The organism is Pantoea sp. Morm, assembly GCF_016643525.1.
Lineage (GTDB): Bacteria > Pseudomonadota > Gammaproteobacteria > Enterobacterales > Enterobacteriaceae > Pantoea > Pantoea dispersa.
Map to the genome: position 1 here is coordinate 1 of NZ_VOQX01000002.1, position 57671 is coordinate 57671.

44 protein-coding genes (1 of these 44 running past the window's edge) are annotated in these 57671 nt (G+C 57.4%); 16 read left to right on the forward strand and 28 right to left on the reverse strand.

What is annotated here, in order from left to right:
- The 3 genes from asnS to FT726_RS00855 all read left to right on the forward strand — a co-directional run.
- Nucleotides 1–916: asparagine--tRNA ligase (gene asnS / locus FT726_RS00845; RefSeq protein ID WP_346302310.1), on the forward strand; the 916-nt coding region annotated here is incomplete at its 5' end.
- 300 nt (nucleotides 917–1216) lie between these two features.
- Complete coding sequence (gene ompC, locus FT726_RS00850; protein WP_346302311.1) at nucleotides 1217–2338, forward strand: porin OmpC; 1122 nt, start codon at nucleotides 1217–1219, stop codon at nucleotides 2336–2338.
- A gap of 200 nt (nucleotides 2339–2538) precedes the next feature.
- On the forward strand, nucleotides 2539–3729 hold the full coding sequence (locus FT726_RS00855) for an amino acid aminotransferase (protein ID WP_021508330.1): 1191 nt from the start codon (nucleotides 2539–2541) through the stop codon (nucleotides 3727–3729).
- Nucleotides 3730–3761: 32 nt separating this feature from the next.
- On the opposite strand, the gene FT726_RS00860 is transcribed toward FT726_RS00855, so the two are convergent.
- From FT726_RS00860 to cmoM, 7 genes are all read right to left on the reverse strand, one after another.
- Nucleotides 3762–4391, reverse strand: a complete 630-nt coding sequence (locus FT726_RS00860; RefSeq protein WP_288422714.1) for an MBL fold metallo-hydrolase — start codon at nucleotides 4389–4391, stop codon at nucleotides 3762–3764.
- Between the two features lie 36 nt (nucleotides 4392–4427).
- Nucleotides 4428–4979, reverse strand: a complete 552-nt coding sequence (locus tag FT726_RS00865; protein ID WP_031279855.1) for a YcbK family protein — start codon at nucleotides 4977–4979, stop codon at nucleotides 4428–4430.
- Between the two features lie 188 nt (nucleotides 4980–5167).
- On the reverse strand, nucleotides 5168–6970 hold the full coding sequence (gene ldtD / locus FT726_RS00870; RefSeq protein ID WP_346302312.1) for a L,D-transpeptidase: 1803 nt from the start codon (nucleotides 6968–6970) through the stop codon (nucleotides 5168–5170).
- A 156-nt stretch (nucleotides 6971–7126) separates the two neighbouring features.
- Complete coding sequence (gene mukB, locus FT726_RS00875) at nucleotides 7127–11593, reverse strand: chromosome partition protein MukB (protein WP_058780807.1); 4467 nt, start codon at nucleotides 11591–11593, stop codon at nucleotides 7127–7129.
- Entirely contained in the window at nucleotides 11590–12318 is a 729-nt protein-coding gene (mukE, locus tag FT726_RS00880; protein ID WP_031279857.1) for a chromosome partition protein MukE, read from the reverse strand. Before mukE ends, mukB begins: the two co-directional genes overlap by 4 nt.
- Nucleotides 12299–13621, reverse strand: a complete 1323-nt coding sequence (gene mukF, locus FT726_RS00885; protein WP_021508336.1) for a chromosome partition protein MukF — start codon at nucleotides 13619–13621, stop codon at nucleotides 12299–12301. Before mukF ends, mukE begins: the two co-directional genes overlap by 20 nt.
- Before the next feature lie 11 nt (nucleotides 13622–13632).
- Nucleotides 13633–14403, reverse strand: a complete 771-nt coding sequence (gene cmoM / locus FT726_RS00890; RefSeq protein ID WP_058769552.1) for a tRNA uridine 5-oxyacetic acid(34) methyltransferase CmoM — start codon at nucleotides 14401–14403, stop codon at nucleotides 13633–13635.
- A gap of 124 nt (nucleotides 14404–14527) precedes the next feature.
- Here cmoM and elyC point away from each other — a divergent pair, with 124 nt between their 5' ends.
- A complete protein-coding gene (elyC, locus tag FT726_RS00895; protein WP_021508338.1) occupies nucleotides 14528–15313 on the forward strand; it encodes an envelope biogenesis factor ElyC in 786 nt (261 codons plus the stop codon).
- Here the strand turns inward: elyC and FT726_RS00900 are convergent.
- The 12 genes from FT726_RS00900 to serC form a co-directional block, all read right to left on the reverse strand.
- A complete protein-coding gene (locus FT726_RS00900; protein WP_104092771.1) occupies nucleotides 15293–16186 on the reverse strand; it encodes a YcbJ family phosphotransferase in 894 nt (297 codons plus the stop codon). The genes elyC and FT726_RS00900 overlap by 21 nt on opposite strands.
- Before the next feature lie 109 nt (nucleotides 16187–16295).
- Nucleotides 16296–17045: a 3-deoxy-manno-octulosonate cytidylyltransferase gene (gene kdsB, locus FT726_RS00905; protein ID WP_058757760.1), complete on the reverse strand. Its 750-nt coding sequence runs from the start codon at nucleotides 17043–17045 to the stop codon at nucleotides 16296–16298.
- Complete coding sequence (locus FT726_RS00910) at nucleotides 17042–17224, reverse strand: Trm112 family protein (protein WP_010618270.1); 183 nt, start codon at nucleotides 17222–17224, stop codon at nucleotides 17042–17044. The genes kdsB and FT726_RS00910 overlap by 4 nt, the downstream gene beginning before the upstream one ends.
- 78 nt (nucleotides 17225–17302) lie before the next feature.
- A complete protein-coding gene (locus tag FT726_RS00915; protein ID WP_288422717.1) occupies nucleotides 17303–18520 on the reverse strand; it encodes a winged helix-turn-helix domain-containing protein in 1218 nt (405 codons plus the stop codon).
- Between the two features lie 20 nt (nucleotides 18521–18540).
- Complete coding sequence (gene lpxK, locus FT726_RS00920; RefSeq protein ID WP_104092769.1) at nucleotides 18541–19542, reverse strand: tetraacyldisaccharide 4'-kinase; 1002 nt, start codon at nucleotides 19540–19542, stop codon at nucleotides 18541–18543.
- Nucleotides 19539–21287 carry a lipid A ABC transporter ATP-binding protein/permease MsbA gene (gene msbA, locus FT726_RS00925; RefSeq protein WP_021508343.1) on the reverse strand — a complete coding sequence of 583 codons (1749 nt, stop codon included), beginning with the start codon at nucleotides 21285–21287 and terminating at the stop codon, nucleotides 19539–19541. Before msbA ends, lpxK begins: the two co-directional genes overlap by 4 nt.
- Before the next feature lie 34 nt (nucleotides 21288–21321).
- Nucleotides 21322–23550, reverse strand: coding sequence for a DNA internalization-related competence protein ComEC/Rec2 (locus FT726_RS00930; protein WP_346302313.1), 2229 nt, complete (start codon nucleotides 23548–23550; stop codon nucleotides 21322–21324).
- A gap of 232 nt (nucleotides 23551–23782) precedes the next feature.
- On the reverse strand, nucleotides 23783–24067 hold the full coding sequence (gene ihfB / locus FT726_RS00935) for an integration host factor subunit beta (RefSeq protein WP_010618275.1): 285 nt from the start codon (nucleotides 24065–24067) through the stop codon (nucleotides 23783–23785).
- 86 nt (nucleotides 24068–24153) lie between these two features.
- Nucleotides 24154–25827 carry a 30S ribosomal protein S1 gene (gene rpsA, locus FT726_RS00940; protein ID WP_021508345.1) on the reverse strand — a complete coding sequence of 558 codons (1674 nt, stop codon included), beginning with the start codon at nucleotides 25825–25827 and terminating at the stop codon, nucleotides 24154–24156.
- Nucleotides 25828–25949: 122 nt separating this feature from the next.
- A complete protein-coding gene (gene cmk / locus FT726_RS00945; RefSeq protein WP_021508346.1) occupies nucleotides 25950–26630 on the reverse strand; it encodes a (d)CMP kinase in 681 nt (226 codons plus the stop codon).
- 198 nt (nucleotides 26631–26828) lie between these two features.
- Nucleotides 26829–28115, reverse strand: coding sequence for a 3-phosphoshikimate 1-carboxyvinyltransferase (gene aroA / locus FT726_RS00950; protein WP_088516420.1), 1287 nt, complete (start codon nucleotides 28113–28115; stop codon nucleotides 26829–26831).
- An 85-nt stretch (nucleotides 28116–28200) separates the two neighbouring features.
- Nucleotides 28201–29286: a 3-phosphoserine/phosphohydroxythreonine transaminase gene (gene serC, locus FT726_RS00955; RefSeq protein ID WP_021508348.1), complete on the reverse strand. Its 1086-nt coding sequence runs from the start codon at nucleotides 29284–29286 to the stop codon at nucleotides 28201–28203.
- 311 nt (nucleotides 29287–29597) lie between these two features.
- Between serC and ycaO the strand changes: the two genes are divergently transcribed.
- The 4 genes from ycaO to pflA all read left to right on the forward strand — a co-directional run bounded on the left by ycaO (nucleotide 29598) and on the right by pflA (nucleotide 35831).
- On the forward strand, nucleotides 29598–31361 hold the full coding sequence (gene ycaO / locus FT726_RS00960; protein WP_346302314.1) for a 30S ribosomal protein S12 methylthiotransferase accessory factor YcaO: 1764 nt from the start codon (nucleotides 29598–29600) through the stop codon (nucleotides 31359–31361).
- Between the two features lie 353 nt (nucleotides 31362–31714).
- Nucleotides 31715–32575 carry a formate transporter FocA gene (gene focA / locus FT726_RS00965; RefSeq protein ID WP_346302315.1) on the forward strand — a complete coding sequence of 287 codons (861 nt, stop codon included), beginning with the start codon at nucleotides 31715–31717 and terminating at the stop codon, nucleotides 32573–32575.
- A 69-nt stretch (nucleotides 32576–32644) separates the two neighbouring features.
- Entirely contained in the window at nucleotides 32645–34927 is a 2283-nt protein-coding gene (pflB, locus tag FT726_RS00970) for a formate C-acetyltransferase (protein ID WP_288422721.1), read from the forward strand.
- 163 nt (nucleotides 34928–35090) lie between these two features.
- Nucleotides 35091–35831 (forward strand): pyruvate formate lyase 1-activating protein, encoded by a 741-nt coding sequence (gene pflA, locus FT726_RS00975; protein ID WP_058780812.1) that lies wholly within the window; start codon nucleotides 35091–35093, stop codon nucleotides 35829–35831.
- Nucleotides 35832–35930: 99 nt separating this feature from the next.
- On the opposite strand, the gene FT726_RS00980 is transcribed toward pflA, so the two are convergent.
- The 6 genes from FT726_RS00980 to lrp all read right to left on the reverse strand — a co-directional run bounded on the left by FT726_RS00980 (nucleotide 35931) and on the right by lrp (nucleotide 44958).
- Nucleotides 35931–37082, reverse strand: coding sequence for an MFS transporter (locus FT726_RS00980; protein WP_058769542.1), 1152 nt, complete (start codon nucleotides 37080–37082; stop codon nucleotides 35931–35933).
- 313 nt (nucleotides 37083–37395) lie between these two features.
- Nucleotides 37396–38688 carry a serine--tRNA ligase gene (serS, locus tag FT726_RS00985; protein WP_346302316.1) on the reverse strand — a complete coding sequence of 431 codons (1293 nt, stop codon included), beginning with the start codon at nucleotides 38686–38688 and terminating at the stop codon, nucleotides 37396–37398.
- A gap of 97 nt (nucleotides 38689–38785) precedes the next feature.
- Entirely contained in the window at nucleotides 38786–40132 is a 1347-nt protein-coding gene (locus FT726_RS00990; RefSeq protein WP_021508355.1) for a replication-associated recombination protein A, read from the reverse strand.
- A gap of 7 nt (nucleotides 40133–40139) precedes the next feature.
- A complete protein-coding gene (lolA, locus tag FT726_RS00995; protein WP_010618286.1) occupies nucleotides 40140–40751 on the reverse strand; it encodes an outer membrane lipoprotein chaperone LolA in 612 nt (203 codons plus the stop codon).
- A 173-nt stretch (nucleotides 40752–40924) separates the two neighbouring features.
- Entirely contained in the window at nucleotides 40925–44344 is a 3420-nt protein-coding gene (locus FT726_RS01000; RefSeq protein WP_346302317.1) for a DNA translocase FtsK 4TM domain-containing protein, read from the reverse strand.
- Between the two features lie 119 nt (nucleotides 44345–44463).
- Entirely contained in the window at nucleotides 44464–44958 is a 495-nt protein-coding gene (gene lrp, locus FT726_RS01005; RefSeq protein WP_006118610.1) for a leucine-responsive transcriptional regulator Lrp, read from the reverse strand.
- Between the two features lie 521 nt (nucleotides 44959–45479).
- Between lrp and trxB the strand changes: the two genes are divergently transcribed.
- The 5 genes from trxB (at nucleotide 45480) to infA (ending at nucleotide 51383) form a co-directional block, all read left to right on the forward strand.
- Complete coding sequence (gene trxB, locus FT726_RS01010; RefSeq protein WP_141496496.1) at nucleotides 45480–46445, forward strand: thioredoxin-disulfide reductase; 966 nt, start codon at nucleotides 45480–45482, stop codon at nucleotides 46443–46445.
- Between the two features lie 145 nt (nucleotides 46446–46590).
- Nucleotides 46591–48363 carry a heme ABC transporter permease/ATP-binding protein CydD gene (gene cydD, locus FT726_RS01015; RefSeq protein WP_346302318.1) on the forward strand — a complete coding sequence of 591 codons (1773 nt, stop codon included), beginning with the start codon at nucleotides 46591–46593 and terminating at the stop codon, nucleotides 48361–48363.
- On the forward strand, nucleotides 48363–50093 hold the full coding sequence (cydC, locus tag FT726_RS01020) for a heme ABC transporter ATP-binding protein/permease CydC (RefSeq protein WP_346302319.1): 1731 nt from the start codon (nucleotides 48363–48365) through the stop codon (nucleotides 50091–50093). The genes cydD and cydC overlap by 1 nt, the downstream gene beginning before the upstream one ends.
- Nucleotides 50094–50125: 32 nt before the next feature.
- Nucleotides 50126–50818 carry a leucyl/phenylalanyl-tRNA--protein transferase gene (gene aat / locus FT726_RS01025; RefSeq protein WP_058769537.1) on the forward strand — a complete coding sequence of 231 codons (693 nt, stop codon included), beginning with the start codon at nucleotides 50126–50128 and terminating at the stop codon, nucleotides 50816–50818.
- Nucleotides 50819–51164: 346 nt separating this feature from the next.
- Nucleotides 51165–51383, forward strand: a complete 219-nt coding sequence (infA, locus tag FT726_RS01030) for a translation initiation factor IF-1 (RefSeq protein ID WP_002211347.1) — start codon at nucleotides 51165–51167, stop codon at nucleotides 51381–51383.
- A gap of 93 nt (nucleotides 51384–51476) precedes the next feature.
- On the opposite strand, the gene clpA is transcribed toward infA, so the two are convergent.
- Nucleotides 51477–53756: an ATP-dependent Clp protease ATP-binding subunit ClpA gene (gene clpA, locus FT726_RS01035; protein WP_021508362.1), complete on the reverse strand. Its 2280-nt coding sequence runs from the start codon at nucleotides 53754–53756 to the stop codon at nucleotides 51477–51479.
- Nucleotides 53757–53811: 55 nt separating this feature from the next.
- A complete protein-coding gene (gene clpS, locus FT726_RS01040) occupies nucleotides 53812–54132 on the reverse strand; it encodes an ATP-dependent Clp protease adapter ClpS (protein ID WP_021508363.1) in 321 nt (106 codons plus the stop codon).
- Nucleotides 54133–54455: 323 nt separating this feature from the next.
- Here clpS and cspD point away from each other — a divergent pair, with 323 nt between their 5' ends.
- The gene (gene cspD / locus FT726_RS01045; RefSeq protein ID WP_058757774.1) at nucleotides 54456–54677 is read left to right on the forward strand and encodes a cold shock-like protein CspD; all 222 of its coding nucleotides are present in this window, start codon (nucleotides 54456–54458) and stop codon (nucleotides 54675–54677) included.
- A gap of 90 nt (nucleotides 54678–54767) precedes the next feature.
- On the opposite strand, the gene FT726_RS01050 is transcribed toward cspD, so the two are convergent.
- The gene (locus FT726_RS01050; RefSeq protein ID WP_346302320.1) at nucleotides 54768–56408 is read right to left on the reverse strand and encodes an ATP-dependent endonuclease; all 1641 of its coding nucleotides are present in this window, start codon (nucleotides 56406–56408) and stop codon (nucleotides 54768–54770) included.
- Nucleotides 56409–56542: 134 nt separating this feature from the next.
- Here FT726_RS01050 and FT726_RS01055 point away from each other — a divergent pair, with 134 nt between their 5' ends.
- Nucleotides 56543–57442, forward strand: coding sequence for a lysine exporter LysO family protein (locus FT726_RS01055; protein WP_021508365.1), 900 nt, complete (start codon nucleotides 56543–56545; stop codon nucleotides 57440–57442).
- A gap of 109 nt (nucleotides 57443–57551) precedes the next feature.
- Nucleotides 57552–57671: the start of a ubiquinone-dependent pyruvate dehydrogenase gene (poxB, locus tag FT726_RS01060; protein ID WP_021508366.1), read on the forward strand. The gene runs 1602 nt beyond the window's last position; 120 of the gene's 1722 nt are visible here — the first part of the coding sequence; its start codon is at nucleotides 57552–57554; its stop codon lies off the right edge, out of view.

A 57671-nucleotide genomic window follows, 5' to 3' on the forward strand; every position in this document is an offset into this window, starting at 1 on the left:
GCCACTGATCACCGCCTCTGACACTGAAGGTGCTGGCGAGATGTTCCGCGTCTCAACGCTGGATCTGGAAAACCTGCCGCGCGACCCGCAGGGCAAAGTCGATTTCGATAAAGACTTCTTTGGTAAAGAGGCTTTCCTGACCGTTTCCGGCCAGCTGAACGCCGAGACCTACGCCTGTGCGCTGTCCAAAGTGTATACCTTTGGCCCGACGTTCCGTGCCGAGAACTCGAATACCAGCCGTCACTTAGCGGAATTCTGGATGCTGGAGCCGGAAGTGGCGTTCGCCACGCTGGATGATGCGGCTGCCCTGGCGGAAGCGATGCTGAAGTATGTGTTTAAAGCGGTGCTGGAAGAGCGCGCTGACGATATGGCGTTCTTCGCCGAGCGCGTGGATAAAGAGGCCATCGCCCGTCTGGAGCGCTTCATCACCACGGATTTCGCCCAGGTAGACTATACCGACGCCGTCGACATTCTGCTGAAAAGCGGTCAGAGCTTCGAGAACCCGGTGTCATGGGGCGTCGATCTCTCTTCCGAACACGAGCGTTATCTGGCGGAGAAACACTTCAAAGCGCCGGTGGTGGTGAAGAACTACCCGAAAGATATCAAAGCGTTTTACATGCGTATGAACGACGACGGCAAAACCGTGGCGGCGATGGACGTGCTGGCACCGGGCATCGGTGAAATCATCGGCGGTTCCCAGCGTGAAGAGCGTCTTGATGTGCTGGATGCGCGTCTCGCTGAAATGGGCCTGAATAAAGAAGATTACTGGTGGTATCGTGACCTGCGTCGCTATGGCACCGTACCGCATGCCGGCTTCGGTTTAGGTTTCGAACGTTTGATCGCCTATGTCACCGGTGTACAAAATGTAAGAGACGTTATCCCGTTCCCACGCACGCCACGTAACGCGAATTTCTAAGATTTAAGATTAAATATAAGAAATTCATATATATATTGAGGTCGGCCCTGCCGGCCTTTTTTTATTTTTGTAAATTTTGAGTTCTCTCACAAAGTTCCCGATATTTTACAAATTGTAATACAATTTTGCTTTTTGATACGTAATTACGAGAATTGAATCATTTTCGGGCTAGAATTAGCAACCCCGTGATGGAAAGATGCGTGCAGACACAGGAGACATCAAACTTCTTTCAAGGTTCCCGTAAAGGTTTCTTGACGGCAGTGGCAGATGTCCAAATAACTCCAATGAGGGTAATAAATAATGATGAAGCGCAACATTCTTGCAGTGGTTATCCCTGCTCTGTTAGCTGCCGGCGCAGCAAACGCAGCAGAAATCTATAACAAAGATGGCAACAAACTGGACCTCTACGGTAAAGTTGATGCGCGTCACCAGTTCTCTGACAACACTGATGATGACGGCGACAAATCTTATGTTCGTTTTGGCTTCAAGGGTGAAACTCAGATTACCGACCAGCTGACCGGTTACGGCCAGTGGGAATACAACGTACAGGCTAACGTAGCTGAATCTCAGGGTACCAGCGGTTCTAAAACCCGTCTGGGCTTCGCCGGTCTGAAATTCGGTGATGCAGGCTCCTTCGATTACGGCCGTAACTACGGCGTACTGTACGACGCAATGTCTTACACTGACCAGCTGCCAGTGTTTGGTGATGATACCCTGTATCAGGACAATGACAACTTCATGACCGGTCGCTCAAACGGCCTGGCAACTTACCGCAACAGCAACTTCTTCGGTCTGGTTGACGGTCTGGGCTTTGCTGTTCAGTATCAGGGCAAAAACGAAGGCCGCGGTCCACGTTACGACAACGGTGATGGCTGGGGTACCTCTCTGTCCTATGACACTGGCATGGGCATCAGCGCAGTGGGTGCATACTTCTCTTCAGATCGTACCAATCAGCAGCAGCTGGATGGCAACGGTGAGAAAGCAGATGCATACGGTTTCGGTCTGAAATACGACGCCAACAACGTTTACCTGGCAGCATTCTACGGCGAATCTCGTACCCTGACTCAGTACGGCAACAACGGTTCCAATATTGTTGATGGTGTAAGCACTCCATATAACTTTGCTGCTAACAAAGCTCAGGCTTTCGAAGTGGTTGCTCAGTACCAGTTCGACTTCGGTCTGCGTCCATCCATCGCTTACCTGCAGTCTAAAGGCAAGGACCTGAACTCTGTAGGTACCTTCGGCGGCGGCGATGCTGACCTGGTTAAATACATCGAAGTGGGTACCTACTACTACTTCAACAAAAACATGTCCACCTACGTTGACTACAAAATCAACCTGCTGGACGACAACGACTTCACCCGTTCTACCGGTACTTCTACCGACGACGTGGTTGGCGTTGGCCTGGTTTACCAGTTCTAATCTGCCGATTCGAACTGCGTAACACCTCAGAAACGGAGCCTTCGGGCTCCGTTTTGCATTTCAGTGATCGGGCTCCCGATTAGCGCCATTACTTTATACGCCACAGTTATTTCTTTTTTATGTCAGCGGTTGGCAAGCGTTGCGTCTGACGTTAACCTGATAGCTCATTTTGCTAAAGTTCACCCTAACGGAACTGACTCATGTTTGAATCAATCTCTGCCGCACCAGCCGATCCTATTCTGGGACTGGCTGACCTGTTTCGCGCCGACGACCGCCCGAATAAAATCAATCTTGGCATTGGTGTTTATAAAGATGAAACCGGCAAAACGCCGGTGCTGACCAGTGTGAAAAAAGCTGAGCAGTATCTGCTGGAGAACGAGACCACCAAAAACTACCTCAGCATTGATGGTCTGGCTGATTTCGCGCGCTGCACGCAGGAGCTGCTGTTTGGCAAAGAGAACGCGCTGATTAGCGCTGGCCGCGCCTGCACTGCGCAGACGCCGGGCGGTACCGGTGCGCTGCGCGTCGCCGCGGATTTCCTCGCTACGCAAACCAACGTGAAACGCGTCTGGGTGAGCAATCCCAGCTGGCCGAACCACAAAAACGTGTTCAACGCCGCTGGTCTGGAAGTGTGTGATTACCAGTATTACGATGCGGCGACCCACAGCCTCGACTTCGACGGCATGCTGGCCTCGCTGCAGGAAGCGCAGGCGGGCGACGTGGTGCTGTTCCACGGCTGCTGCCATAACCCGACCGGTATCGATCCTACCGCTGACCAGTGGCAACAGCTGGCGCAGCTGTCGCTGGAGAAAGGCTGGCTGCCGCTGTTCGATTTCGCCTACCAGGGCTTCGCACGCGGTCTGGATGAAGATGCTGAAGGCCTGCGCATTTTCGCCGCATCCCATCAGGAACTGATCGTCGCCAGCTCCTACTCGAAGAACTTTGGTCTGTACAACGAGCGTGTCGGTGCTCTGACGCTGGTAGCGGCAACGGCCGACGTGGCGAAGACCGCATTCAGCCAGGTGAAATACAGCATCCGCGCCAACTACTCTAACCCGCCGTCGCACGGTGCTGCCGTGGTCGCCACCATTCTCGGTAACGACGCGCTGCGTACCATCTGGGTGCAGGAGCTGACCGACATGCGCCAGCGCATTCAGCGCATGCGCCAGCTGTTTGTGAATACCCTGGCGGAGAAAGGCGCACAGCGCGATTTCAGCTTCATCATCAAACAGAACGGCATGTTCTCGTTCAGCGGTCTGACCAAAGATCAGGTGGTGCGTCTGCGTGAAGAGTTTGGCGTGTATGCGGTGAATTCTGGTCGCGTTAACGTGGCAGGCATGACGCCGGATAATATGTCGGCGCTGTGTGAAGCGATAGTCGCCGTGCTGTGACCAACGAAAAATGGGCCTGATGGCCCATTTTTTTATTGCAGGAAAGGATTACTGACGCGCTCGTGGCCGAGAGTGGAAATCGGACCATGGCCGGGGACAAACGTCACATCATCACCCAGCGGCAGAAGTTTATCCCGGATGGCGGCGATCAGATCGCTGTGGCTGCCCTGCGGGAAATCGGTGCGCCCGACGCCACCGTTAAAAATCACATCACCGGAGATCAGCAGACGGCCAGCACGGTCAAAGAACACGATATGGCCAGGCGTATGCCCTGGACAATGCAGCACTTCCAGCGTCACGTTGCCCAGCTGTACCGTTTCGCCCTCTTCCAGCCAGCGATCTGGCGTCAGCGGCGCGCACTCCGGCAAACCAAACATCCGGCTCTGAGTGGGCAGGTTATCCAGCCAGAAAGCATCGGCTGGCTGCGGCCCGACGATCGGCACCTGATAGTGCTGCGCCAGTTCGGCAGCAGCACCGACGTGATCGAGATGGCCGTGGGTCAGCAGGATTTGCGACGGCCTTAAGCCTCGCTCCGCCAGCACGGCAATAATGGTTTCGGCATCGCCGCCGGGATCAACCAGCGCAGCCTGTTGCGTCTCGTCATCCCAGATAACGGAACAGTTCTGTGAAAAGGCGGTGACCGGAATAATCAGGTAATTCATAGCGCTCCATGACCGACACACGCAGCGCTGCCGGTATCAGGACCAGTGCCTTGCAGGCCCGGTATCAATGTGTACGAAGTTGCTGCGCGGGTAATATCCTACACCACCGGCGCGCATAGATAACGCCGCTTTGCGAACATTGCTCAGAGAAATGCCCTCAATGTGGAAATCCATCGCCTGCCCTTTGGTGTGATAGCTGTGTTTAGCCACGCCAGGGCCCGATTCACGCAGCATATTATTGGTCGCCAGCGTACGGTAGCCGGAGATCAGCTGCACCGGTTTGCGCGTGTTGAGCAGCGTCTGCAAACGATAGAGCTGGTCAAACAGATGCGGATCGATGTGTTTAACCTGATTGGCGCGGTAATCACGGAAGAAGTGGTTTAAGCGAGCTAACTCATCCTTGTCATAACTCTTACCGTTAAAAAACTCAGTTTTGAGGGTTTCACCGGTATGCATGTTACTGAGCGTTAATACCCGGGGGCGGGAGGTGGAAACTGACGCCAGCGCTGCACCCGGCAGCAGTGACAATCCAGCCGCTGCGCCACCCAGCAGCAATAAACGACGACGTTGAGAATCAAAATTAGCCATGAAGCGGGGTTACCTAATCTAAAACGATAAAAATATGTGCAAAAAGTACACAAGGCCGAACAGTAACCGCAGCCTGGAGAGCAGTCAACCCGCAATCTGTCACAGAATGCGCAAAACCGATCTGAAATCAATTTTCCAGACCGGTCTTGCCATTTTCTTTGAGGAAAGGATAACAGGGAAATCAACGCTTAGAGCAGCAGCTGCCCCGCTTTGGTCAGCACCTGGCTGCCGGAGCGCGCCGGGTTATCATAATTGTAAATATCTGTACGATACTGCGGCTGGCCATCATCCGCCACCCAGGCCGTAAGGTAGTAGAGATTGACCGGAATGCGATGGCGAATCGGCACGTAACGCGTATCGCCCTGCTTCAGCGTGTCAGAGATACGGCTGTCGTTCCAGCCCGCGTCCTGCAACAGCAGATCGGCCAGTTCAGAAGCTTTGTTAACGCGCACGCAGCCGGAGCTGAGCGCGCGGATATCACGCTGGAACAGGCCATGATTTGGCGTGTCATGCAGATAAATCGCGTCTGAACTCGGCATGTTGAATTTATAACGGCCCAGCGAGTTGCTGGCACCCGGCGCCTGACGAATGCGATACGGGAAACTGGCGGCGGACACCATGTGCCAGTCAATCATCGACGGATCGATCACTTCCGCATCGGCGCTCCAGCCCGACAGCAGCGTGTAGCCGTGCTTATACAGATAGCTCGGATCCTGCTTCACCTTCGGCACGATATCCTGGCGCACCAGCGTGGTGGGCACGTTCCACGGTGGATTGAGCACCACATTATTGAGCGCGCTGCGCATCAGCGGCGTTTTGCGGTCCGGACGACCGACAATCACCCGCGAGGACAGAATGGTATTGCCGTTGTTGTAGTAGGTCAGGGAATAGTTGGGAATATTCACCATGATGCCGTTGTGCATGTCATCCGGCAGCAGACGCAGACGCTGAATATTCAGCGCCAGCAGCGCCGCACGCATCTGCGGGGAAACATTCAGCCACTCGCGGGTGCGCGGGCCGATGGCACCGTCGTCTGCCAGTCCCTGCCAGTGCTGGAAGCGTTTTACCCCCTCCACCAGCGTGTTGTCGTAGACATTATTGCTGGCAGCCGGGGTGACCGTGCTGATGTTGCCGCTGGCCTGCGGAACCTGCGCCGGCAGATCGCTGACGCTGGTGGCCGACGGGCTGACGGCCACGGGCTGATCGCTCTGGCTCACCGGCTGCGGCGCCGTCGGGACGGCATCGTCGGTCGGCGTGGGCGTCGCGCTGTGCGTGCCGGTCAGCATCCCGGTGCGCTGCAGAATCTCACGCAGCGCCGGCACATCATCGCTGATCTGACCCGGGCGCAGCGTGCCCTTATCGCGCAGCTGCGGCCACGGCCGGTTATCGGTCAGCAATGCTTTTAACGCGCTGTGCATCGGTGCGTACTGCGGATGCTGCGGTTGCAGCGACACCACAAAGGCGCGACTGCCGCCGCCGTTCACCGCATTCTGCCACTGATTGATGGCGGAAAGTGACGGCATGGTCAGCTTGTACGGCACATTGCTGTACAGCCAGGTTTCGCCCTGGGTCGGTACGTTAGCGACAAACTGCAGATAGCCAAGCATAGCGTCGCTCAGCACCACGTCCCGCGCGAAGCCTTTAATATCCGGATTGGTGAGCAACTCTACCCAGCGGGTAAACTGCGGCTGTACGCCGGAGAGCGCCACTTCTGCCAGCTGCTGCTGGAAAGCCTGCACGGCGTCGCGATCCTGCCACAGCGGTGCCATATTGCGTGCCGCATAGATGCCGGCGAGGCCGGGCAGATAAAAGGGTCGTTCGCTGGGGCTAAATGCCTGCTGAATTTGCTGCTGGCTGGCAGCCACTGACAGCGTGCTGTGCGGCAGCGCGCCGACGTCTGCCGCCTGGCTGATAGCCATCGGTGCCGCCATCAGTGACAAACTGAGTGCTATTGCAGCACGATTAACTCTGCTCTTCTTGTTCAGCAACATCCCTGCCCCCTTCTTACCAAAGACACAGCATCCTGAAAACGCCGTGTACCGCCTGTACTCTTATGAATGAGTATAAAATAAAAAACGGCATCCGCCTCGCAGGGCCGATGCCGTTTACAGATTAACCGCAGCCTGAATTTTTAACCAGATTTGCTACTAGCTATTTTCAGTGGCCACGCCTGCGCCGGGATTTTCCTGTTTCACCGGCGTCGGATCGGCGGAGAAACCGCGCAGTCCGACCACGTGCACATGCTCCGTATTGTTAAAGACTTTACGTACCAGCTTATAAGTGGTGCCTTTTTCCGGACTGATATTCTCCGGCGCGGCAATCACCAGCTGCATTTCCAGACGCTCGCACAGTTCGAACAGCGTGGCGATGGAGCGCGCATCAAGACGCGCGGCTTCATCGAGGAACAGCAGGCGGCACGGTGAAATATCTTTACCGCGCAGACGCCGTGACTCCTCTTCCCAGCTCTGCACCACCATCACCAGAATCGACATACCGGTGCCGATCGCTTCACCGGTCGACAGCGCCCCGCTTTCGGCGCGCAGCCAGCCGTCGGAGCCGCGGTTCACTTCCACTTCCATCTCAAGGTAGTTGCGGTAGTCGAGCAGCTCTTCACCGATGGTCTGCGCCGTGCGCTGGCCCATATCAATCTGCGGATTGAGACGCTGATACAGCTTCGCCAGCGCTTCCGAGAACGTGAGGCGATTGCTGGTAAACAGATCCTGATGCTGTTCATGCTCTTCCGACAGCGTATCCAGCAGCATGGCGTGCGTTTCGCGTACGTTGACGTTCAGCCGCACGCTGCGCACCTGGCCAAAGCTCACCGCCTGCAAGCCCTGGTTCAGCTGACGGATGCGGTTCTGCTCGCGCTGAATGGTTTTGCGGATGATATTGGCCGCACTGCGCGAGCTGATCGCCAGCGTCTGCTCACGCGCCGTCAGCTCTTCGGTCAGACGGTTCAGCTCAATCTCCATCTGCTCGATAGCTTCAACCGGATCGTCGGTACGAATGATGTCCTGACGGATACGTTCACGAAGATGCTGATAGACGGCGATAAAGAACTGAATCTTGCGCTCCGGCCGTTTTGGATCTTCCGACATGCGCAGCACATCGCGCAGGTGTTCATTATCCGCGACCGCCAGGCGCAGCGCACCGAGGGCCTTATCCGACATTGAGCGTAGCTCGTCGCCACTCAGGTAAGCCAGTTCGCGGCGATGCAGACGGCGCTCGACGCCGTTCTCTTTCACCAGGCGCAGCACGGTGCACCAGCCCGCTTTGGCGCTGACCACCTGCTCACGCATCAGGTGATAATCGCGCTCCAGCTTGCGCAGTTTCTTCTGCAGGCTATCCATCTCGGCTTCGCAGAAGGTGAGCTGTTTCTCCAGCTGATTGCGACGCGCACGGTTGTGGCTGAGCGCCGTGTAGAGTTCGTCACGCCGGCTGCGCGCACGCTCCTCGGCGCTGGCATCAGCGTGCACGCCAATATCCTGCATCTCCTGCTGCAACTCTTTCAACATGTCGCGCTTGGCGTCGTACGAACTCTTCAGCGATGCCAGCACCTGGGAATACTGCGTCAGCTGCGCCTGATGTTCGCGCAGGCGTTCGCGCGCGCGGCTGCGTTCGCCTTCCGCCTGCTCCAGACGCTGGCGCAGTTTTTCGTTGAGATCGCTGTTACCGGTCAGCATGCCAGCCGAATCTTCATAGCTGAAGTGCGCGCGGCGCTGCACCACTTCGGTCAGGGCAAATGCCTGCTGACGCGCTTCGCGCTGCTGCTGCTGCGCCTGCTGATAATCACGCGTCAGCTGTTCGTGCTGCTGCGGATCGCTCTGCAGCACCGCCACCAACGGCTCCAGCTTGCTGAGTTTCGCGCCGTGCTGATGCAGGAAGCGCGCGGCTTCCTGGGCCTCTTCCACCCGCTCACGAATCTCTTCGCAGCGGTCGGCCAGCGAGTCGTCAAGCAACAGGTTAACGCGCGGCAGCAGGCGGTTGAGCTGCGCCACGCCCTCTTTTGCCTGCTCGAACTGGGCACGCTGCTGCTGGTTGTCATTCTCGTGCTGCGCCAGCGCGCGCTCCAGCTCGCCCCGACGGCTGTTGAGCTGACGCATCTGCGCTTCCGGATCTTCGTCGAAGGCCACCGCCAGGTGGCTGCCGATAAAGCGGCTAAACGACTGATGCAGACGCTGGGTTTTCTGCACGTCAAACGACAGTGTGGCAAAACGTTCGGCCAGCTGGTCGCGCTCATTGTTCAACAGCTCCAGCTGATTTTCCCGCGCCGCGCGACCAAACAGCGGCACTTTCGGGAAGCGCGAATAACGCCACTGGCGCTCCGCCACTTTGACAACGACCGCATTTTCCAGCTCGTCGACGCTAAAGACGCTGTCATCAAACGACTGCGGATCGCCTTCGATCAGATAGAGATCTTCCGGACACTCTTCCAGGCCGTCGAGCATCTCGCGCACCAGCGACAGGTCCGGTACCACAATGGCGTGACGCGATGGGCCATACAGCGCGGAGAAGTACGGCGCATCATCCAGCGTCACATCATCGTAAATTTCTGACAGCAGCACGCCGCCAAACCGCTCCGCCAGCTGGGTCAGGCGCGCATCTTCCGCGCCGCCCGGCTGGCTGAGTCGCGCAATCTGCTGCTCGACTTCACGCTTGCGCGCCGCCACTTCATCACGCTCAACGGTGGTTTCACGCTCGCGCTCCAGCAGCTGCTGCATATATTCGGTGATCTGCTGGCTGCTGCTCAGCGTCTGGCCGGTCTGCTCGCTCAGCTGGGTAAGAATCTCCTGCGCCGCCAGCCAGTGCGGTGCCCGTGCGGTCAGCGCAGTGATACGCTCGCGCAGCTGCTCCAGCTCCTGGCGCATCAGCATGCGGCGTTCACCGGCGTCGGCCACGCTTTCGTTCAGCTGCTCTATCTGCGCTTCCAGTTCACGCTGCAGGCCTTCCAGCGCGTCAGCGTCATACTGCTGCCCCTGACGTTTACAGAAGTCGGCCAGCAGACGTTCGGCGTCATGCTGCTCACGCAGGCGGGTTTCCAGTTCGTTGAGACGCAGACGCAGCGAAGAGAGCTGTTCGGCATGATGGCGCTGGTTAGCGGCATCGCGCAGCAATTCGCGCCCGACCTGCCACGCATCCTGCCGGCTTACCTCGCCGGCAATGCTGGTAACCAGCGCCAGCGCCTGTTCAAACTGGCTGTGCGCCGCTTCCGCCACGCTCAGCTTCTGCTCCAGGCGCAGCAGCCGTTCGGTGGCCTCTTCTTCGCGCGCCTGGAAGGTTTCCTGCCACTCTGCGGCGTTGTCGATGGTGAGGTCCGGCAGCTGGCACTGCGCCCGCGCTTTTTCCAGCGCCTGCAACGCCTGCTGATACTGGATGGCGCGGGTTTGCTGCACATCAAGCGCCTGCTGAAAATCGGCCAGCTGGCTTTTCAGCTCGTCGACTTCAATTTCCGCCGCTTCAGCGCGCGCTTCGTTCTCTTCCTGCACCTCACGCGCTTCGGCCACCACTTCATTCTGCTCTTCGAGGCGATAAGTCAGCTCTTCCAGATCGGCGTCGTAACGCGCGATCTTCTCCTGCTGACGCATCGCTGTCTGGACCAGATTAAGGTGATCGCTCGCCGCCTGATAATCGGTTTCCAGATCGCTCTCTGCGCCGTTGTGCTCAGAGAGTTCGCGCGCCATTTCGATGTGACGATACTGTTCTGATGCCAGCTGATTGCGGCTGGTGAACAGCTCGTTACGCAGCTGCAGCGCACCGTCAAGATGGATGCGACGCTCGTTGGCGTGGCGCATGTAGTCGGCAGAAACGTAGCTGGTGGCTTCAGAGATCAGATGCTTAAACAGATCACGATCCGACTGCGTAACGCGAATCGCTTCCAGCGTCATGCGGTTTTCGCGCAGCGCCGCTTCCATATCCTGGAACGCTTTACGCACGCCGCCGTTTTCCGGCAGCAGGTAATCGCGCAGCGAGCGGGTAATGGCGCTGGAGATACCACCATACAGCGAGGCTTCGATCAGACGGTAGAATTTGCTGCGATCGCCGGCGGTGCGCAGACGACGCGGCACCACGCCGAGCTCAAACATCATGGCATGGTAGTCCGTGACCGAGCTGAACTGGCGGAACTGCACGCCCTCCTGCGCTTCCACCCGCTCCTTCACTTCTGCCAGCGGCAGCACGCGCGCCTGACGGCTGCCGAGAATTTCGGTCAGCATATCGGTTGGCAGCGTATCGGTCGGCAGGCCGTGAATACTGAACGGCTTGATGTCGACTTTCTTATCGCGTCCGGCCACCTGCTGCAGGCGCACGCCAGCCACCACGCGCTGATGGCGCGAGTTGACCACGTCCAGCACCGCATAGCAGACGCCCGCGCGCAGTTTGCCATGCAGGCCCTTGTCGCGCGAGCCGGACGTGGCACCGGCTTCAGTGGTGTTACGGAAATGCAGCAGGGTTAAGTCCGGAATCAGTGCCGTAACAAACGCCGCCATGGTGGTCGATTTACCGGCACCGTTACCGCCGGACAGCGTGGTGACTAGCTCATCCAGATCAAAGGTGCGGGCAAAGAAACCGTTCCAGTTGATCAGCGTGAGCGATCGAAATTTACCGCGTTCAATCATGCCTGTTCATCCTCCGCGCGCTCGCTCGCGTCGTGTTCGCTGTCATTTTCTGCCTCGTCGCTCTCACTGGCGACCGGTGCGTTCTCCAGCGTCATCGCTTCACCGTCACGAATCAGGCGCAGCTGCGCTTCACGTGCATCGTCACCGCTGCGCACATCCGCACCAAAGCGGAAAACGGACTCCATGATGCGGAACTTGCTGCTGTCGTTGCCCATAAACCACACCATGCCGAGACGGCGCAGACGGCTGAGCGACGCACGCATCTTCTCCTGCAGTTTGGCGCGATCCAGGTCCGACCCGGTGGAGCGCTGGTTAACCAGCTTCAGCAACCTGCTTTCATCCGCCAGCGACAGCAGCTCGTCGTACAGCTCCTGCTGGGTGAAAATGCCCTCGTTGGCCAGCCGCTCCGGGCTCAGGTAGAGATAGCAGAGAATTTTACCCACCATCATGTCGAGCTCGGACAGCACCGAGCGCGGGATCAGCGTGGTTGAGCGCGGACGCAGATAGAAAAAACCTTCCGGCGCGCGGATCAACTCAACGTTGTAGCGCGCATAAAACTCTTCCAGAAACGGCTGGTAATCCATCAGAAAAGCGTGATTATCCAGCTCTTCAATACCAATGTGGCGGCCGGCGCGTAACTGGCTATCAAGCGCGGGAAAAATCGGGTTTGCCAGTGCCAGCGCCAGTTTGACCGGCATCACTTGTTCAATATTTGTCGATGACATGTGCCTGCACCTTGGCTCCGTAATCATTGATGGTCTGCCATTCCGCAGGCAGACCGGCTAAATCGGCTTCGGCCACGCCGAGTCGCACCGCCTGATCGATGACGATGCGTGCGAGGTCGAAGTGGCGCGCGCGGGGATACTGCGCCAGATAGTCACGCATCACCGTGGCGAGATGCAGCGGCTTCTGCTGCTGCTTGTAAATCTGCAGCGCTTCTTCAATCATCGCCGCCAGCTGCTCGCGGATTTCGTTAAACTCTTCGTACTCCATCTCCGGCGGCAGCTCGCCCATCACCTCGTCGTTACGCAGCGTCATCTCTTCATCGCGCATGTCATACAGACGGTCGGCATTGGCGTAGGTCAGCGCCCACGGCTGATCGAAATAGTTCTGCACCGACTGGCGTAAACGCTGCGCGAACACGCGGTTTTTATCCATGTCGATGGCGGTACGAATAAATTTGTGCACGTGGCGGTCGTAACCGATCCACAGATCGATGGCCTGCTGGCCCCAGCTGATAATGCGATCGAGCTTGTTTTGCAGGTCAAACACCAGCTTGTCGACAAAGCCCAGATCCGGGCTGCTCAGCGTGGCGTCCTGAATCCGCAGCAGATTAGCCTGCAGCTTGTCGCCTGCCGCTTCCAGCGTATCCTGCAGTTCGCGCAGCGTGCCGGAGGTCTCCGACAGCAGCAGCTCGCAGCTGGAGATGGCCGCGCGCCAGTCTTTATTCAGCAGATCGGCGATATCGCTTTTCACCGCCTGCTGCTGTTCGTCCATCAGGCGCTGAGTCATGTCGATGCTGTCGAAGATTTCCGCGACCGAATATTTCAGCGGCGCAAAGACGTTACGGTGCCAGTGAAACTCGTCGCCATCCTCCTCGGCGGCGTCGGCGGCGCGCTTCAGCTCCTGCGCGACAATCGACAGCTGCATCGACAGGCGCAGCGTGGAAAATTCGCGCTGGCGGATGTAATAGTCGGTGATGCCGATCGCCAGTGGCGTCAGACGATAGATGGCGTGACCTTCGGTCAGCTCGCTGGTAAAGCGGTTAAGCAGGCGCTGACGCACCATGTCGTTGATGGCGTTGTTGGCACGGACCTGAATGGTTTCGTGGGTTTGTTCAAACGCTTTGCTGACGTGACGAAAGGCGTCAATCAGCTCACCTTCACTCATCTCGCCGTCCATGCGCTCCCCGTTGAGGGTGGCGATGGCCAGCAAAAACGCCAGACGTTCTACCGGCAGCGCAAGGGAAAAGTCATTCTTGCGCGCCCATGCCACCAGTTCGGGGACCGTCTGGGAAAATTCGCTCATAGTTGATCCTTCTACCTGGGTTTGCGCGCAGTCACGTGGATATAGCGCCCTAAACTCAAAAAGGGCTCCTGACGACAGTAGCGCCGTTCCATCTCAATAATTTCCTCAACGCTCTTCCCGGCGCCGGGCTGCGGCTTCATGTAGTCACTGAACACGCGGATACCGGCACGCTGCTCGGTAATAAATCCGCACTGCGTCAGCCAGCGCTGTACATCGTCAGGATCGCGGGGGAAATCCGGTGACAGCGTGCGTTTTTTGCGCTTGTTCATGTTGGCGCGCAGATAGCCGAAATTGCCGAGCGTCAGGGTGCGGAACGTCAGGCCGTGCGCGTTATAAAACATCAGCGACAGCACACCACCGGGTTTCAGCGTATGCCACAGCGCCTGCAGCACCGCCAGCGGATCCGCCACCCACTCAAGCACAGCGTGAAACAATACCAGATCCACCGGCTTATCCAAATGTTCGCCAACCTGCTGTGCGCTAATTTGTTTGAATTGCATGTTGTGGCTCACACCTGCGCTGTGCGCATGGGCGGCGGCCAGCTTAAGCATCTCGCCCGACAGGTCGCACAGCAGTACCTGATGCCCCTGCGCGGCGAGGCCGCTGGAGATCTGACCGACGCCACCACCGGCATCCAGCACCGTCAGCGGGCCGGCGGGCAGCGTCGGCAGAATGGCGTTCAGCTCATCCCAGATGATCGCCTGACGCACCTGGCCTTTACGGGTGCCATAAATATTTTGCGAGAATTTATCCGCCAGATCGTCAAAGTTACGATCCTGCATGGTGATGGCTCCGCTTTGCTGCATTCAACTTGTGCTATTTTGTCACAGGCTCGACAAGAATGAACCTTTCATGCCGCAGTAACTGTCTGGCTGCTGTTTTTTCGGACAAAAGGAGACGTTTTCGATGTTTTTTGCCTTAAAAAAATGGATTGGCGCGATGCTACTGCCTTTGCCATTGCTGTTAACGCTTATGGCGGCAGGACTTTTACTGCTCTGGTTCAGCCGCTGGCAAAAAAGCGGCAAAATCCTTATCTCATTGAGCTGGCTGATGCTGTTACTGCTGAGCCTGCAACCGGTGGCCGATCGGCTGCTGGCCCCGCTGGAAAACCAGTATGCCACGTGGAATGGCAGCGAGCCGGTGGACTATATCGTGGTGCTGGGCGGGGGTTACACCTATAACCGGCAGTGGGCACCCAGCTCCAACCTGCTGAACAACAGCCTGCCGCGCGTGACCGAAGGCGTTCGCCAGTGGCGACGCTATCCTCAGGCCAAAATGATCTTCACCGGTGCCGCTGCGGGCTACAATCCGCGCAGCAACGCCAGCGTTGCCGCCGACGTGGCGCGCAGCCTTGGCGTGCCCGACGATGCCATTATCGTGCTGGATCAGCCGCATGACACCGGCGAAGAAGCGCTGGCGGTGAAGCAGACCATCGGGCAGCATCCGTTTTTGCTGGTGACGTCTGCCAACCATCTGCCACGCGCCATGCACTTTTTCCAGAGCGCCGGCCTGAATCCGCTACCGGCACCGGCTAACCAGCTGGCGATCACCTCACCGATCAGCGTCTGGGATCGCACGCTGCCCTCGCCGCTATGGCTCAGCCATAGCCAGCGCGCGGTGTACGAAACGCTGGGGCTGATCTGGCAGCGGTTGCGCGGCAGTGGCGAACCTTCAGCCGAGCCAGGGGAGTAGCTGCGCGCGGGCATGGTCAAAGCGCGGCCGGTCAAACTGGCCGCTGCTGACCAGCGTGTCAACGCAATCCCACAGCTGATAGAGCCAGCGGCGCCAGACGAAACCTTCATCCACCGGCGCACGCTGTAAATAGTGCTGCAGCAGCGATGCTTCAGCACCGTTTTCCGCCAGGCGCATCAGCTCATACTCACGCGGTGCCCACAAAATGGTGCCCGGCTGGGTCATCGCCACCAGCTGATCGCTGTGCGGGTCTTTCAGCATACTGGCGAGACGCAGATTGCCGTGCATTAGCACGCACGGGTCGTCAAAGCCGGCAAACAGCTGCGCCAGCTGTTCGCGGCTGCGGAACAGAATCTGACGATCGGCGTGGGTAAATCCAGGGGGCGACAGATAGCCCAGCGTGGACCACAGCACTTCCACCCGCTGGCGATACCACGCCGGCCAGCGATTTTCCTGCACGCTGTCAACGCTGCCGACCAGGCCATGGCTGTCAATGCGGTGCCACGCCAGCAGTCCTTCGACAATCTGTTCACACAGCTGCTCCCAGCGCGCTGCTGTGCGCGCCGGCGCTTCGGCCGATACGCCATTTAAGCGCGCCAGCAGCAGCATTTCATGCGCCGGCGGTTGCTGACTCAAAACCAGGCCGTACACCGTGGGCAGCGTAATCAGTCCTTCATGCGCCAGCATGGTGAGTTTTTTCGCTTCGAGCGCGGCGCGTCCCTGATGACGAAAATATTTGGCCACCAGCGGCATCGGCTTGCCGTGGTCATCATAGAGGGCGTAAAGCCGCGATTGTGCCTGTTCGCTGATGGTTTCCAGCCGGCTGACGCCTTCGCCCAGCACCAGCGCCAGTTCTGCACGGAGTTGTTCCATGGAAGAGTCCTCCGGAGTTAACTCATTGCACCATCCTGGAGGTCATGACGGCGCGAAACTTAGCGCCAGATCAAACTTTGCGGCCAGCCGGGGCGCTGGCCGCTGACGATTATGCCTGCATCGCTTCACGCACGCGCAGCAGATCGTCCGGCGTATCCACACCGACGCTCGGCACGGTGGCCGCTACCGCCACGTGAATCTTTTCGCCGTACCACAGCACGCGCAGCTGCTCCAGCAACTCGATCTGCTCCAGCGCACAGGGTTGCCATGCCACATAGCGACGGATAAAACCGGCGCGATAGGCATAAATACCGATGTGGCGCAGCAGCGTGTCGCCAATCTGCTCACGCGACTGCGCGTAACGTTCACGATCCCACGGAATGGTCGCACGTGAAAAATAGAGCGCATAACCGCTGGCATCAGTGACCACTTTTACCGCGTTGGGATTGAACGCCTCTTCTGCCTCGTGAATCGGTACCGCCAGCGTGGCCATGCCGGCATCCGCCTGGGCCAGATTGTCCGCGACCTGACGCACAATCTCCGCCGGAATCATCGGCTCGTCGCCCTGCACGTTCACGATGATGGTATCGTCAGCAAACTGATATTTTTCAATCACCTCGGCCAGACGCTCGGTACCAGATTGGTGGTCGGCGCGCGTCATGCAGACTTCCCCGCCGGCAGCGGTCACCGCGGCCGCCACGTCAGGATGATCGGTGGCCACAATCACCCGCTCGGCGCCGGACTCGCGTGCACGTTCCATCACGTGCACCACCATCGGTTTACCGTGAATATCCAGCAGCGGTTTGCCCGGCAGGCGCGTGGAGGCGTAGCGTGCCGGAATAATCGCCACGAAACTCATGGATGAATCTCTTCAACGGACAGGGTGCGCGCTTCTACTTCCAGCAATACCGGAATACCGTCACGCACCGGGAACGCCAGGCCGTCGGGTTTGCAGATCAACTCCTGCTGCTCTTTGTTGTAATACAGTTTTCCGTTGCAGACCGGACAGGCCACAATCTCAAGTAAACGGTGATCCATACTTTTCTCCTTTCAGGACCGATACGTCAGAGGATTAGCATACCATAGCGCAATCAGGGACGGCGCGCCGCCATCGGCTTATATGCTGACGTGCCAGTGCGTGGACCAGGCGGCCCGCAGCGCATCAGGCGCGTTTTCCAGCACCACTTCGCGGGCGCCCTGCCAGGCGGCGAAGCGGTTAATGGCTTTATGCACATCGGCGAGAAACTGCTGGCTCACGCGCACGCCGGGCTCCAGCCAGAAGGCCCGCAGAATCAGGCGCTGCGCCTGGCGATCCATTTTGGCATCGACGCGTCCCTTCAGTACGCCGCGATGCAGCAGCGGCAGGACAAAATAGCCGTATTTACGTTTGTGCTCTGGCGTGTAGCACTCAATGCGATAGTCAAAATTAAACAACTCAAGCGCGCGGCGGCGATCCCATACCACCGGATCAAACGGTGACAGCAGCGCGCTGTGCGTGGCGGCCTGCGGCTGCGCCAGCTGCGGCAGCAGCGTATGGTGCAGCCACATCTCGCCCAGTTGCTCAACCTCAACGCGCTGAATCACTCCCTGCTCAGCGGCCTGCGCCAGCCAGAGTGCGATAGGCGCGCGTTTCAGCCGGTAGTAATCGGCCAGCCAGCTGGCGCGGAAAATGCCGAGGCTGCGCGCGCTGTGATCCAGCATCTGCATCACCGCCTCGTTCTCGCTCAGCGCATGCTGCTCGTCGCGCCAGTGCGGCATCACCCGGCTACGCAGATCGTAGACACGCTGGAAGTTACGGCGCTCGACAACCATCAGTTCACCGGCGCTAAACAGGTTCTCCAGATGTCGCTTGTGCGGCTTCCACGCCCACCAGCCGGGTTTGGTGTGCTTGTCGCTGGCAAAATCAGCGGCGCGTACCGGACCGGTGGCGGCGATATGTTGCAGCAGATCGGCGATTTCCTGCTGATGCTGATCCACCCATTGCTGATTGTATTTCCAGCCCAGGCGCTGCGGTGCCAGCATGCGGTGACGCAGCAGCGGATAATCTTCAAAAGGGATAAAACAGGCTTCATGCGCCCAGTATTCAAACAGCGCGCCCGCCGCCAGCGTTTGCTCCAGCCACTCGGCTGGAAAAGCGCCCAGCCGGCTGAACAGCACCAGATATGGACTGCGCGCGACCACATTAATGGTATCGATTTGCAGCAGCGACATCTGCCGCACACAGGCGTGAATATCGGCAAAACGCGCCTGACGGCGCGGCGGGCGTAGCAGGCCCTGGGCAGAGAGGTGCAGATTGCGGGCGGTTTGCAGAGAGAGGGAATGCGTGCTGGTCATTGCGTCGTCCCTTTGAATGGTTAGCGCGACCGGGCGTCGCGCGCAGCCGTACAGAGTTGCGTCAGATCGGCCAGCAATGCGGCCAGCGGCGCGCCCGCCAGATGCGCATCCACCGGCAGATACCACCAGTTAGCGCGGGCAAAATGGCGGCATTTGACCGCGTCTTTTTCCGTCATCAGCAGGCACTGTGCATCCTGAGTCAGGCTGCGTAACTCTTCTTCGCTATAAGCGTGGTGATCGGCAAAGGCGATCTCTGCCACCGGCTGCACGCCCTGCTGCTGCAGCGTAGTGAAGAAACGCGGCGGATGACCGATGCCGGCCATCGCGACAATTGGCGGCAGCTGCGTCAGTGCAGCCTGTTCGCCGGTCAGCAGATTGACCGCCAGGCCCGGCTGCAGCGTCATGGCGATCTCGCCAGCCTGCGCGCTGCCCCCGTTGACCACCACGGCATCTACCTGCGCCAGCCGCGATGCGCGTTCACGCATCGGTCCGGCCGGTAACCACCAGCCGTTACCAAAGCGACGCACGCCATCCACCACCACGATTTCGCGATCGCGCTGCAGCGCGTAGTGCTGCAGGCCATCATCCGTCACAATCACATCCAGCGGATGCGCCGCCAGCAGGGCCTCGATTGCCAGCCGGCGCTGCGGTGCCACTGCCACCGGCACCTGGGTGCGCTGGGCGATCAGCACCGGTTCATCACCAGCCTGTTCCGTCGCGGTATCCTGATTGACCAGCAGCGGATAGCGTTCCGCTTTACCACCGTAACCGCGCGACACCACACCCGGACGCAGCCCCTGCTGTTGCAGCGCCTGCACCAGCCAAATCACCAGCGGTGTTTTACCGTTGCCGCCCGCGGTCAGGTTGCCAACGACAATGACCGGACAGGGCGCGCGCCAGCGGGTACGCCAGCCGCGCTGATAGCTCAGGCGAATCAGCCAGGTGATAGCGCCATACAGCAGACTCAGCGGCCACAACAGCAGCCACAGCGGCGAGCGTCCGCTCCAGATACGTTCAATCATTGACCGAACTGCAGTTTGTGCAGCTGCGCATAAGCGCCCTTCTGCGCCAGCAGCACCTCATGGGTACCGCGTTCCACGATTCGCCCATCCTCGACCACCACGATTTCGTCGGCCTTTTCAATGGTGGAGAGACGGTGCGCAATCACCAGCGACGTGCGGTTCTTCTGCAGCTCGTCCAGCGCCGACTGGATGGCGCGTTCGGATTCGGTATCCAGCGCCGAAGTGGCTTCATCGAGAATCAAAATCGGGCAGTCACGCAGCAGCGCACGGGCAATGGCGATACGCTGACGCTGGCCGCCAGACAGCAGCACGCCGTTTTCACCAATGACCGTATCGAGACCGTTATCCATCTTGTTGATGAAGTCCATGGCGTGCGCCATGGTCGCCGCCTGCTCGATTTGCTCGCGGGTGTATTCACCGTTGCGTGCATAAGCGATGTTATTGGCGATGGTGTCATTGAACAGATGGACATTTTGCGAGACCAGCGCCACCTGATTACGCAGCGAGCGCAGGGTGTACTCACGCAGGTCGTGGCCATCCAGCAGAATCTCGCCCTCGTTGATATCGTAAAAACGCGTCAGCAGGCTGGCCATGGTGGATTTACCCGAGCCGGAACGGCCCACCAGCGCCACGGTTTTACCCGCGGGCAGCGTAAGATTAATATCACGCAGCGCCGGAATGTCGCGGCCCGGATAGGTAAAGGTCACGTTACGGAATTCAACATCCCCTTTCGCACGCGTGATTTCGCGCTTGCCGTTGTCGATCTCCTGTTCGCTATCCAGAATGGTGAACAGCGTCTGACAGGCCGCCATGCCACGCTGGAACTGGGCGTTGACGTTGGTCAGCGATTTCAGCGGACGCATCAGGGCGATCATCGACGAGAACACCACGGTAATGGTACCGGCAGTCAGGGTATCCATTACGCTCGGGAAGCTGGCCGCATACAGCACAAAAGCCAGCGCCAGCGATGCGATCAGCTGGATTACCGGATCGGAAATCGAAGAGGCCGAGACCAGTTTCATGCCCTGCTGGCGCATTTTATTGCTGACCTGCGAGAAACGCTCAGCTTCCACTTCCTGTCCGCCAAAAATCAGCACTTCTTTATGCCCTTTCAGCATCTGCTCAGCACTGGTGGTCACCTGCCCCATGGTGTTCTGCATATTTTTGCTGATGCTGCGGAAGCGTTTGGACACAGTGCGAATGGCAAAGGAGACCAGCGGCGCCAGCAGAATCAGAATCAGTGACAGCTGCCAGCTGTAGTAAAACATCATGATGAACAGGCCAATGATCGATGCGCCTTCGCGTACCACCGTCACCAGCGCGCTGGAGGAGGAAGAGGCCACCTGTTCAGAATCGTAGGTGATCCGCGACAGCAGCGTACCGGTAGACTGCTGGTCAAAGAACGCAACCGGCATGCCCATCATGTGGCCGAACAGGCGACGGCGCATGTTCATAACCACATTGCCGGAGACCCATGAGATACAGTAACTGGAGATATAACTGGTTACGCCGCGGATCAGCATCAGGCCGATGACCGCCAGCGGCATCCACAGCAGAACGGATTTGTCGGCTTTGCCGAAACCATCATCCAGTAAAGGTTTCAACAGGGAGAGCATTAGGGTGTCGCCTGCCGCATTGAGTATCAGCGCCACGGCGGACACAATCAGGCCAGCCTTGTGCGGTGCAATCATCGGCCAGAGTCGGCGAAATGTCTGCCACGTTGAGAGGTCTTTGTCTTGATGCATTATTTATTCACGCTGTTTGAAATAGCCGCTCATTCTACCTGGAATCGCGTTTGACGCCAAACCACTGATGATACCAGCGGGGGATTATTTGCTCTCTTAACCCTTTAATCTGCCAGCGACCCTGCCGTATCGCGATGTGAATCTGGCCTGATTGCGCAGTGTCATACCAGCGATAGCCCTGCTCGCGGTAACGCTGGACCACGGCGACGGCGGGCATACGCCAGGCGTTATAGCGCGCCAGCGAAGCCAGCGCCGCCTGCCCGGCAACACTCCGTAACAGTAAAGGGCCGGAGGAGCTCCGGCTGCCATGATGGGGCACCTGGATAACAGTGGATTGTAAGCCGCCCTTTTCCAGGGCGACCAGCTTGCGCTCCGCCTCCAGCTCGATGTCCCCGGTCAGTAACAGGCTGAACTGACCATCGTCCACGCGCACCACGCAGGAGTCGTTATTTTGCCCGGAAGTCTGCGCGCGCGGTGGCCATAGCGCGTGAAAGTGCAAACGCCCCCACTGCCACTGCTGGCCGCGATAGCATGGCAGATGCCCGGGCTCGCCGAGCGCGCTGCGAACCCGCAGACCAGGCTGCGCCTGTTGCAGCGCGGCTAATCCACCACGGTGATCGAGATGCTTGTGGCTCAGGATCACCCCTTGCAGTTGGCGCCCGGTGTAGTGCAGCCAGGGTAACAAAACCCGCCCGCCTGCATTGTCCTCTGCCCAGCCGGGTCCGCTGTCATACAGCATCACCTCATTTCCCTGGCTGATCGCCACCGCCAGACCATGTCCGACATCGATCATGTCAATCTGCCAGTCGTCCTGCTGGGCATTGCTGCGCCAGAGCCACAGCAAGAGCAACAGCGCGCAGCAGGGCATCAGCGCCTTCGCGAGCAAGCCGCTGCGCCACAGCGCCAGCCCGGCCCAGAGCAGCAGCACCGCCGGCAACGTATCGCTCCAGCGCCACCAGCCGGCGGGCAGCCACGCCAGCCCCTGCATCACCAGGCTGACCGACAGGTCGGCCAGCTGCCATAGCGGAATGGCGATTGCAGGCAGCGGCAACAGCATCGCCAGCAGAATCAACGGCACGGTAATCAGCGACACCACCGGCACTGCCAGCAGGTTGGCCACTAGCGCGCTCAGGCTGAGCCCGTGGAACAGAAAGATCTGCAGCGGCGCCATCAGAATCATCATGCCCAATTGCAGATGCAGCAGTCGCAGCATGAGCCAGCGACGCGGCTGGCGGAAACGTGGCGGCAGAGGAAACCACTGAAACCACAGTATCAGCATCGCCACGGCCAGCGCCGACAGCCAGAAGCTCTCTGACAGCACCGTCAGCGGATCAAGCCATAACAAACTCCCTACGCAGAGCGTCCACACCTGCCAGTTGCTCAGCTGCCAGCCAGCTATACGCGTCGCCAGCCACAGCGTTAACGCCAGCATCGCGCGCTGTGCCGGCGGATGACTGCCGGAGATCCAGCAATAGGCTGCCGCTGTTAACCCGCTGATCAGCAGCGGCATCAGATAGCCGATTTGCCTGGCAGGTAACACTAACTGGATGACGCGCGCCAGTAGCCAGCCTACGCTGGCCGCCAGCGCGATATGCATGCCGGAGATGGCCATCAGGTGCGCGGTACCGGTTTCGCGCAGCAAGGCTCGCTGGGCCGGAGTCATCGCCTCACGCACGCCAAAGGCCAGCGCCTGTATTATTGCGGGCTGCGTTAACCCGCTGAAACGCGCCAGATGATGATCGATAAACCGCGTCCGCCAGCTGCAGCGCAGAGACTCAGCCTGCTGGCTGACAATACGCCCCTGCAGCGCGCTGTGGTTAGCAATGGCAAAACGCTGCAGATCAAATTCGCCCTCGTTGAGCCGGGCGTGCACCGCGCGTAGCCGCAGCTTCATCTGCCAGCGCTGTCCCGCACACCAGGCAACCTCATCGCTGACATTACGCAGCGTGACAAACAACGGTGGAAAGACGTAGCGGTCACCTGCCCGGATTATCTGCGCCGTGAGCTGGTTCTTCGCGGGATTCACTGCAGTTATCTGAAGCGTGGCCGCCACCGGTGCCACGGTCAGTTGCTCGAGGGTATCGACCGTCTGACGCGCCTCGATCAGTGCCCAGCTCAACAGCAGCAAGCCCAGTCCGGCGTAGCGCAAAAGCATTACTGATGTACATGCCAGCAACAGTGCGCTTATTAACAGCAGCACAATGGTACTGTAAGCGGGGATGTGCGGCAGCATACCCAGCGGCAGCGCCGCGAGGAGCATCATTCTGGCTACCACTGTTATTGTCACGCGCACGCCCTCTTCTGTCATTGCCGCGCATTGTGCGCGCTGGCAGAGGGAAAAGCATGTGGCTAAATGTCGATTTCAGAGAGGGATTACGTGCAGTTTATGGTGGTTGCAGGGGATCAACAGCAACATGGAAGCAGGATCGCAAACCTGAATGCGAGGCAAAAAAAAACGACACCTGCAGGTGTCGTTTTTATCGTTCGGTAACGGCTTAGCCGTAGATATTTGCACGGTCACGCAATTCTTTGCCTGGCTTGAAGTGGGGAACGTATTTACCTTCCAGTTCCACTTTGTCACCCGTTTTCGGGTTGCGACCAGTGCGCGGTGCGCGGTAGTGCAAAGAAAAGCTGCCGAATCCCCGGATTTCAATGCGCTCGCCCTGGGCCAGCGTAGTGGCCATGTGCTCGAGCATCTCTTTGACCGCATCCTCAACGACTTTCGCCGGGATATGAGTATGCTGGCCAGCAAGTCTTTCAATCAGTTCTGACTTGGTCATGTAACCTCCGGTTAATCCCTGTTTGGAAAGGTATGACAGCTTTTACCGAAACCGGACGATTTTCACCGTCCGGTGCTTCGGGTCGATTACTCGCCTTTAGCCGCTTTGAACGCTTCAGCCATTGCGTTAGAGAAGTTGCCATCTTCCTGTTTGGTGTTAACAGTGTTGATAGCTTCTTTCTCGTCAGCCTGGTCTTTAGCACGAACAGACAGGCTCACAACGCGGTTCTTACGGTCAACGCCGGTGAATTTCGCTTCAACGTCGTCGCCTACGCTCAGAACCTGAGTGGCGTCTTCGATGCGGTCCAGAGAAGCTTCAGAAGCGCGCAGGTAACCTTCTACGCCGTCAGCTAATTCTACTGTAGCACCTTTAGCGTCAACTGCAGTGACTTTACCCGTCACGATTGCGCCTTTCTTGTTCAGGGTGATGTAGTTGTTGAATGGATCTTCAGCCAGCTGCTTCACGCCCAGAGAAATACGCTCACGCTCTGCGTCAACCTGCAGTACAACGGCAGCGATTTCGTCGCCTTTCTTGTACTCACGAACGGCTTCTTCGCCAGTCGCGTTCCAGGAGATGTCAGACAGGTGAACCAGACCGTCGATGCCACCGTCCAGGCCGATGAAGATACCGAAGTCAGTGATTGACTTGATTTTACCTTCAACGCGATCGCCTTTGTTGTGGGTCTCTGCGAACTGCTGCCATGGGTTAGATTTGCACTGCTTCAGACCCAGGGAGATACGACGACGCTCTTCGTCGATGTCCAGAACCATAACTTCAACCACATCACCTACGTTGACAACTTTAGATGGGTGGATGTTTTTGTTGGTCCAGTCCATTTCAGACACGTGTACCAGGCCTTCAACGCCTTCTTCGATTTCAACGAAGCAGCCGTAGTCAGTCAGGTTGGTCACGCGACCGGTCAGTTTGGTACCTTCCGGATAACGCTTAGCGATAGCAACCCATGGATCTTCGCCCAGCTGTTTCAGGCCCAGAGATACACGAGTACGCTCGCGGTCGAACTTCAGCACTTTAACAGTGATTTCGTCGCCCACGTTGACGATTTCGCTTGGATGCTTAACGCGCTTCCACGCCATATCGGTGATGTGCAGCAGACCGTCAACGCCACCCAGGTCAACGAATGCGCCGTAGTCAGTGAGGTTCTTAACGATACCTTTGACTTCCATGCCTTCCTGCAGGTTTTCCAGCAGCTGATCGCGCTCAGCGCTGTTTTCAGATTCGATAACCGCGCGGCGAGAAACCACGACGTTGTTACGCTTCTGATCAAGCTTGATTACTTTGAATTCAAGCTCTTTGCCTTCCAGGTGCAGAGTGTCGCGGACCGGACGAACGTCAACCAGTGAACCTGGCAGGAACGCACGAATACCGTTCAGCTCAACTGTGAAGCCACCTTTAACTTTGCCGTTGATAACACCGGTAACAGTTTCAGCGTCTTCGTAAGCTTTTTCCAGCGTGATCCAAGCTTCGTGACGTTTAGCTTTCTCACGGGACAGCAGGGTTTCACCGAAGCCGTCTTCTACTGCATCCAGAGCAACGTCAACTTCGTCGCCCACCTGGATTTCCAGTTCGCCAGCTGCGTTCTTGAACTGTTCTGCAGGGATAGCAGATTCAGATTTCAGACCCGCATCAACCAGCACGACGTCTTTGTCGATAGCAACAACGACGCCACGAACGATGGAACCCGGACGGGTTTCGATTTCTTTCAGGGACTCTTCAAAGAGTTGAGCAAAAGATTCAGTCATATTGATAATCTTAGGATTCTTCAATTTAACGTCCACCTGACGTCATTGTCGGATGGGGTTGTTTCACATGCCCTGCACCGCTTCCCTGGCACAGGGTTACTACAATTCGGTCGCCGAAAAGATTAAATGCCCAGCTTCTGGCGGGCATAATCTAGTGCCTTTTCAATCACTTGCTCAATGGTCATGCTGGTTGAATCCAGCACCAGAGCATCAGCGGCTGGCACTAAAGGCGCGATGGCGCGGTTACGATCGCGGTCGTCGCGTTCCTTTATCTCGGATAAAAGGCGATCAAAGTTAACACTAAAGCCCTTTTCCTGCAACTGTAGCATACGGCGATGCGCACGCTCTTCGGAGCTGGCATCGAGGAAAATTTTAACGGGCGCGTCCGGGAAAACCACGGTGCCCATATCACGTCCATCGGCGATTAAACCCGGCTCCTCGCGGAAAGCACGCTGTCGGCGCAGCAAGGCTTCACGCACACGCGGAAATGCCGCCACGCGCGACGCCGTATTGCTCACTTCCTGGGTGCGGATTTCGCCGGTGACATCCTCACCTTCCAGCACTACCTGCATTTCACCGTCTACCGACAGAAAACGCACGTCAAGGTGCGCCGCCATGGGCACCAGCGCTTCTTCCGACTCGATATCCACCTGATGATGCAGCGCGGCCAGAGCCAGTACGCGATAAATAGCCCCTGAATCCAGCAGGTGCCACTGCAACGACTCCGCCATCGCTTTACATAAAGTCCCTTTACCCGCGCCGCTTGGGCCATCAATGGTAATTACCGGGGCGATTGCCGTCATTGTTCTCTCCTGTTGCTGCGTGCTGATGATCAGCCTTCTTGGCTGTCTGGATTGCGCGGCATTATACGCTGCCCGCGTCCGCTTGGTTACCCTTTAGCGTAGACAGCGCCAGAAATTTCGACAGTTTCAGAACAATTTCCCGCCAGTGAGGCCAGCAGAGGGTTCAGAAGCCCGGCACAGCGGTACCGGGCGGGCGGATTAGGATGCGTGGCTGATTTTTGCCAGCTGCTGGAAGTAATCCGGGAAGGTTTTCGCCGTACAGCCGGGATCGAGAATGGTTACTGGCGTGTCGGACAGCGCAACCAGCGAGAAACACATCGCCATACGGTGATCGTTGTACGTGCCGATATCGGCGTGCTGTAACTGCGCAGGCGGTGTGACGCGAATAAAATCGTGCCCCTCTTCCACTTCCGCACCGACTTTACGCAACTCGGTCGCCATGGCCGCCAGGCGATCGGTCTCCTTTACGCGCCAGTTATAGATGTTGCGCATCAGCGTGGTGCCTTCGGCAAACAGCGCGGTGGTAGCGATTGTCATTGCCGCATCCGGAATATGGTTCATGTCCATATCAATGGCGTTCAGCGCACCGCGCGTGCAGGCAATATAATCGTCGCCCCACTCGATCACCGCTCCCATCTTCTCCAGCACATCGGCAAAACGGATATCGCCCTGCACACTGTTGCGGCCAATCCCGGTAACGCGCACCGTGCCGCCTCTGATTGCCGCAGCGGCAAGGAAATAGGACGCTGACGACGCATCGCCTTCCACCAGATAATCACCTGGCGACTGATACTGCTGCTGACCTTTCACCACAAAGCGCTGGTAGTGCTGATTATCAACGTCCACGCCAAAGCAACGCATCAGGTGCAGGGTGATATCAATGTAGGGTTTGGAAACCAGCTCGCCTTTAATGGTGATCGTGGTGTCCTGCTGTGCCAGCGGCGCGGTCATCAGCAGCGCCGTCAGGAACTGGCTGGAAACGCTGCCATCGACACTGACTTCGCCGCCAGTAAATCCGCCGTTCAGACGCAGCGGCGGATAGTCGGTCTGTTCGAGGTAATCAATGCGCGCGCCGCCCTGCCGTAACGCATCGACCAGATGGCCGATCGGACGCTCTTTCATGCGCGGTTCGCCGGTCAGCACCACCGACTGCTCGCCGAGGCACAGTGCGGCCGCCAGCGGACGCATCGCGGTTCCGGCATTGCCCAGGAACAATTCCAGCGGCTGTTCGGCACGCAGCGGTCCACCGTTGCCGACCACTTCACACACGGTGCGATCGGCTGACAGGGTATAGCTGACGCCCAGCGCCTGCAGCGCATTAAGCATGTGTTTAACATCATCGCTGTCGAGCAGGTTGGTCAGGCGCGTGGTGCCGTTCGCCAGCGCGGCCAGTAACAGGGCGCGGTTTGATACGCTTTTTGAACCCGGTAAGTTTACCGTGCCGTCAACGCGGGCAATCGGCTGTAAAGTCAGGGAGTCCTGCATGTGAAACCAAATCTCCAGAAATACGAGACCCTGTCCAGTGACAGGGTCTGATGCCAGCCGGGCAGGCTGGCACTAAAGTAGATAATTAACCGTGACGACGTTCGAAGTCGACCATGAATTCGGTCAGCGCTTTAACGCCTTCCAGCGGCATCGCATTGTAGATCGAGGCACGCATACCGCCAACCACACGGTGCCCCTTCAGCGCATGCAGGCCCGCCTTCAGTGATTCTTCAAGGAACACCTTATCCAGCGCAGCATCGGCCAGTTGGAAAGGCACGTTCATCCGGGAACGGTTTTCACTGGCGACGTCGTTACGGTAGAAGCTGCTGCTATCAATCACGCCGTACAGCAGATCGGCTTTCGCCTGATTAACCTTGTCCATCTCTGCTACACCGCCCTTCTCTTTCAGCCATTTAAACACCAGGCCGGAGAGGTACCAGGCAAACGTCGGCGGCGTGTTGAACATCGAATCGTTTTCGGCCAGCACTTTGTAGTCGAGAATGGAGGGCACCCAGCGCTGCGCTTTGCCCAGCAGGTCATCACGCACTACCACCAGCGTCAGGCCAGCGGGACCGATGTTCTTCTGCGCGCCGGCATAAATCACGCCGTAGCGGCTGATGTCGAGCGGGCGGGACAGGATGGTGGAAGAGAGATCGGCCACCACCACTTTATCGCCGAAGTCTGGCTCTTCATCGATGGCAATACCGTCGATGGTTTCATTCGGGCAGAAATGCACATAAGCAGCATCATCGCTGAGCTGCCATTCACGCATCGGTAACAGTGCGCGTTTACCCTCACGGGTGGTTTTGATGTCAATGGCGTTCGGCGAGCAGAATTTTTCTGCTTCTTTAATAGCGCTGTGCGCCCAGTAGCCGCCGTCGATGTAATCCGCGCGGCTGGCATCGCCCAGCAGATTACCGGGGATTGCCGCGAACTGCGCACGCGCGCCGCCATGGCAGAATAATACTTTGTAGTTGGCCGGGATTTTCAGCAGATCGCGAAAATCCTGCTCCGCCGCTTCCGCGACTTCAATAAACTCTTTGCTGCGGTGACTGATTTCCATCACCGAGGTGCCTAAGCCATGCCAGTTTGTCAGTTCTTGTTCTGCACGACGAAGCACTTCCACCGGCAGCATTGCCGGTCCGGAGCTAAAATTATAAACCTGCGCCATTTCCCCTCACCATTGTCATATCGAACGGTTATGAATACCCCATCGGTTTTATCATTGCCTCCGGATGGCTGCAATCATTTATCCGGCAGCGATCACATTTCCAGATCCCGCTCCACCGCAGCTTATGTCACAAATGTAATAAGCCACGGAATTTTGTGAGGCAGCGCGGTGAAGTAAAATCAGACAGCTGCCAGAGTGCGAAAAAGCCGTAACAATGCGTTGAGAAATTTGGCGGAGCAATGGCGAAGCAGGCGCAAAACCCGTATTATTGCGCGCTTTACGCCCAACCATCGACTTGAGAGAGCGCCACCATGACGCAAACGTTTATTCCAGGTAAAGACGCCGCACTGGAAGACTCCATCGCACGCTTCCAGCAGAAACTGCAGGATCTGGGTTTCAACATTGAAGAAGCTTCCTGGCTAAACCCGGTGCCGCACGTCTGGTCAGTGCACATTCGCGACCGTGACTGCCCGCTCTGTTTTACTAACGGTAAAGGCGCCAGTAAAAAAGCGGCGCTGGCCTCAGCGCTGGGCGAATATTTTGAGCGCCTCTCAACCAACTACTTCTTTGCCGATTTCTGGCTGGGTGAAACCATCGCTAACGGCGACTTCGTGCACTACCCGAACGAGAAATGGTTCCCGCTGAGCGACGATGACAGCCTGCCGGAAGGCATTCTGGATGCGCGCCTGCGTAAGTTTTACGATCCGGAACAGAGCCTGAGCGCGTCCGATCTGGTGGATCTGCAGTCTGGTAATGCCGCTCGCGGTATTTGCGGCCTGCCATTTACCCGCCAGTCCGATCAGCAAACTGTTTACATTCCGATGAACATCATCGGCAACCTGTATGTGTCTAACGGCATGTCCGCTGGCAACACCGCCAATGAAGCGCGCGTACAGGGCTTATCCGAAGTGTTTGAGCGCCATATTAAAAACCGCATTATCGCGGAATCCATCAGCCTGCCGGAAATTCCTGAAGCGGTAATGCAGCGCTATCCTGGCGTGGTGGAGGCTATCAATCGTCTTGAAGCGGAAGGTTTCCCGATTTTCTCCTATGACGCTTCGCTGGGCGGCAACTATCCGGTGATCTGTGTGGTGCTGTTCAACCCGGCTAACGGCACCTGTTTTGCCTCGTTTGGCGCCCATCCGGACTTTGGTGTCGCGCTGGAACGTACCGTCACCGAACTTCTGCAGGGCCGCGGCCTGAAAGATCTCGACGTGTTTACACCGCCCACCTTCGATGATGAAGAAGTGGCTGAACACGCTAACCTTGAAACCCACTTCATTGATTCAAGCGGTCTGATCTCCTGGGATATGTTCAAAGACGATGCCGACTATCCCTTTGTCGACTGGAGCTTTGCCGGCACCACCCATGAAGAGTTCGATACGCTGATGGCGATCTTCCGTGCGGAAGATAAAGAAGTGTATATCGCCGACTACGAACATCTGGGCGTTTACGCCTGCCGCATTATCGTACCGGGAATGTCTGATATTTACCCTGCCGAAGACCTGCTGCTGGCGAATAACAACATGGGTGCATCACTGCGTGAAACGCTGTTATCCCTGCCAGCAACCCAGTGGCAACCCGAGGAGTATCTGGCTCTGATCGAACAGCTGGATGAAGAAAGTCATGATGACTTCACCCGCGTGCGTGAACTGCTGGGGCTGGCGACCGGCAAAGACAACGGCTGGTTCACGCTGCGTATTGGCGAGCTGAAAGCGATGCTGGCGCTGGCCGGTGGCGATCTGGATCAGGCGCTGATCTGGACGGAATGGACCATGGAATTCAACCAGTCGATCTTCAGCCCTGAGCGTGCCAACTACTATCGCTGCCTGCAGACTCTGCTGCTGCTGGCGATGGAAGAAGATCGCGATCCGCTGCAGTATCATCGCGCGTTTGTGCGCATGTATGGCGAAGCCGCCGTCGACGCCGCTTCGGCTGCCATCAGCGGTGAGGCACCGTTCTACGGTCTGCAGGTGGTTGACCGCGATCTGCACGCGTTCCCGGCGCATCAGGCACTGCTGGCCGCGTATGAAAAATTACAGGCGGCAAAACGTCGTTACTGGTCTGCGAAATAAATCGGCGCATTTTGTCTGTGACGAAATAGCCTGAAAATTAACGGGCACTGGCAGTATCCAGTGCCCTTTTTTTATGCCGCTGAAAATTCATCGGGCGCAGAAAATAATAAATAACAATTCACTATCATTGATAAACAGTATTTAACAAAACAGCCCTTAAGCCTGCCGCACCTTCAACTTATTTTGCATAAATTAAAAATTATTTTTTGAATAAATTTCAATATCTTAATTGATTTTCTGGTCGTTTTGCGGCTTTGCTTAACCCTGCCGTTTCGGCAAATATGATCCACATCAACTCCTGACCTATACTCCTTTGTTAGTATCTTTACAGACAATTTCTGGAGAGCGTTAGTGTGAAAGCTGACAACCCTTTTAATTCATTATTACCGGCGGCGATGGCAAAAGTCGCAGAAGATGCCGGTGTCTATAAAGCGACGAAACATCCCTTAACCACCTTCTTTCTGGCTATCACTGCTGGCGTCTTTATTTCCATTGCCTTTGTGTTTTATATCACCGCCACCACCGGCAGCGGCACTATGCCGTACGGCATGGCCAAATTGATCGGTGGCATCTGCTTCTCACTGGGTTTGATGCTGGTTGTGGTCTGCGGCGCTGATTTGTTTACTTCAACGGTGCTGATCGTGGTGGCAAAAGCCAGCGGACGCATTAACTGGCTGCAACTGGGTCGTCACTGGCTCAATGTCTACGTTGGCAACCTGTGCGGCGCGCTGTTTTTTGTGGCGCTGATTTGGCTGGCCGGTGAGCATATGGTCGCAAATGGTGCCTGGGGATTGAATGTCTTACAGACCGCCGACCACAAAATGCATCATACGTTTATCGAAGCGGTAAGCCTCGGTACACTGGCTAACCTGATGGTGTGTCTGGCGGTGTGGATGAGCTACTCCGGCCGCAGCCTGCTCGACAAAATGGTGGCGATGATTTTACCGGTTGCGATGTTCGTAGCCAGCGGCTTTGAGCATAGCATCGCCAATATGTTCCTGATCCCGATGGCCATCATGATTCGCGATTTTGCCAGCCCGGAATTCTGGCAGATGACCGGTGCCAGCGCGGCGCAATTTCCTGCACTGGGCATTGGCGATTTTATTGTTAATAACCTGATTCCCGTGACCATCGGCAACATCATTGGCGGCGGTCTGTTAGTCGGGTTGACCTATTGGGTTATCTATCTGCGCGACGGTGAGTCCGCGCACTGAGTCATTAAGTACGGGCGTGCTGAGCAGCGCGCCATACGTTACAGTCTCCCTAAATAAGGCAGGTATATCATGTCCGAACTGAATGAAAAAATGGCGTCAGCCTGGGAAGGATTTAGCGCCGGTGAATGGCAGAACAGCGTCAACGTCCGTGACTTCATCCAAAAAAACTACACGCCGTATGAAGGTGACGAAGCATTCCTCGCCGGCGCGACGCCAGCCACCACCAAACTGTGGAACAGCGTGCTGGAAGGCATCAAAATTGAAAACCGTACCCATGCACCGGTTGATTTCGACACTGATTTAGCGTCTACCATCACCTCACACGATGCGGGCTATATTAACAAATCGCTGGAAACCATCGTTGGTCTGCAGACTGAAGCCCCGCTGAAACGCGCCATTATCCCGTTTGGCGGCATCAAAATGGTGGAAGGCTCCTGTAAAGTTTACGGCCGCGAGCTGGACCCGGCGCTGAAGAAAGTTTTCACCGATTACCGCAAAACCCACAACCAGGGCGTGTTTGACGTTTACACCCCGGATATCCTGCGCTGCCGTAAATCCGGCGTGCTGACCGGTCTGCCAGATGCGTATGGCCGCGGTCGTATTATCGGTGACTACCGTCGCGTCGCGCTGTACGGCATCGACTTCCTGATGAAAGACAAAGTGGCTCAGTTCAACTCACTGCAGAGTGACATGGAAAATGGCGTTGATCTCGAAGCCACCATTCGCCTGCGTGAAGAGATTTCTGAACAGCACCGCGCACTGGGCCAGATCAAAGAGATGGCAGCCAAATATGGCTTTGATATCTCTCTGCCAGCCACCACCGCGCAGGAAGCAGTACAGTGGACCTACTTCGGTTACCTCGCAGCAGTGAAATCACAAAACGGTGCCGCGATGTCGTTTGGTCGCGTGTCCACCTTCTTCGACGTTTACATCGAGCGCGATATCAAAGCCGGTAAACTGAGCGAAGAGCAGGCGCAGGAACTGATTGACCATCTGGTGATGAAACTGCGTATGGTGCGCTTCCTGCGTACGCCGGAATACGATGAACTGTTCTCTGGCGACCCAATCTGGGCCACTGAATCACTGGCTGGTATGGGCGTTGACGGTCGTACTCTGGTGACGAAAAGCACCTTCCGCTTCCTGAACACGCTGTACACCATGGGTCCATCACCGGAACCAAACATGACCATCCTGTGGTCTGAGAAACTGCCGGTTAACTTCAAAAAATATGCGGCAAAAGTCTCCATCGACACCTCATCGCTGCAGTATGAAAACGATGACCTGATGCGTCCGGACTTTGACAATGATGACTACGCCATCGCCTGCTGCGTGAGCCCGATGATTGTCGGTAAACAAATGCAGTTCTTCGGCGCACGTGCCAACCTGGCTAAAACACTGCTGTACGCAATCAACGGCGGTGTGGATGAGAAGCTGAAAATGCAGGTCGGCCCGAAAGAAGCGCCAATCACTGACGATGTGCTGGATTATGACACCGTGATGGCGCGCCTAGACCACTTCATGGACTGGCTGGCAAAACAGTACGTCACGTCACTCAACATCATCCACTACATGCATGATAAGTACAGTTATGAAGCCGCGCTGATGGCGCTGCACGATCGTGACGTTTATCGTACCATGGCGTGTGGTATCGCAGGCCTGTCTGTCGCCGCGGACTCACTTTCAGCGATTAAATATGCCAAAGTGAAACCCGTACGTGACGCCGATGGTCTGGCAGTGGACTTCGAAATTGAAGGTGAATATCCGCAGTTCGGTAACAACGACCCGCGCGTGGATGATCTGGCCTGTGACCTGGTTGAACGTTTCATGAAGAAAATTCAGAAACTGCAGACCTACCGTAATGCGGTGCCAACGCAGTCGGTACTGACCATCACCTCCAACGTGGTATACGGTAAGAAAACCGGTAACACCCCGGATGGTCGCCGCTCCGGTGCGCCATTTGGACCAGGTGCCAACCCAATGCATGGCCGTGACCAGAAAGGTGCTGTCGCTTCACTGACTTCCGTGGCCAAACTGCCATTTGCCTACGCCAAAGACGGTATCTCTTATACCTTCTCTATCGTACCGAATGCGCTGGGCAAAGATGATAACGTGCGTAAAACCAACCTTGCTGGCCTGATGGATGGTTACTTCCATCACGAAGCCAGTATCGAGGGCGGCCAGCACCTGAACGTTAACGTCATGAACCGTGAAATGCTGCTGGATGCCATGGAGCACCCTGAGAAATATCCACAGCTGACCATCCGCGTTTCCGGTTATGCCGTACGTTTCAACTCGCTGACGAAAGAGCAGCAGCAGGATGTGATTACCCGTACCTTTACTCAGTCGCTGTAATCCTCCTCACTGTAATCGAAAGGCTCCTGCGGGAGCCTTTTCTCCACAAGCCAGTTTCGCCAGTCTGCTTTTGCAGGCAGTCTGGCAAAACCGACTTACATCCTCAGAGCACAACACAGATTGTGCCGCCTGCGCGCCAGGCTGAACCGGAGAATACATCGCAATGTCAACCATCGGTCGTATCCACTCGTTTGAATCCTGCGGCACCGTTGACGGTCCCGGCATCCGTTTTATCACCTTCTTCCAGGGCTGCCTGATGCGCTGCCTGTACTGCCACAACCGCGATACCTGGGACACTCACGGCGGTAAGGAAATCACCGTCGATGAGCTGATGAGGGATGTGCTGTCGTATCGCCACTTTATGAATGCGTCTGGTGGCGGCGTGACGGCATCCGGCGGTGAAGCCATTCTGCAGGCTGAATTTGTGCGCGACTGGTTTCGCGCCTGCCAGGCCGAGGGCATCCATACCTGCCTCGACACCAACGGCTTTGTGCGCCGTTACGATCCGGTGATCGATGAACTGCTTGATGCAACTGACCTGGTGATGCTCGACCTCAAGCAGATCAACGATGATATCCATGAGATTCTGGTCGGCGTGTCAAACCACCGCACGCTGGATTTCGCCCGCTATCTGCAAAAGCGCGGTAAAAGGACCTGGATTCGCTATGTGGTGGTGCCGGGTTATTCGGACGATGACGATTCGGTACATCGCCTCGGTGAATTTACTAAAGACATGACTAACATTGAGAAGATCGAGCTGCTGCCTTATCACGAACTCGGCAAGCACAAATGGATTGCAATGGGTGAAGAGTACAAGCTGGAAGGCGTGAAGCCGCCAACGAAAGAGACGATGGAGCGGGTGAAAAATATTCTTGCCGGTTACGGCCATAACGTCATGTATTAAGACTGTTGGAGTGTAGCTAAAGCCTCGCCGGCAAGACACAGAGGCGTTACCGCCGGGACATTTGCGACAGGTTGCGAATGTCCCGTTTAAGCACCGCCATCAGGCATGCGCCACCGGTGTTGCGTGCTGATCGGCTTTACGCAGCAGCATCACCAGATAGACCAGCGCCACCACCGCAATCATCACAAACAGCAGGCGATCGGAATAGTTCTGCATCAGCATCGCGGTCATCCCCGGCCCGACCAGACTGCCAACGGTATAACTGAACAGCAGCGCCTGATTCATCGCCACCAGTTCATGATGCGCCACCGTTTCACACGCCCAGGACATCGCTACCGGATAAAGCGTAAAGCCAGCCAGCCCCAGCACAAACAGTGCCGGTGCCATTGCCGTTCCGCTCAGCATAGCAATCGCACCCAGTATCACCACGAACACCTGCACGCGCAGCACCATCAGGCGACCAAAGCGGTCGGCAAGACGTCCTACCGGCCACTGACCGACAATCCCGGCACTGACCAGCAGCGCCATCCAGTAACCCACGGTGGCATCGCTCATGCCCTGATGCGAAAGATAAAGCGGCATCAGGCCGTAAAGCGAACCGAGAACGATACCTGAGATAATGCAGCCGTTGATACCTAACCGCGAACTGCGGCGGCGCAGCATGCTCCAGATACGCCCGGTTGAAGCTTCTTCAGTAGCCGCACCGGCGTTGACCTGCACAAACACCACGGGCAGCACGGCACAGACGATCAGCGCGCTCACCCAGGGAATGACGTGCAGCAGTTCTGTCGAGACACGGCTCACCAGCAGCTGACCGGCAACGGTGCCAAGATAGTAGATGATCATGTAAGCGGCCAGCAGCTGACCGCGATTGCGCACGGTACCGCTGCACAATAGTGCACTCTCAACCACCACCCAAATCAGTGCACAGCCTACGCCCGCGGTGAAGCGCAGCAGCGTCCAGCTGTAAAAGCCGTCCAGCAGCACCATGCCCATGGTTGCCAGCGCAAACAGTACGCTGGCAAGGTAAAAGCAGCGATTAAAGCCATAGCGATTAATCAACCAGCCCGCCAGCAAGGTGCCCAGTAAGTTGCCGGTGTAATAAGCAGAGCTCGCCATGCCCACCTGCCAGGTCGGCAGTTGATCGTGAGTGAGCCACAGCGGCACCAGCGTATTAAGCACAGCAATAGACACCGTCATTAGCATTAAGCCGCAAAGCAGCAGCAGGACGGGGCGCGACCAGGTTGACATAGGGAATAAAACCAAAAGAAATGAACAGATTTGCGCGCAGTTTGCCATTGACGATGGCAAAGTCAATGTGCAAAAAAACAGCGCCGCACATTTTGCTGCTGAACAATTTATTATTTTTATCTTCAGCGGGTTACAGGGCTTGAGAAAGGTCTTATATCTGAATCTATCTACATGAATTTATACATTTTTGATGGTTTGACGCGCAGCCATTACGATAACGTTTATTTCTGATTAATTCCGGTTAAAAAATAATGGCTGATGCGCTTAAGAAATAAAAAACCCGGCCTGAGCCGGGTTTGTGCATGAGTGCAAATTAGCCGATATATTCCAGCCCGCCCATATACGGGCGCAGCACGTCCGGCACCGCAATGCGACCATCCGCCTGCTGATAGTTTTCCAGCACGGCTACCAGCGTACGACCCACCGCCAGGCCTGAACCATTCAGCGTGTGCACCAGACGCGGTTTTTTGTCCGTTTTGCTGCGGCAGCGAGCCTGCATGCGGCGCGCCTGGAAATCCCACATATTCGAGCAGGAGGAGATTTCACGGTAGGTGTCCTGTGCCGGCAGCCAGACTTCCAGGTCATAGGTTTTGGCTGAGCCGAAGCCCATGTCACCGGTGCACAGCAGCACTTTACGGTACGGCAGGTGCAGCAACTGCAGGACTTTCTCCGCATGGCCGACCAGCTCTTCCAGCGCGTCCATGGAGGTTTCCGGTGCGACGATCTGCACCATCTCCACTTTGTCGAACTGGTGCATACGGATCAAACCGCGCGTATCGCGTCCGTAAGAACCGGCTTCGGAACGGAAGCAAGGTGTGTGGGCTGTAAGTTTGATCGGCAGAGATTCCTCTTCAACGATCTCATCGCGCACCAGGTTAGTCAGCGGCACTTCGGCGGTCGGGATGAGCGCATAGTTACTGCTGCCTGCTTCTTCGCCCAGCGGTTTGGTATGGAACAGATCCTCACCAAATTTTGGTAACTGACCGGTACCGTACAGCGTCTCGTGGTTCGCCAGATACGGCACGTAGGTTTCCAGATAACCGTGCTGCTGGCTGTGCAGATCGATCATGAACTGGCTCAGCGCGCGATGCAGACGGGCAATCTGGCCCTGCATCACGATAAAGCGCGAACCGGTCAGTTTCACCGCCGAGGCGAAATCCAGCCCTTTGACCGCTTCACCCAGCTCAACATGGTCTTTCACCGGGAAATCGAACTGGCGCGGCTGGCCCCAGCGGCTCACTTCCTGGTTTTCGCTGTCATCTTTACCCAGCGGCACTTCGTCGGCCGGCAGGTTCGGCAGCGCAAGCGCAAAGTCACGAATTTCGTTCTGCAGGGTATCCAGCTCTGCTTTCGCCGCATCCAGGCGTTCGCCCAGCGCGTTCACTTCCTGACGCAGCGGCTCGATATCTTCCCCACGTGCTTTGGCCTGACCGATGGATTTGGAGCGGGAGTTACGCTCAGCCTGCAGGTTTTCAGTTTCTACCTGCAAAACCTTACGACGCTCTTCGAGGGAGCGCAGCGTATCCACATCCAGTTTAAATCCCCGGCGTGCCAGTTTTTCTGCGACTGCGTCTGGCTCATTACGCAGCAGATTGGGATCGAGCATGCTTATCCTGTGTAATAAAAGGTTGATTGAACGAATGGAGGGATGCATTCCACTGGAATGCATTGAAATCCTTGCTCACCTTACCGTAACGCGTTTATCAGCGGTAGCGTTTTATCGGGCTATTTTGATCCTGTTCAGCAAGCCAGGCGAGTTTTTCACCGATCTTGCTTTCAAGGCCACGATTGGTGGGTTGATAGTAGCGCGTCTGCGCCATTTCCGGCGGGAAAAACACCTCGCCGGCCGCATAGGCATTGGGTTCGTCATGCGCGTAACGGTACTCTTTGCCGAGGCCCATCTCTTTCATCAGCTTCGTCGGTGCATTGCGCAGATGTTCCGGCACATCGTAATCCGGGAACTCACGCGCATCACGCATCGCCGCTTTGAAGGCGGTATAAACAGCATTGCTTTTTGGCGCGCAGGCCAGATAAACAATTGCCTGGGCAATTGCACGTTCCCCTTCCGCAGGCCCGACGCGGGTAAAACAATCCCATGCGGCAATTGCTACCTGCATGGCGCGCGGATCGGCATTACCGACATCTTCCGAAGCAATCGCCAGCAGCCGCCGCGCCACGTACAGCGGATCGCCACCGGCAGTGATGATGCGCGCGTACCAGTAAAGCGCCGCATCCGGGGCTGAACCACGAACCGATTTGTGCAGTGCCGAGATGAGATCGTAAAAGCGGTCGCCTTTGTTATCGAAACGCGCCGCGCGTTCACCCGACACTTCATTCAGCAGCTGTGGCGTTAGCTCCCGCTGTCCCTGCGCATTTAGCTCAGCCATATCGGCCATCATTTCCAGCGTATTCAGTGCGCGTCGTGCATCACCATTGACCAGTTCAGCGATCATGCGCCGGGTATTGTCCGGTAACAGAATATCGCTGTCGCCGTAGCCGCGCGTTTTATCCTGCATCGCCTGATCCAGCACCTGTTCAATATCTGCGCTGGTCAGCGATTTAAGCAGATAAACGCGGGCGCGCGACAGCAGTGCCGAGTTCAGTTCAAAGGAGGGATTTTCCGTGGTTGCGCCAATGAAGGTGATGGTGCCGTCTTCAATGTGTGGCAGAAACGCATCCTGCTGGCTCTTGTTGAAGCGATGCACCTCATCAACAAACAGAATAGTGCGACGCCCCACCTGGCGGTTCTGCCGCGCGCGCTCAATGGCCTCGCGGATCTCTTTAACGCCGGAAGTCACCGCTGAAATGCGTTCGACATCGGCTTTGCCGTAATGCGCGATGATCTCCGCCAGCGTGGTTTTACCGGTACCCGGCGGTCCCCATAAGATCATGGAGTGCAGCTGACCCGCCTCAATAGCGCGCGGCAACGGCTTACCGGCCGCGAGCAGATGCTGCTGACCAATATATTGCTGCAGCGTCGCTGGCCGCATACGCGCAGCCAGCGGTCTGAACTCATTTGACGGTGCAAAATCCAGCGACAGGTTACTCACCCTCACCTCACTGACGTTGATCGTCCACCGTTACCCCTTTTGGCGGCGTAAAGGTGAATTTATCCGGGCTGATAGCGCCATTTTTCTGGCTCTTCAGCTGATAGCTGCTGCGCTGTCCATCCTGCTCAATCGCGCTGAACTGATTGATGGTGCCTGCGGAAGTGACATTGATGGTGAACTGTTTCAGGTTGCCATCGCTGCTTTTAGGCGTCAGCTCAAAATTATCCCCCTGCTGCTTAATGTTGTACTGCTGCCAGTCAGAGGGCTGGTTACGCGCAATCAGCATAAACGGCGTGTTGCTGGTGGCATTCTGCAGCAGGCTAACGCTCGCCTGTTCCACAAAAGGATTATAGAACCACAGATTTTTACCGTCGGAGATAATCACGCTTTCGTCCGGTGCAGTCATGTGCCAGTTAAACAGGCTCGGACGTTTTACCCACAGTTCGCCTTCGCCGTCCTGCACATTTGCGCCGCTACCGTCAGTCACCTTCTGACTGAAGCTGGCATGGAAGCTGTTCACTTTATTAAGGCGCTGCTGCAGATCGCTGGAAGCATCCGCCAGGGCAGAAGAAGCAACAAAACCGGCCAGCAGGCCACAGGCAATAACGCGAAATTTCATCTGATACGATTCCTTATTCATGGTTTCCTGACACTTACTGCATTAACCGTAGTCGCCGCTCCGTCAGTACGACAGGAGAAAAAGCCGAAAGCTCCCAATGATATGGGGATCGGACCACAGATAAACAACGGGCCAGTTTACACTGGCCCGGCATAACACTGCGGAGAAAAGTCTTACATTTCGTGAGGTGGCGGTGACAGCACTTCACGGTTACCGTTGTGGCCTGGCTCCGAGACAATGCCCTGCGCCTCCATCTGTTCGATAATCCGCGCCGCGCGGTTGTAGCCAATACGGAACTGGCGCTGCACGCCGGAGATCGACGCGCGGCGTTTCTCCACCACGAACGCCACCGCCTGGTCAAACAGCGGATCCAGCTCTTCATCGCCGTCCAGGCCGCCACCACCGCTTTCACTCTCTTCACCGGCGGTAATGCTGTCGATGTACTGCGGTCGCCCACGCGCTTTCCAGTCCTGCACCACCGCATGCACTTCCTGGTCACGCACAAAGGCGCCGTGAACACGTACCGGCATGGAGGAGTTAGGTGGCATGTAGAGCATGTCACCCATACCCAGCAGGGATTCCGCACCGCCCTGATCGAGAATGGTACGCGAGTCAATTTTACTGGACACGGTAAAGGCGATGCGCGTCGGAATGTTGGCCTTAATCAGGCCGGTAATCACATCCACCGACGGACGCTGGGTAGCCAGCACCAGGTGAATACCTGCCGCACGGGCTTTCTGGGCCAGGCGCGCGATCAGCTCTTCGACCTTCTTGCCCACCGCCATCATCAGGTCAGCGAACTCATCAACCAGCACCACAATGTACGGCAGTTTTTCCAGCACCGGCGGCGTGGTGTCCATGCTGTCGCCCGGTTTCCAGAACGGGTCCGGAATTGGCCGGCCCATTGCGGCCGCCTGCTCGATCTTCTCGTTATAGCCGGCCAGATTACGTACGCCCAGCGCAGACATCAGCTTATAGCGGCGCTCCATTTCGACCACACTCCAGCGCAGCGCGTTGGCCGCGTCTTTCATGTCGGTGACCACTTCCGTCAGCAGATGGGGAATGCCCTCATACACTGACAGCTCGAGCATTTTCGGGTCGATCATGATAAAGCGCACTTCTTCCGGCGTGGCTTTATACAGCATGCTGATGATCATGGTGTTGACGCCAACCGACTTACCGGAACCGGTGGTACCGGCCACCAGCAGGTGAGGCATCTTCGCCAGATCGGCCACCACGGGCTGACCAGAGATATCTTTACCCAGCACCACCGACAGTGGCGAAGGGTTGTCGCGGAACTTATCGCAGTCCAGCACCTCACGCAGATAGACGGTCTGACGATGTTTATTGGGGAGTTCGAGGCCGACATAAGGCTTGCCCGGAATCACCTCAACCACACGCACCGCAACGGCAGAGAGCGAACGTGCCAGGTCGCGCGACAGATTAGAAATACGTGCCGCCTTGACGCCCGGCGCCAGATCCAGTTCAAAGCGGGTGATTACCGGCCCTGGAGAGATGCCCACCACTTCGGCTTTCACGCGGTAATCCGCCAGACGCGCTTCAACCAGACGCGCGGTCTGTTCCAGTGCGAACATATCCACCGGTTCCTCTTCCGCTGGCGGCGACGTCAGCAGATCCAGCGTCGGCAGCGGCGTGGAAGGTTTCTCCAGTGGCTGTTCGTGACGTACCAGGAAGGGGTGGAACAGACTGTCCTGCGCAGGGGCGACAGGCTTCGGCGTTTCAGCCGGCGCGGCGTAAACCTCGTCGTCTGGCGTTGACCACGGGCTGGTTTCCTCGCTCAGCGATGCGGGTACCGCCGACTCAGGTGCCGCTGGCTGCTGCCACTGGGCCGGGGCGTCCGGCTCTGGCGTGGCGGCAATGGTAAACAACGGTTCGCTCGGCGTGTCATCAACCAGATCTTTCATCGGAGAGAAATCAAACGCGGCTGAGGTATCCAGATTAAATACTGGTGCGCTCTCCTGCTCAGGCTGGCTGTAACGCTGTTGCTGCTGCTGAGCAAACTGCTGCGCCAGCTGGGCCTGCTGCAGCGCCTCTTCATCTTCTTCCTCTGCCGGCTGCTGCTGCCAGCTGTCGCCGTACCGCTGCTGCTGCTGCGAATGGAACGCTTCGCGCAACTGGGCTTCCTGCAGCGCAGCATTATCATCATCGTGCGGCTGGGGCACTTGCCAGCTGGCGCTGATTTCCGGCTGCTGCTGGTCGGCCTCTTCACGTGCCTTCTCTTCTGCCATGCGTTGCGATGGCAGTTTGATACCGTATGAGGCCAGCTCACGCCGGGTTGGCAGCTTAACCTTGTTAGGACGCGGCAGTTCCGGGCCGATGCCCTGTTTCACCTGCGGGTTGTAATCGCGCTCCGGCACCACATCAAAGGCTGGCGTGTAAGCCGCAGAGCGGGCAGCAGCGGCGGCCGTCGCTGAACCGAGTGCGGCAGCGGCTGCCGTATTCAGCGGTGTGGCGGCCTGATCGGCACTCTGCCAGTTACCCATGCGCGGGCCATCGTCTTCTTCAGCGAGCGAGAAGGCGTCGGCGGCCGGTGACGCAGGCACTTCGAAGCGATATAACGGAGGAGCCGCTGGCGCGGACTCTGCTGGCGAAATAGCTGGCGTCGCAGGCGCACTGGCAACGGATGCCGATGCCGGCGCAGCTGCAGCCAGCTGTGACGGCGCAGGTTGTGGAGCTACGTTTACCGCCGGTGCGGAGGGCTCAGGTGCCGCGACGGACGGCACCTGACGTGCGGCGTCGCTAGTGGCGGCCAGCGCAGCCGCGGTAGCCGCACTGGCTTTCGCCAGCAGGGGATCGTCGCTGGCGACTTCAGCCACAGGTTCCGCTACCTGTCGGGGCTTAGCCAGCAGTACGTCATCTTCGTCGTCCTGAGCCGGCGCAGCGCGCAGTGGCGGAACCGCGTCGTCGGGGTGCGCCTCGTCGTAGTCGTCTTCTTCCTGCCAGGGTTCATCATGGCGCGAGCGGTTGCTGGCAAAGGTCAGCACGCCCATCACCACGCTGCCGATCTTCTCGGCAATCGCCAGCCAGGACCAGCCGGTATAAAGCGTGATACCCGCCGCCCAGACGCACAGCAGCGTCAGCGTGCCACCGGCACCGCTGAACCACGGCGCCATCGCATTGCTCACCAGGCTGCCAATCACGCCGCCTGAGGCAAAATACCAGATATCGTCCACGTTCAGCGCAGCCAGTCCGCAGGTGGTCACCACCAGCGCCAGCACGCCAATCAGCCGCAGGCCCACCGCAAAATAGTCGATGTAATCCTGGCGATCGCGCTGACGGAAAGTGATCCAGCACAGACCAATAATCACTGGCGGAATGGCGTAGGCCATCACACCAAAAATAAACAGCAGGGTATCGGCCAGCCATGCGCCCACGCTGCCGCCCAGATTGTGGATCGGCTCGTGCCAGGCGGTTTGTGACCAGCTGGGATCGGAGGGATTAAAGCTAACCAGCGACACCATCAGATAGATGGCAAACAAGGCCACCAGGATGAGCAACGCTTCCAGCAGCCGACGTCCGCTGCTCAGTGGTTGTAATGAAACGTCTTTGTCTTCTGTATATTCCTGGCTCAAGAGAACTCTCCAGGTGCCTGTAAATTAAGAAGGCAACAGCGCCAGGCTTGCCTGACGCTGGTCCTGTATGAATTCACAGGAGTGTACCGAAATCCTGCAAGCTTTGCACCTGCCCTGCGTTACCGGGTCTTAATCACCAGACGATTGCTCTGTTTGACCTCTTCCATCACCACGTAGGTACGGGTGTCGTTGACGCCCGGCAGGCGCAGCAAGGTCTCACCCAGCAGTTTACGGTAGGCGGACATATCCGGCACGCGGGTTTTCAACAGGTAGTCAAAGTCACCGGAAACGAGGTGACATTCTTGAGTTTCCTCAAGTTTTTGTACAGCGGCGTTAAATTGTTCAAACACATCTGGCGCGCCGCGATTCAGAGTAATCTCAACGAATACCAGCAGTGAAGCATCGAGATAGTGCGGGTTCAGCTGCGCGGTGTAGCCCAGAATGAAACCCTGACGTTCCAGGCGACGTACGCGTTCAAGACAAGGTGTTGGCGAGAGGCCGACACGTTTTGAAAGCTCAACGTTGGAAATACGACCGTCTTTCTGCAGTTCATTCAGAATATTTCTGTCGATCCGATCCAGATCTTTTCCGGGGCGTTTCTTGTTGTCTACCATTATTATTGTCTCTCTTAATTCCTTCCCTTTACCTGCCAAACCCTGAAAACGTTCAATGTTCAGGGCCTTACTGAAGTGAAGTCTTTAAGCCTGTGCAGTAACGCGACCATCCGTATGACGCATGCTGTCTGTCCACATCATGCGTCATTACCAATGTCAGGCTGAGTTTATTTGGCGAAATTGCGCAAAACAGAGCTGAAATTCTGTTTCGAACCGCTAAATTTTCTCTGCTTCTGACAATGTTTTCGCAAAAGCGCAGGCGATTGTCAAAGTAAAACATCCAAATTCAGTACAAGATGCCAGACAGCGTACTGGGTTGCTGTTTTTAAATGAGAATTTTTATACAGCTGCACCACAAATTGCCGAGCAATGCCCCCTTTTGGCGCAGCGCGCGTGCAGAATTGCCATTCATCGTCTACGCCGCTTGCAGTGATTGTTAACAAAATTGCTGAAACCTTTTTTTGCGACCGTAATTTCCCTACAATCGAAAACTATGTTGTCAGACACACACTGAGGAACGCATGAGTACGGCCAAACACAGTAAGCTGCTCATTCTGGGCTCCGGCCCTGCCGGTTACACCGCAGCGGTTTATGCCGCCCGCGCTAACCTGAACCCGGTATTGATTACCGGACTGGAAAAAGGCGGCCAGCTCACCACCACGACTGAAGTCGAAAACTGGCCGGGCGACCCGCACGATCTGACCGGCCCTGCGCTGATGGAACGCATGCAGGAGCATGCTGAGAAGTTCAACACCGAAATCATCTTTGATCATATTCACACGGTTGATTTGCAGAACCGTCCGTTCCGCCTGACCGGCGACAGCGGCGAATACACGGCGGATGCGCTGATCATCGCGACCGGTGCTTCAGCGCGCTATCTTGGCCTGCCGTCAGAAGAGGCATTCAAAGGCAAAGGGGTTTCCGCCTGCGCCACCTGTGATGGTTTCTTCTATCGCAACCAAAAAGTCGCGGTTATTGGCGGCGGTAACACGGCCGTTGAAGAGGCGCTCTATCTGGCGAACATCGCTTCCGAAGTGCACCTGATTCACCGTCGTGACAGCTTTCGCGCTGAGAAAATCCTGATTGACCGCCTGATGGAGAAAGTGCGTAACGGCAACATCGTGCTGCACACTGACCGCGCGCTGGACGAGGTGGTAGGCGATCAGATGGGCGTTACCGGGTTGAAACTCTCGTCAACCAAAGGTGAAGCCCCGATCTCGCTGGAAGTGGCGGGCCTGTTTGTCGCCATCGGTCATAGTCCGAACACGGCGATTTTCGATGGCCAGTTGGATCTGGAAAACGGCTATATCAAAGTGCAGTCCGGCCTGCAGGGCAACGCCACGCAGACCAGCGTGCCGGGCGTGTTCGCTGCCGGTGACGTGATGGACCACATCTATCGTCAGGCCATTACCTCTGCCGGTACCGGCTGTATGGCCGCGCTGGATGCGGAACGTTATCTGGATGGTCTGGTTAAAAACGATAAGTAAGTTGTTAATTATCTGATCATAATTGCACTGAGGCGGCCACTTTTGGTCGCCTTTTTTATCGCCTGCGTGCTACAGTTCTGCCACCCGTCTGTCCGGCATTTAGCGTCGGATTTTGCCTCTCGTCACGGTGATCAAACGGCTTCGCATGAACAAATCACGGCAACACGAACTGCTGCGCTGGTTACGCCAGCAACGTCATCATGGCGCACGCAGCCTGCGACTGGCTTCGCTGGCAGGTTTTGCTGCGGCGTTAATTCTCATCGCCCAGGCCTGGCTACTGGCTTCCCTGCTGCAAAAACTGCTGGTGGAACAGCAACCCCGCGCTGAACTGGTGAGTGATTTCCTGTTACTACTGCTGTGCTTCGCACTGCGCGCCGCGCTGCACTATGGTCGTGAGATGGCCGGCTTCAGGGCCGGCGTGGCGATTCGCCGTGCACTGCGGCAACAGGTGCTGGACCGGCTGAACGCGCTCGGTCCGGCCTGGATTCAGGGCAAACCGGCCGGGAGCTGGGCAACGCTGCTGCTGGAACAGATTGAAGAGATGCAGGAGTATTACGCGCGCTATCTGCCGCAGATGTCGCTGGCGGTGTTTGTGCCCTGCGCCATCCTGATCGCCATTTTTCCGATTAACTGGGCCGCCGGACTGATTCTGCTGGCGACCGCACCGCTGATTCCGCTGTTTATGGCGCTGGTCGGCATGGGTGCGGCCGATGCCAATCGGCGTAATTTTCTTGCGCTGGCGCGTCTGAGCGGCGATTTCTATGACCGGCTGCGCGGACGCGAAACGCTGCGCCTGTTTCACCGCGCGGACGCTGAGCAGCAGGCGATTGCCGCCACTACGCAGGATTTTCGTCAGCGCACTATGGAAGTGCTGCGCCTCGCCTTTCTCTCCTCTGCGGTGCTGGAGTTTTTCGCCTCGCTGGCGATTGCCGTGGTCGCGGTCTATTTCGGCTTCTCGTATCTGGGTGAACTCAATTTTGGCCACTACGGCACCGGCGTGACGCTGTTTGCCGGTTTCCTCGCGCTGATTCTTGCCCCCGAATTTTTCCAGCCGCTGCGCGATCTTGGCACCTTTTACCATGCCAAAGCGCAGGCGGTGGGCGGCGCAGACGCGCTGGATACCTTCCTGCGCGAAACGCCCCAGCGCACGCCGCAGGCGGCCACGCAAACGCTGGATGCGGACGCGCCACTCTCCCTCCGGGCGCAGGATCTGGTGATCATGACCGCCACCGGCGAGGCGCTGTCACAGCCGCTGAATTTCAGCCTTACTCCCGGTCAGCGCGTGGCGCTGGTCGGACAAAGCGGGGCCGGAAAAAGTGCGCTGATGAATGTCCTGCTCGGTTTTCTGCCCTATCAGGGTTCACTGTGCATTAACGGCCAGGAACTGCGCGACATCAGCCGCAGCAGCTGGCAGCAGCAGCTCGCCTGGGTAGGACAAAATCCGCAGCTGCCGGCGGCGACGCTGCGTGACAATCTCCAGCTCACTGACACGCCGGTGGACGAGGCCACGCTGACCGCCGTGCTGCAGCGCGCTGGCGTCAGCGAATTTTTGTCGCTTCTGCCGCAGGGGCTGGATACGCCAGTTGGCGATGGCGGCATCGGCCTGTCCGTTGGGCAGGCACAGCGCATCGCCGTTGCACGGGCGCTGCTGAAACCGGCCCGCCTGCTGCTGCTGGACGAACCGGGATCCGGGCTCGACAGCCAGAGCGAGCAGCACGTGATGGGCGCGCTACAGCAGGCCGCACTGCAGCAAACCACGTTAATGATTACCCATCAGCTGCACGCCCTCGACCAGTGGGATGAAGTGTGGGTGATGCAGGCCGGACAACTGGTGCAGCAGGGCCACTGGCAACAGCTGATCGCAGAAGCCGGCCCGCTGCGCGAGCTGGCGCAGCATCGTCAGAAGGAGATTGCCTGATGCGCACGTTACTGCCTTTCCTGCGCCTGTATCGCCGCCATCCGTGGCGTTTAGGTCTTGGCGTGGTGCTGGCGATTGTCACGCTGCTCGCCAGCATCGGCTTGCTGACGCTGTCCGGCTGGTTTCTTGCTGCCTCCTCGCTGGCTGGCGTCGCCGGCCTGTACAGCTTCAATTACATGCTGCCCGCAGCCGGTGTGCGTGGCGCGGCAATCACCCGCACCGCCGCGCGCTATTTTGAACGGCTGGTGAGCCACGACGCCACTTTCCGCGTGCTGCAACATCTGCGCGTCTTTACCTTTAGCCGGCTGATGGCGCTGGCACCGGCGCAGCTGGCGCGCTTTCGCAACGGTGAACTGCTGAACCGCTTTGTCAGCGATGTCGATACCCTCGACCATCTCTATTTACGCGTTATTTCTCCGCTGCTGGGTGCGGCGGTGGTGATTTTGGTGGTGACCTGTGGCCTGGCGCTACTCGATATGCGACTGGCGCTGCTGCTCGGGGCGATCATGTTGCTGACGCTGCTGCTGATGCCACCGCTATTCTGGCGGCTCGGCGCGCGCACAGGCGCGCAGATTGCCCGTTACCAGGCTCGCTGGCGCCTGCAACTGACGCACTGGCTCAGCGGACTGGCCGAGCTGCAGATTTACGGCGCGGCGGCGCTGTGGCGACAGCGGCTGGATCAGGAAGAACGGGCGTGGCAACAGGCGCAGCAGCAGCAGCACCGGCTGCAGGCGCTGGCGCAGAGCCTGCTTACGTTGATCGCCGGCAGTACCGTTACGCTGCTGCTGTGGCTGGCCGCCAGCGGCGTCGGCACCAATAGCACACCGGGTGCACTGATTGCCCTGTTTGTGTTTTGCGCGCTGGCCGCGTTTGAAGCGCTGGCACCGGTGGCCGGCGCATTTCTGCCACTGGCGCAGGTGACGCACGCGGCGCAGCGCGTGCAGGAGATCATCGATCAACCGCCAGCGATTCACTTCCCGACACAACCGATCGCGACGCAGCGCGGCCTCAGCCTGACGCTGGAACAGATCGATCTCAGCTATCCGCAGCGGCCAGAAGCGGTGCTGCACAATTTCTCTCTGACGTTAGCAGCCGGTGAACATCTGGCGCTGCTGGGCCCGACCGGCTGCGGAAAATCCAGCCTGCTGGCGCTGATCACGCGCGGCTGGGAAGCTCAGCGCGGCACGATTCGCCTGAACGGGATTGATCTGGCGGCGTGGGACGAAGCCAGCCTGCGTCAACGCATCAGCGTTGTCACGCAGCGCGTCCATCTGTTCAGCCAGACGCTGCGCGCTAACCTGCTGCTGGCAGCACCACAGGCCAGCGATGCACAGCTGATTGACGTATTGCAGCGGGTTGGGCTGGCGCATCTGACGCAGCACAGCGAAGGGCTAAATGCATGGATGGGTGAAGGCGGCCGGCCGCTGTCCGGCGGTGAACTGCGCCGGCTGGCGATCGCCCGTGCGCTGCTGAACGATGGCGATCTGTGGCTGCTGGATGAGCCGACCGAAGGTCTGGATGCTGCGACCGAGCAGCAGATTCTCACGTTGCTACAGCAGGTTAGCCAGGGAAAAACGCTGATCATGGTGACGCATCGCCTGAGTGGACTGGAAAAAATGGATCGCATCTGTGTGCTTGACGGTGGGCAGATTATCGAATCCGGCAGCCATGACGAATTAATCTCAAAAGCGGGACGCTACTGGCGTTTCCAGCAGCGCTTTGCGCTATAGTCTATGCGTTTAGCCTGAGGGTGACCGACGCCATGAGACTGGTACAACTTTCCCGGGATTCGCTCAATTTCCCGCCGCCGGAGATGGCGCTGCGTGAGCCAAACGGCCTGCTGGCCATGGGCGGCGATCTCTCCCCTGCCCGCCTGATGAATGCCTATCAGCGCGGTATTTTTCCGTGGTTTTCGCCCGGCGATCCGATTTTATGGTGGTCGCCAGATCCACGCGCGGTCCTGCTGCCGGAGTCGTTTCATCTCAGCCGCAGCATGGCGCGCTTCCATCGCCGTTCGCCCTATCGCGTCACCATGAATCACGCCTTTGCTCAGGTGGTTGAAGGTTGCGCCAGCGGGCGTCAGGAAGGCACCTGGATTACCTTTGAAGTGAAACGCGCCTGGCTGCGCCTGTATGAGCTGGGCCATGCGCACTCAATTGAGGTCTGGCAGGATCAACGCCTGGTTGGCGGCATGTATGGTCTGGCGCTCGGACAGATTTTTTGCGGCGAGTCGATGTTCAGCCGGGCGGAAAACGCCTCCAAAACCGCGCTGTGGGTTTTCTCACAGCACTTTATTGCGCATCAGGGACGGCTAATCGATTGTCAGGTGCTGAATCCGCATACCGCCTCGCTGGGCGCAGTTGAAATTCCGCGCGTCGATTATCTGCAATACGTGCAAACGCTGGCGTGGCAACCGGTGCAGACCGGCTGCTGGCAAACACAAACCCTTTTTTGACTGTCCCCGCAGATGTTTTGCACACAATTCCCGACAAAAGTGATACAATAAGCGAGTTTGGTATGTCGTCCGCGCTTCGCTGTGGCGAGCCGGAATTGCCAGGCTGGGAATCTCACCCTGTTCCCGAAGCTGTTTCAGTTGCGCACCCGATGCCGATTGCTGCAGATTCTTAGCCCGCTAATCCCCCGCAGACGTCAAAAACACCCGAATTTATCCGTAATGCACGCGCAGCGGCGCGACGCACGGCGAAGCGTTGGCAAAAACAACCAACGTTTCTTTACATAAATCATGGAATTCGGCATTATCTTGCCGGTTCAACAGTTTGGTAGTTCACCCAGAGGATTCGATGGCCAAAGAAGACAATATTGAAATGCAAGGTACCGTACTGGATACGTTACCTAACACCATGTTCCGCGTAGAGCTTGAAAACGGGCACGTGGTTACCGCTCATATCTCCGGTAAAATGCGTAAAAACTACATCCGCATCCTGACGGGCGACAAAGTGACTGTCGAGTTGACCCCGTACGACCTGAGCAAAGGCCGCATTGTCTTCCGTAGTCGCTAAGTTGTTGCACTCGCCTCGCGTTTGCTGATGTAAACTAAGCGCGAAAAAAAAGGCCGGATTTTAATCCGGCCTTTTTCTTATCTGCGCACCCGCTTAATGCACGGTGCCCTCAGTTTTGCGTTTTTCCGCACTCATGAAGTGGTAGGTGAGCTGGTTTTTCTCTTTATCCAGTCCAACCGACACCGATCCGCCATCCACCAGCGAGCCAAACAGCAGCTCGTTAGCCAGCGGTTTCTTCAGGTTTTCCTGCACGGTACGCGCCATCGGACGCGCGCCCATCGCTTTGTCGTAACCTTTTTCGGCCAGCCAGTCACGCGCATCATCGCTGACTTCCAGCGACACACCTTTCGCATCCAGCTGTGCCTGCAGCTCAACAATAAATTTATCCACCACCTGATGGATCACCTGAGTGTCGAGGTGACGGAACCAGATAATGTTGTCGAGACGGTTACGGAACTCCGGCGTAAAGATCTTTTTGATCTCTTCCATCGCGTCGGTGCTGTTGTCCTGCTGAATCAGGCCGATGGATTTACGCTCGGTCTCGCGCACCCCGGCGTTGGTGGTCATCACCAGCACCACATTGCGGAAGTCCGCTTTACGACCGTTGTTATCGGTCAGCATCCCGTTGTCCATCACCTGCAGCAGCAGGTTGAAGACATCCGGATGGGCTTTCTCGATCTCATCCAGCAGCACCACCGCGTGCGGATGCTTGATGACGGCATCGGTCAGCAGACCGCCCTGATCAAAGCCGACGTAGCCCGGAGGCGCACCAATCAAACGACTGACGGTGTGACGCTCCATATACTCGGACATATCAAAGCGCAGCAGTTCAATGCCCAGCGCCTTCGCCAGCTGCACGGTGACCTCGGTTTTACCGACCCCGGTCGGACCCGCAAACAGGAACGACCCGACTGGCTTACGCTCCTGCCCCAGACCCGCGCGGCTCATCTTGATGGCTTCAGTCAGCGCTTCAATCGCGTTGTCCTGACCAAACACCAGCATTTTCAGACGGTCACCGAGATTTTTCAGCGTATCGCGATCGGTGGCCGAAACGCTCTGCTCCGGAATACGCGCGATGCGCGCCACCACGGATTCGATGTCCGACACGTTGACGGTTTTCTTGCGCTTGCTGACCGGCACCAGACGCGCACGCGCGCCGGCTTCATCGATCACGTCAATCGCCTTGTCCGGCAGATGACGGTCATTGATGTATTTCACCGCCAGCTCAACCGCCGCACGTACCGCTTTGGCGGTGTAGCGCACATCGTGATGCGCTTCGTACTTCGGCTTCAGCCCGTTAAGAATTTGTACCGTCTCTTCAACCGATGGCTCAGTGATATCAATTTTCTGGAAACGGCGCGCCAGCGCACGATCCTTCTCAAAGATATTGCTGAACTCCTGATAGGTCGTGGAACCCATCACGCGGATTTTACCGCTGGAAAGCAGCGGCTTGATCAGGTTCGCCGCATCCACCTGGCCGCCCGATGCCGCACCGGCACCGATAATGGTGTGGATCTCGTCGATGAACAGAATGCTGTTGTTATCCTGTTCCAGCTGTTTCAGCAGCGCTTTAAAACGTTTTTCAAAATCACCGCGGTATTTGGTACCGGCCAGCAGCGAACCGATATCCAGCGAGTAGATGGTGCACTCTTTCATCACTTCCGGCACGTCGCCCTGCACAATGCGCCAGGCGAGCCCTTCCGCAATCGCAGTTTTACCGACGCCCGATTCGCCCACCAGCAGCGGGTTATTCTTACGACGACGGCACAGCACCTGAATGGCCCGTTCCAGCTCTTTATCGCGGCCGATCAGCGGGTCAATTCCGCCGACGCGAGCAAGCTGATTAAGATTGGTGGTGAAGTTTTCCATACGTTCCTCCCCGCCTGCTTGCTCTTCGTTAACCGGATTTTCCGCGCTGTTCTGCGGCTGGCCCGGTTCGTCTTTACGCGTACCATGGGAGATGAAGTTCACCACATCAAGGCGGCTCACTTCGTGTTTGCGCAGCAGGTAAGCCGCTTGCGACTCCTGCTCGCTGAAAATGGCGACCAGCACGTTCGCACCGGAAACTTCACTGCGACCGGATGACTGGACATGGAAAACCGCACGCTGCAGCACACGCTGGAAGCTGAGCGTCGGCTGAGTGTCGCGCTCCTCTTCGCTGGCAGGCAGCACTGGCGTAGTTTGTTCGATGAAGGCTTCGAGTTCCTGACGCAGAGCCGCAATATCCACCGTACAGGCTTCCAGTGCCTCTCTGGCCGACGGGTTGCTGAGCAGCGCCAGCAACAGATGTTCGACGGTCATAAACTCGTGACGGTGCTCGCGCGCTCTGGCGAAAGCCATGTTTAAACTGAGTTCCAGTTCTTGATTGAGCATTTGGCACCTCCCCCAATTATCGCTCTGACGGACTGAATCCTATATGGAGACAGCTTCAGGCTTTTTCCAGCGTACACAGCAACGGATGTTGATTTTCCCGCGCGTAATTGTTCACCTGGGCGACTTTGGTCTCCGCCACTTCTGCAGTGAATACACCACAGATTGCCTTTCCATGGTAGTGAACTTTCAGCATCAGTTGCGTTGCACGTTCAACATCATAAGAAAAGAACTTTTGCAGAACGTCAATAACAAATTCCATAGGTGTATAATCGTCATTATTCAGAATGACTTTATACATTGAAGGCGGCTTTAACCCTTCGCGTACTTTGTCTTCGGCCAGATGTTCAAAGTTAAGCCAGTCGTTTGTGTTTGCCATAATGTTCCGTTGAAATTCTGCGTTACGGTAGCGCACATTTCTGTGCTCTCACCTCAAGTTTAACACGCCTGTCAAGCCGCTTTTCCTGTGGCAAAAATCGGTCCTGAAAGCGCATGCGCGACCTGTATCACAAAATTTGCAATAGCGTTAACTGCCTCAAATTTTGATGAATTTCTCCCCGTGCGCCAGGGCCGTTTGCTTGACGATAAGGTCCGTTTCTCTACATTCTACTTACACAAGCTGATTGAGTTTTAAACAAACTCGACTCACAGCTTCAATGACCTCACCTACTTATCAAAATGTCTTGCGAGGGAAGTAAAAGCATGGAGACGGGTACTGTTAAATGGTTCAACAACGCCAAAGGCTTCGGCTTTATCTGTCCGATTGGCGGCGGCGACGATATCTTCGCACACTACTCCACGATTCAGATGGAGGGATACAGAACGCTGAAAGCGGGCCAGCACGTTCAGTTCGATGTCCATGAAGGGCCGAAAGGCAACCATGCCAGTCTGATTGTGCCCTGTGAAGCATCGTCACTCTCCTGACGGGCGCGCGTCTGCTCTCATTCTGACCACTCCCGAAAAAAAATGCCAGCCGCAGACGCTGGCATTTTTCTTTGGCGTCCCGCGGCAGTGTTACTCTGCCCGACCGCGCGCCAGCCACATCACGCGGCCAAACAGCTGATCGAGCAACGGCGGAATCGCCTGCGGCCCGCGTTCGGCCGCTGCCATCGCCACCGCAATCGCCAGTTCCGGCTTCGAGCTGTGATGAATGGCTTTGGTAATAATACGCCGCGCGTTCATCGGCACGTTTAACGGCAGGTGCGCCATCTGGTGATAGACATCACTAAAGCCCTGCTTATAAAGGAAGTGTTCGATGTCGGGCGCCGGGAACTGCGTGAGATGGTCGCTCTCCTGCTCATGCGGCTGTAGCTGGCTGCGCGCGGTGGCGGCATATTTTTTTCCGGCCTCGTCGCCGTCAGTCAGCACGTGCCAGGCAATGCCCATGCGGCGCGCATATTTCAGCAGCGGCTTAAGCCCGGACTGCGCAAACTCAATCACCTTCACGCCTTCCGCGGCAAAATGGTAGCCGCGCTGCCGCGCCAGCTCATTGATGATCCACACTTCGGTTTCACCCTCTACCAGCAACCAGCAGCGGGCAAACAGCGCCGACGGCCGGTTAACACGGATGTGAAAGCCGATACGACGCGCCTCTTCGGCACTTAATCCTTCCGGCCCGATACGCCACGCCGCCACGCGATCGGGCTCGCGCACCAGTCGGCAGATTTGCTCCAGCGCCACCTGTGACAGCAGCTCGCCGGAGTTAGTGGTGGCGATTTTTTGCAGCGGCATCAGCGCCAGCAGATTCCACGCTACCGACAGCATGATGGGATGCAGCCGCGTTTCCGGATCCTCCACCAGCAGCAAGGGGCGCGCGCCTGCGGGCAGCGCATCGCTGCCGTGCGCCTGCAGCAGGAGCGAGAACATGCGCAGCAGAATCACCTGGCGACTGCGCGATTCGGTACCGGCGATCAGCTGATTGAGCTGATCGAGCGAACGCCAGCCCTGACTGCCGTCACGCAGCTCCGGCGCAACCCGCGCGGCGCCCGTGTCCGGTTGCTGGACCAGAAAATAGTGCGCCATCAGCTGCTGCATGGTATGCAATCCCTGGCGCAACAGCTCGTCGCTCAGGGTTTGCGGCCGCGCCACCAGATCGCGCGTCAGGCTATGCATCTCCTGCGCCAGCGCGCTCAGCGTATCAGCGCGCCGCTGCGTGTCATTGTCACTATGGCGCGACCGCCGGCCAAAGCGCGCATCACGCAGGCGCAGCACCGGATAGTACGCGCGCAACTGCGCCAGCGCGGCGTCGGTGCCCGCCAGCGGCAGCACCTCGCCACGCGCATCAATAAAGCACCAGCGGGTTTTGACTTCGCTGCCCTGGCGCGTCGCCAGCGTACTGAAGCGCAGGTAGCGCCCCGCGTCATCCTGCTGCCAGAACGGCGCAAACAGCGCTTCATGCTCATCGTCCTGCGCGCGAAAGCGAAACACCAGCTGCAACTTATGCCGCCGGGCTTCCACCTCACCGGGCGGAAAATGGAAGTCCTGTTCGGTGAACATATAGGGCTCAGCGGCCGGTGCCAGCAGCAGCGTTAGCGCATCCAGCAAACTGGATTTACCCCACGCGTTTTCCCCAATCAGCAGATTGGTGTCGGTCAGCGGCAGCGACAACCGGTTAATGCCGCGAAAGCCGTGTATATCGATATGTTCCAGAATCATCGCGCAGTCCCTCCGTGCTTTGCCAGAGCATGGTCCGCCGCGCTGCGTTGGTCAAGTCGGCAGCGGGAGAAAAGGTTTACACTTCAGGCGTTTTCCATTAGCGTGGCGTCTCGCAAAAAAGGACGTCATTTTTCATGTATACCGGACTGCTTATCATTCTGGTGCCGCTGATGGTGGGCTATTTGCTGCCGTGGCATCAGCCTGCGCTGTTGCAGCGCGTTAACCGCCTGTTGAGTTTGCTGATTTACGCCATTCTGTTTTTTATGGGTACCAGCCTCGCCTTTCTCGACAATCTCGGCACCAATTTGCTGATCGTGTTTAAAACCGCGCTGATTGCCGCGGGTGCCATTTTGAGCTGCTCGCTGCTGGCGCTGTGGCTGCTGGATCGCCGCTGGCCGTGGCGGCAGCAGCATCGCCAGCAGAATCTGCCGTCGCGCTGGCACATGGTGCTGGAGTCACTCAAGCTGTGTGTGGCGGTGCTGGCCGGTTTCCTGCTGGGATTAACCCAATGGGCGCCGCTGCGCCATGCCTCCACCCTGAGCGAAATTGCGCTGGTGGTGCTGCTATTCCTGGTTGGCGTGCAGCTGCGCGGCAGCGGCATGACGCTGCGCCAGATCACCCTGAACCGGCGTGGCATGACGGTAGCGCTGGTATCCCTGTGCGGCTCGCTGGGCGGCGGCGTGCTGGCGGCGTGGCTGCTCGGCGTTTCGCTGTCAACCGGACTGGCGCTGGCCAGCGGCTTCGGCTGGTATTCACTGTCCGGCATTCTGATGACCGAAGCGTACGGCCCGGTGATCGGCAGCGCCGCCTTCTTTAACGATCTACTGCGCGAGCTGGCTGCGGTGCTGCTGATTCCGGTGCTGGTCAACCGCTACCGCAGTATGGCACTCGGGCTGAGCGGTGCCACGTCGATGGATTTTACCCTGCCGATTCTGCAGCGTGCCGGCGGAATGGAGATTGTGCCTGCGGCCATCGTGCACGGTTTTATCATGAACCTGCTGGCACCGATCCTCATCGCCCTGTTTTCCGCCTGACGCGCAGCGCATTTTTTCACGCCCGCTGCGCTGCGGCTTCGTCTACGCTTTCTCTCTGACATGTTTTTTGCCATCCGACTGGATGGCCAACACCAGAAAGGAGCGAACGATGAAGCAAACAGTGGCGGCCCTGCTGGCCAAAACGCTGGAGAGCGCCGGCGTAAAACGCATTTGGGGCGTAACCGGTGACTCCCTCAACGGACTGAACGACAGCCTAAACCGCATGGGC

Coding starts and splice junctions, on each gene's coding strand:
- cspD (WP_058757774.1), top strand. CDS start 54,456: ATGGAGACGGGTACTGTTAAATGGTTCAACAACGCCAAAGGCTTCGGC.
- serC (WP_021508348.1), bottom strand. CDS start 29,286: ATGGCGCAGGTTTATAATTTTAGCTCCGGACCGGCAATGCTGCCGGTG.
- clpS (WP_021508363.1), bottom strand. CDS start 54,132: ATGGCAAACACAAACGACTGGCTTAACTTTGAACATCTGGCCGAAGAC.
- lpxK (WP_104092769.1), bottom strand. CDS start 19,542: ATGATTGAACGTATCTGGAGCGGACGCTCGCCGCTGTGGCTGCTGTTG.
- ycaO (WP_346302314.1), top strand. CDS start 29,598: ATGACGCAAACGTTTATTCCAGGTAAAGACGCCGCACTGGAAGACTCC.
- aroA (WP_088516420.1), bottom strand. CDS start 28,115: ATGCAGGACTCCCTGACTTTACAGCCGATTGCCCGCGTTGACGGCACG.
- FT726_RS00910 (WP_010618270.1), bottom strand. CDS start 17,224: ATGGATCACCGTTTACTTGAGATTGTGGCCTGTCCGGTCTGCAACGGA.
- trxB (WP_141496496.1), top strand. CDS start 45,480: ATGAGTACGGCCAAACACAGTAAGCTGCTCATTCTGGGCTCCGGCCCT.
- infA (WP_002211347.1), top strand. CDS start 51,165: ATGGCCAAAGAAGACAATATTGAAATGCAAGGTACCGTACTGGATACG.
- lrp (WP_006118610.1), bottom strand. CDS start 44,958: ATGGTAGACAACAAGAAACGCCCCGGAAAAGATCTGGATCGGATCGAC.
- FT726_RS01050 (WP_346302320.1), bottom strand. CDS start 56,408: ATGATTCTGGAACATATCGATATACACGGCTTTCGCGGCATTAACCGG.
- ldtD (WP_346302312.1), bottom strand. CDS start 6,970: ATGTTGCTGAACAAGAAGAGCAGAGTTAATCGTGCTGCAATAGCACTC.
- FT726_RS00855 (WP_021508330.1), top strand. CDS start 2,539: ATGTTTGAATCAATCTCTGCCGCACCAGCCGATCCTATTCTGGGACTG.
- FT726_RS00900 (WP_104092771.1), bottom strand. CDS start 16,186: ATGGAACAACTCCGTGCAGAACTGGCGCTGGTGCTGGGCGAAGGCGTC.
- elyC (WP_021508338.1), top strand. CDS start 14,528: ATGTTTTTTGCCTTAAAAAAATGGATTGGCGCGATGCTACTGCCTTTG.
- kdsB (WP_058757760.1), bottom strand. CDS start 17,045: ATGAGTTTCGTGGCGATTATTCCGGCACGCTACGCCTCCACGCGCCTG.
- cmk (WP_021508346.1), bottom strand. CDS start 26,630: ATGACGGCAATCGCCCCGGTAATTACCATTGATGGCCCAAGCGGCGCG.
- pflA (WP_058780812.1), top strand. CDS start 35,091: ATGTCAACCATCGGTCGTATCCACTCGTTTGAATCCTGCGGCACCGTT.
- FT726_RS01055 (WP_021508365.1), top strand. CDS start 56,543: ATGTATACCGGACTGCTTATCATTCTGGTGCCGCTGATGGTGGGCTAT.
- msbA (WP_021508343.1), bottom strand. CDS start 21,287: ATGCATCAAGACAAAGACCTCTCAACGTGGCAGACATTTCGCCGACTC.
- mukE (WP_031279857.1), bottom strand. CDS start 12,318: ATGTCATCGACAAATATTGAACAAGTGATGCCGGTCAAACTGGCGCTG.
- ihfB (WP_010618275.1), bottom strand. CDS start 24,067: ATGACCAAGTCAGAACTGATTGAAAGACTTGCTGGCCAGCATACTCAT.
- FT726_RS00915 (WP_288422717.1), bottom strand. CDS start 18,520: ATGACCAGCACGCATTCCCTCTCTCTGCAAACCGCCCGCAATCTGCAC.
- FT726_RS00980 (WP_058769542.1), bottom strand. CDS start 37,082: ATGTCAACCTGGTCGCGCCCCGTCCTGCTGCTGCTTTGCGGCTTAATG.
- serS (WP_346302316.1), bottom strand. CDS start 38,688: ATGCTCGATCCCAATCTGCTGCGTAATGAGCCAGACGCAGTCGCAGAA.
- mukB (WP_058780807.1), bottom strand. CDS start 11,593: ATGATTGAACGCGGTAAATTTCGATCGCTCACGCTGATCAACTGGAAC.
- mukF (WP_021508336.1), bottom strand. CDS start 13,621: ATGAGCGAATTTTCCCAGACGGTCCCCGAACTGGTGGCATGGGCGCGC.
- cydC (WP_346302319.1), top strand. CDS start 48,363: ATGCGCACGTTACTGCCTTTCCTGCGCCTGTATCGCCGCCATCCGTGG.
- FT726_RS00865 (WP_031279855.1), bottom strand. CDS start 4,979: ATGGCTAATTTTGATTCTCAACGTCGTCGTTTATTGCTGCTGGGTGGC.
- lolA (WP_010618286.1), bottom strand. CDS start 40,751: ATGAAATTTCGCGTTATTGCCTGTGGCCTGCTGGCCGGTTTTGTTGCT.
- ompC (WP_346302311.1), top strand. CDS start 1,217: ATGATGAAGCGCAACATTCTTGCAGTGGTTATCCCTGCTCTGTTAGCT.
- cydD (WP_346302318.1), top strand. CDS start 46,591: ATGAACAAATCACGGCAACACGAACTGCTGCGCTGGTTACGCCAGCAA.
- pflB (WP_288422721.1), top strand. CDS start 32,645: ATGTCCGAACTGAATGAAAAAATGGCGTCAGCCTGGGAAGGATTTAGC.
- clpA (WP_021508362.1), bottom strand. CDS start 53,756: ATGCTCAATCAAGAACTGGAACTCAGTTTAAACATGGCTTTCGCCAGA.
- cmoM (WP_058769552.1), bottom strand. CDS start 14,403: ATGCAGGATCGTAACTTTGACGATCTGGCGGATAAATTCTCGCAAAAT.
- rpsA (WP_021508345.1), bottom strand. CDS start 25,827: ATGACTGAATCTTTTGCTCAACTCTTTGAAGAGTCCCTGAAAGAAATC.
- aat (WP_058769537.1), top strand. CDS start 50,126: ATGAGACTGGTACAACTTTCCCGGGATTCGCTCAATTTCCCGCCGCCG.
- FT726_RS00930 (WP_346302313.1), bottom strand. CDS start 23,550: ATGATGCTCCTCGCGGCGCTGCCGCTGGGTATGCTGCCGCACATCCCC.
- FT726_RS00860 (WP_288422714.1), bottom strand. CDS start 4,391: ATGAATTACCTGATTATTCCGGTCACCGCCTTTTCACAGAACTGTTCC.